Source organism: Bacillus sp. JJ1532, from assembly GCF_036965085.1.
GTDB lineage: Bacteria > Bacillota > Bacilli > Bacillales > Cytobacillaceae > Cytobacillus.
In genome coordinates, this window is record NZ_JBALOW010000084.1 from 1 (window position 1) to 44,848 (window position 44,848).

40 protein-coding genes are annotated in these 44,848 nt (G+C 37.3%); 36 read left to right on the forward strand and 4 right to left on the reverse strand.

Going from position 1 to position 44,848, the window contains the following annotated elements; genetic code table 11:
* From V7122_RS21905 to V7122_RS22025, 26 genes are all read left to right on the forward strand, one after another.
* On the forward strand, nucleotides 1-269 hold a 269-nt coding region (locus V7122_RS21905; protein ID WP_335529120.1), incomplete at its 5' end, for a DUF3870 domain-containing protein.
* Between the two features lie 232 nt (nucleotides 270-501).
* Entirely contained in the window at nucleotides 502-1,608 is a 1,107-nt protein-coding gene (locus V7122_RS21910; RefSeq protein ID WP_335529123.1) for a M24 family metallopeptidase, read from the forward strand.
* Nucleotides 1,609-1,639: 31 nt separating this feature from the next.
* Nucleotides 1,640-3,265 carry an ABC transporter substrate-binding protein gene (locus V7122_RS21915; protein WP_335343726.1) on the forward strand — a complete coding sequence of 542 codons (1,626 nt, stop codon included), beginning with the start codon at nucleotides 1,640-1,642 and terminating at the stop codon, nucleotides 3,263-3,265.
* 56 nt (nucleotides 3,266-3,321) lie between these two features.
* The gene (locus V7122_RS21920) at nucleotides 3,322-4,305 is read left to right on the forward strand and encodes an ABC transporter permease (RefSeq protein WP_335343727.1); all 984 of its coding nucleotides are present in this window, start codon (nucleotides 3,322-3,324) and stop codon (nucleotides 4,303-4,305) included.
* 11 nt (nucleotides 4,306-4,316) lie between these two features.
* Nucleotides 4,317-5,219 carry a nickel transporter permease gene (gene nikC, locus V7122_RS21925; protein ID WP_335529126.1) on the forward strand — a complete coding sequence of 301 codons (903 nt, stop codon included), beginning with the start codon at nucleotides 4,317-4,319 and terminating at the stop codon, nucleotides 5,217-5,219.
* A gap of 16 nt (nucleotides 5,220-5,235) precedes the next feature.
* Nucleotides 5,236-6,174 (forward strand): succinylglutamate desuccinylase/aspartoacylase family protein, encoded by a 939-nt coding sequence (locus V7122_RS21930; RefSeq protein WP_335343729.1) that lies wholly within the window; start codon nucleotides 5,236-5,238, stop codon nucleotides 6,172-6,174.
* The gene (locus V7122_RS21935; RefSeq protein WP_335343730.1) at nucleotides 6,174-7,373 is read left to right on the forward strand and encodes a hypothetical protein; all 1,200 of its coding nucleotides are present in this window, start codon (nucleotides 6,174-6,176) and stop codon (nucleotides 7,371-7,373) included. Before V7122_RS21930 ends, V7122_RS21935 begins: the two co-directional genes overlap by 1 nt.
* A gap of 12 nt (nucleotides 7,374-7,385) precedes the next feature.
* On the forward strand, nucleotides 7,386-8,705 hold the full coding sequence (locus V7122_RS21940) for an aspartate aminotransferase family protein (protein WP_335529131.1): 1,320 nt from the start codon (nucleotides 7,386-7,388) through the stop codon (nucleotides 8,703-8,705).
* Nucleotides 8,706-8,719: 14 nt separating this feature from the next.
* Nucleotides 8,720-9,730, forward strand: a complete 1,011-nt coding sequence (locus V7122_RS21945) for an ABC transporter ATP-binding protein (protein ID WP_335488651.1) — start codon at nucleotides 8,720-8,722, stop codon at nucleotides 9,728-9,730.
* Nucleotides 9,705-10,694: an ABC transporter ATP-binding protein gene (locus V7122_RS21950; RefSeq protein ID WP_335529132.1), complete on the forward strand. Its 990-nt coding sequence runs from the start codon at nucleotides 9,705-9,707 to the stop codon at nucleotides 10,692-10,694. The genes V7122_RS21945 and V7122_RS21950 overlap by 26 nt, the downstream gene beginning before the upstream one ends.
* 16 nt (nucleotides 10,695-10,710) lie before the next feature.
* Nucleotides 10,711-11,895: a M24 family metallopeptidase gene (locus tag V7122_RS21955; RefSeq protein ID WP_335529134.1), complete on the forward strand. Its 1,185-nt coding sequence runs from the start codon at nucleotides 10,711-10,713 to the stop codon at nucleotides 11,893-11,895.
* 124 nt (nucleotides 11,896-12,019) lie between these two features.
* Nucleotides 12,020-12,292 (forward strand): phage major capsid protein, encoded by a 273-nt coding sequence (locus V7122_RS25840; protein ID WP_438824803.1) that lies wholly within the window; start codon nucleotides 12,020-12,022, stop codon nucleotides 12,290-12,292.
* Nucleotides 12,293-12,443: 151 nt separating this feature from the next.
* The gene (locus tag V7122_RS21960; protein WP_335529136.1) at nucleotides 12,444-12,644 is read left to right on the forward strand and encodes a hypothetical protein; all 201 of its coding nucleotides are present in this window, start codon (nucleotides 12,444-12,446) and stop codon (nucleotides 12,642-12,644) included.
* Nucleotides 12,645-13,047: 403 nt separating this feature from the next.
* Nucleotides 13,048-16,152, forward strand: coding sequence for a metallophosphoesterase family protein (locus V7122_RS21965; RefSeq protein WP_335529139.1), 3,105 nt, complete (start codon nucleotides 13,048-13,050; stop codon nucleotides 16,150-16,152).
* Nucleotides 16,153-16,443: 291 nt separating this feature from the next.
* A complete protein-coding gene (locus V7122_RS21970) occupies nucleotides 16,444-16,719 on the forward strand; it encodes a DUF485 domain-containing protein (RefSeq protein WP_335488636.1) in 276 nt (91 codons plus the stop codon).
* A complete protein-coding gene (locus V7122_RS21975; protein ID WP_335343740.1) occupies nucleotides 16,716-18,269 on the forward strand; it encodes a solute symporter family protein in 1,554 nt (517 codons plus the stop codon). The genes V7122_RS21970 and V7122_RS21975 overlap by 4 nt, the downstream gene beginning before the upstream one ends.
* Nucleotides 18,257-20,026 (forward strand): LytS/YhcK type 5TM receptor domain-containing protein, encoded by a 1,770-nt coding sequence (locus V7122_RS21980; RefSeq protein WP_335343741.1) that lies wholly within the window; start codon nucleotides 18,257-18,259, stop codon nucleotides 20,024-20,026. Before V7122_RS21975 ends, V7122_RS21980 begins: the two co-directional genes overlap by 13 nt.
* Complete coding sequence (locus tag V7122_RS21985) at nucleotides 20,023-20,775, forward strand: LytR/AlgR family response regulator transcription factor (protein WP_335343742.1); 753 nt, start codon at nucleotides 20,023-20,025, stop codon at nucleotides 20,773-20,775. The genes V7122_RS21980 and V7122_RS21985 overlap by 4 nt, the downstream gene beginning before the upstream one ends.
* Nucleotides 20,776-20,921: 146 nt before the next feature.
* The gene (locus tag V7122_RS21990; RefSeq protein ID WP_335343744.1) at nucleotides 20,922-21,245 is read left to right on the forward strand and encodes a DUF485 domain-containing protein; all 324 of its coding nucleotides are present in this window, start codon (nucleotides 20,922-20,924) and stop codon (nucleotides 21,243-21,245) included.
* Between the two features lie 13 nt (nucleotides 21,246-21,258).
* Nucleotides 21,259-22,794, forward strand: coding sequence for a solute symporter family protein (locus V7122_RS21995; RefSeq protein WP_335343743.1), 1,536 nt, complete (start codon nucleotides 21,259-21,261; stop codon nucleotides 22,792-22,794).
* 86 nt (nucleotides 22,795-22,880) lie between these two features.
* Nucleotides 22,881-24,599 carry a sulfate adenylyltransferase gene (locus V7122_RS22000; RefSeq protein WP_335529158.1) on the forward strand — a complete coding sequence of 573 codons (1,719 nt, stop codon included), beginning with the start codon at nucleotides 22,881-22,883 and terminating at the stop codon, nucleotides 24,597-24,599.
* Nucleotides 24,600-24,779: 180 nt separating this feature from the next.
* Nucleotides 24,780-25,163: a GntR family transcriptional regulator gene (locus V7122_RS22005; RefSeq protein WP_335348256.1), complete on the forward strand. Its 384-nt coding sequence runs from the start codon at nucleotides 24,780-24,782 to the stop codon at nucleotides 25,161-25,163.
* The gene (locus V7122_RS22010) at nucleotides 25,147-26,043 is read left to right on the forward strand and encodes an ABC transporter ATP-binding protein (RefSeq protein WP_335354515.1); all 897 of its coding nucleotides are present in this window, start codon (nucleotides 25,147-25,149) and stop codon (nucleotides 26,041-26,043) included. The genes V7122_RS22005 and V7122_RS22010 overlap by 17 nt, the downstream gene beginning before the upstream one ends.
* The gene (locus V7122_RS22015) at nucleotides 26,040-26,723 is read left to right on the forward strand and encodes a hypothetical protein (RefSeq protein ID WP_335348254.1); all 684 of its coding nucleotides are present in this window, start codon (nucleotides 26,040-26,042) and stop codon (nucleotides 26,721-26,723) included. Before V7122_RS22010 ends, V7122_RS22015 begins: the two co-directional genes overlap by 4 nt.
* Nucleotides 26,724-27,124: 401 nt before the next feature.
* Entirely contained in the window at nucleotides 27,125-27,736 is a 612-nt protein-coding gene (locus V7122_RS22020) for a TetR family transcriptional regulator (protein ID WP_335348253.1), read from the forward strand.
* A 97-nt stretch (nucleotides 27,737-27,833) separates the two neighbouring features.
* Entirely contained in the window at nucleotides 27,834-28,454 is a 621-nt protein-coding gene (locus tag V7122_RS22025) for a CPBP family intramembrane glutamic endopeptidase (protein WP_335529143.1), read from the forward strand.
* 250 nt (nucleotides 28,455-28,704) lie between these two features.
* On the opposite strand, the gene V7122_RS22030 is transcribed toward V7122_RS22025, so the two are convergent.
* Nucleotides 28,705-30,429 carry an alpha/beta hydrolase family protein gene (locus V7122_RS22030; RefSeq protein ID WP_335529147.1) on the reverse strand — a complete coding sequence of 575 codons (1,725 nt, stop codon included), beginning with the start codon at nucleotides 30,427-30,429 and terminating at the stop codon, nucleotides 28,705-28,707.
* A 369-nt stretch (nucleotides 30,430-30,798) separates the two neighbouring features.
* Here V7122_RS22030 and V7122_RS22035 point away from each other — a divergent pair, with 369 nt between their 5' ends.
* From V7122_RS22035 to V7122_RS22070, 8 genes are all read left to right on the forward strand, one after another.
* A complete protein-coding gene (locus V7122_RS22035; protein WP_335354378.1) occupies nucleotides 30,799-31,977 on the forward strand; it encodes a NupC/NupG family nucleoside CNT transporter in 1,179 nt (392 codons plus the stop codon).
* 265 nt (nucleotides 31,978-32,242) lie between these two features.
* Nucleotides 32,243-32,866, forward strand: coding sequence for a M15 family metallopeptidase (locus V7122_RS22040; RefSeq protein ID WP_335345307.1), 624 nt, complete (start codon nucleotides 32,243-32,245; stop codon nucleotides 32,864-32,866).
* A 9-nt stretch (nucleotides 32,867-32,875) separates the two neighbouring features.
* Nucleotides 32,876-34,471 (forward strand): ABC transporter substrate-binding protein, encoded by a 1,596-nt coding sequence (locus tag V7122_RS22045; RefSeq protein WP_335529149.1) that lies wholly within the window; start codon nucleotides 32,876-32,878, stop codon nucleotides 34,469-34,471.
* Between the two features lie 284 nt (nucleotides 34,472-34,755).
* Nucleotides 34,756-35,760: an ABC transporter permease gene (locus V7122_RS22050; protein WP_335354377.1), complete on the forward strand. Its 1,005-nt coding sequence runs from the start codon at nucleotides 34,756-34,758 to the stop codon at nucleotides 35,758-35,760.
* Between the two features lie 19 nt (nucleotides 35,761-35,779).
* Complete coding sequence (locus tag V7122_RS22055) at nucleotides 35,780-36,658, forward strand: ABC transporter permease (protein WP_335345310.1); 879 nt, start codon at nucleotides 35,780-35,782, stop codon at nucleotides 36,656-36,658.
* Nucleotides 36,659-36,670: 12 nt separating this feature from the next.
* Nucleotides 36,671-37,627, forward strand: coding sequence for an ABC transporter ATP-binding protein (locus tag V7122_RS22060; protein ID WP_335345311.1), 957 nt, complete (start codon nucleotides 36,671-36,673; stop codon nucleotides 37,625-37,627).
* Nucleotides 37,628-37,631: 4 nt separating this feature from the next.
* Nucleotides 37,632-38,564 (forward strand): ABC transporter ATP-binding protein, encoded by a 933-nt coding sequence (locus V7122_RS22065; protein WP_335345312.1) that lies wholly within the window; start codon nucleotides 37,632-37,634, stop codon nucleotides 38,562-38,564.
* A gap of 16 nt (nucleotides 38,565-38,580) precedes the next feature.
* Entirely contained in the window at nucleotides 38,581-39,114 is a 534-nt protein-coding gene (locus tag V7122_RS22070; protein ID WP_335345313.1) for a helix-turn-helix domain-containing protein, read from the forward strand.
* Between the two features lie 209 nt (nucleotides 39,115-39,323).
* On the opposite strand, the gene kynU is transcribed toward V7122_RS22070, so the two are convergent.
* The gene (kynU, locus tag V7122_RS22075; protein ID WP_335529152.1) at nucleotides 39,324-40,604 is read right to left on the reverse strand and encodes a kynureninase; all 1,281 of its coding nucleotides are present in this window, start codon (nucleotides 40,602-40,604) and stop codon (nucleotides 39,324-39,326) included.
* A gap of 189 nt (nucleotides 40,605-40,793) precedes the next feature.
* Here kynU and kynA point away from each other — a divergent pair, with 189 nt between their 5' ends.
* Both kynA and kynB read left to right on the forward strand, forming a co-directional pair.
* Entirely contained in the window at nucleotides 40,794-41,651 is an 858-nt protein-coding gene (gene kynA, locus V7122_RS22080) for a tryptophan 2,3-dioxygenase (protein ID WP_335490601.1), read from the forward strand.
* Between the two features lie 12 nt (nucleotides 41,652-41,663).
* On the forward strand, nucleotides 41,664-42,290 hold the full coding sequence (kynB, locus tag V7122_RS22085; protein ID WP_335490571.1) for an arylformamidase: 627 nt from the start codon (nucleotides 41,664-41,666) through the stop codon (nucleotides 42,288-42,290).
* 101 nt (nucleotides 42,291-42,391) lie between these two features.
* On the opposite strand, the gene V7122_RS22090 is transcribed toward kynB, so the two are convergent.
* Together V7122_RS22090 and V7122_RS22095 are read right to left on the reverse strand one after the other, a co-directional pair.
* Nucleotides 42,392-43,567 (reverse strand): sulfite reductase subunit alpha, encoded by a 1,176-nt coding sequence (locus V7122_RS22090; protein WP_335490574.1) that lies wholly within the window; start codon nucleotides 43,565-43,567, stop codon nucleotides 42,392-42,394.
* A 255-nt stretch (nucleotides 43,568-43,822) separates the two neighbouring features.
* Complete coding sequence (locus V7122_RS22095; RefSeq protein WP_335529155.1) at nucleotides 43,823-44,440, reverse strand: PH domain-containing protein; 618 nt, start codon at nucleotides 44,438-44,440, stop codon at nucleotides 43,823-43,825.
* Nucleotides 44,441-44,848 lie beyond the last annotated feature (408 nt).

The following is a 44,848-nucleotide window of genomic DNA, read 5'->3' on the forward strand; positions in this document are numbered from 1 at the left end:
TATTTGGTGTCATGGGAATAGGGTTTGAGATAGATCCTAATACAGACTGTATTATAAACGCTTCAAGTACCTTAGTTACTAATATGTGTACTGACTTTATTAAAAGTATTTTTATAGGACATTATATAAATGAAGGTATAGAAGAACCGATTAAAAGATTTGAAAGAAGGTACTATGGTTTAGGCAAAAAGGCAATTATTTCTGCCATGCAAGATGCATATAACCAATATTCCATTTACAAATCAATGAGTGTTTCACATTTTAATTGAGAGAAAATAAATTTATTTATTTATTGACTTTATTATTGGTAATATATATAATCAAAATATACGGAATATTCAAATGATTATAAAAACCAGCGAGCCTAAAGATCAGTGGGTAGGTATCCCCTATTCATAACAAAGATTTTTAAGACCGAGCTGTTCGAAATCTTCCTTTTATAAGGGTTATTTCGACATGGCTCGGTCTTTTATTTTTAACTAGAAAGGGATGATTTGGAAATTGGAACCATATTCTACTAGATTGAAGAACTGTTTACATGAATTAGAATCAAATCGATTTGACCATTTGGTCGTCACTTCCATTTATAATTTGAAGTATTTATTAGGGGCAAACATTGATACAGGTGAACGGATGACCGCACTACTATTATCATTTAAAAAAAAGCCAAAACTATTTATTCATCAAATGTTTTTCGACCAAGTTCCTACGTCAACTGAGATTGAAATCGTTTACTACAGTGATGAAATGAATCCGCTACAAATGTTGGCTACTAACTTTTTGAACCAAGAAAAATTAGGAATCGACCAGAATTGGCTTTGTTCCTATTTAATTGATTTGTTGAAAGAGTTCCCAGAAATAACTTTTGAAAAAAGTACAATTATAGAAAAGTTGAGAGAAATTAAAGATGAGCAGGAAATTGATACTCTTCGGCAATCGGCAAAGATTGCAGATGCAGTCATGTATCAAATTCTCCAACTCCAACATTTTCCTGCTTCAGAAAAAGAAGTTGCAAGAACAATTAAGAGTTTCTTCGCAGAGCATGGAGTTGAAGAACTATCCTTCAATCCAATTATCGGATTCGGAGAAAACTCGGCAAATCCTCACCATGTCATAACCGACCAAATGTGTCGTATGGATCAACCAATTTTAATAGATATGGGTGGGGTGTTTAAGGAGTATTGCTCTGATATTACAAGAACTTTTTTCTTAGGTAGAAGAAATCAAAAATTTGAAGATTTATATAAAGTCGTTCACGAAGCACAATTACAAGCGATTGAAATGGTCAAACCAGGGGTGCTATTTTCCGAAATAGATTTATTTATTAGAAGTTTGTTTGCAAAAAAAAGTTACCATCAATATTTTATTCATCGAACTGGACACGGCATTGGACTAGAACTTCATGAGGGAGTGTCTATTCATAAAAACAACCATGATGTAATCCAACCTGGAATGGCTTTCAGTATAGAGCCCGGACTATATTTTCCGAATAAATATGGGATTCGAATAGAAGATATCGTTGTTGTTACTAAAAATGGTTGTGAAGTTCTCACAAATTGCTCCAAGGAGGTGCAATATATAGAATTCACTAGCGTAGAACAAAATTAAAAGGAGAAGCCAAAGGAGGAATATGAAAATTATGGGGCAAAAAAAATGGGTGTCTATAGTATTTGTTATTGCATTAACCCTTACAGCTTTTCTAGCGGGTTGTTCCTATGAAAAGCCTTCAAGCACGAACTCAGGTTCCAATGACTCTAGTAGTTCTAGTGATTCTGTTGGCAGCAGCGCCACTTCCGAAAAGAGAGATGACATAAAGGTCGGATTAGATGTTGATGCAGGAACTATGGACCCACGTCTTTCTAAAGATGTCTCGGCAACAAGAGTTTCAGAACTTGTTTATGATGGACTTATTGTCCTTTCAGCTAATTTGGAGCCAGAACCAGCACTTGCAAAAGAATGGGAGAATCCTGATCCAACCACGTGGATTTTCACTCTCCGTGATGATGTAACATTCCATGACGGTGAGCCATTCACTGCAGAAGACGTTAAGTATACCTATGACAGTATCATTGATCCAAACTTTCAAGCACCTTCCGCTTCTTTTTATGCACCAATAGAATCTGTAGAAGTAATTAATAGTCATCAGGTGAAATTCACTTTAAAACAACCGTCAGCCCCTTTGTTAACCTATTTAAATATTGGAATTGTCCCAAAACATATTGGTGAAAAAAATGATAATTCCTTATCAAGTAATCCAATAGGAACTGGTGCCTATAAAATGGTGAAGTGGGATAAAAATAGTAAAATTTCATTTGAAGCAAATGAAAACTATTGGAATGGAGAACCAAAAACGAAAAAGATCACGTATTTTATTATTCCTGACAACTCTACACGCGTAGCTTCTCTTGAATCAGGAGATATTGACTTAGTCCATTCACCACTCTCACCACAGGATATTAAACGATTAAAAGAAAATAACAAATTTGAAGTCAAGGAAACTGAGGGACTAGGATTTACTTATTTAAACTTTAACCAAAAACACCCTATCCTATCTGATATGAATGTCCGTCAAGCCATTTCACACTTAGTAAACAAAGACGTTATTTCCACTGATATTTATCAAGGGATGGATAAACCAGGTAAATCACCACTAATTCCTGCATCTTGGGCTTATGATGATTCCATTTCTGGATTCCCTTATGATCCTAGTAAAGCTGCAGAGCTATTCAAAGAAGCTGGATGGGAAGATACCGATGGAGATGGAATACTAGATAAAAACGGAGAAAAGTTAACTATTACTCTATCGACTCATAGCGAGGATCCAAACCGTATACAGACTGTTGAATACTTACAAAATGAATTCACCAAATATGGAATTCAAACAGAAGTAAAAACAAGCGAGTGGCCAACTTTTAGCGCAGCATTAACTGAAGGTAATTTTGATATTGCACTAGTTGGCTGGTTAAATCAAATTGATCCAGATCGTTCTTTTTATAATCCATTTCATACTAATGGCGGAAGTAACTACGGAAAATACAGTAATCCAACCGTTGACAAATTAATTGAAGAAGGAAGAGCAGCACTTGATCGAACGGAACGCACTTCAATCTACCAGGAAGCCGCAAAGATTGTTACCGAGGAAGTAGCGTATAATGTCGTTCTGTACCAAGGATATATTGCCATGTATAGCAAAAACTTAACTGGTTTTAACATTCATCCAAGTGGAAGTTTTAATGGACTAAAAATGGCTGAAATATCAAATTAAGTCTGAAATAAGGGAGGGGAGATCCCTCCTTTCCTTTAAAGTCAGGAGTGGTCTAAGTGGCAACATTTATAATCAAACGATTTCTACAATTTATACCCGTACTATTAGGGATATCCATCCTTGTATTCTTTCTTTTGCACTTAATACCAGGTGATCCTGCCTTGACCTTGCTTGGCCAAGATGCAACACCTGAGGATCTCGAACGATTAAGAAATGTGATGGGATTAAATGAACCACTTTATATTCAGTTAATGGTTTTCCTTAAAAACCTGTTTCAAGGAAATCTAGGAATTTCGATTTTTCAAGATACACCCGTGATTACACTGATTTTCAAGCATTTACCAGCAACCATCGAACTAGCTCTCATCGCTATGGTCATTGCGCTAATTATTGCTATTCCATTAGGGATTCTATCAGCTGCAAAACAATTCTCATGGCTCGATTACGTTAGCATGTTTTTTGCTCAACTTGGGGTTTCTATGCCTGTTTTCTGGCTCGGTCTACTATTAATTATTGGCTTCTCAGTAAACTTAAATATCCTACCTTCTTTCGGAAGGGGAGAGCCTTTATATGAAGCCATCGGGCATACAATTCAGTCCGGAAACCTTTACTATGTGGTAGATAGCCTTAAGCATTTAATTTTACCGGCGTTCACTCTAGGTGTCATGAGTGCAGCATTAATCACTCGAATGGTCCGCTCAGCCATGCTTGAAGTATTGAAAGAGGACTATATTCGAACAGCTGAAGCAAAGGGAGTTAGAGGATTTATTGTGATCATGAAGCACGCTTTTAGAAATGCTTTAATCCCAGTTGTAACAATCGTAGGGCTCCAATTTGGAAATTTACTTGGTGGTGCGATTGTAACTGAGACAGTATTTGCGTGGCCAGGTATCGGTCGATTAGTAATAACAGCGATTAGTCAGAGAGATTTTCCAGTTGTTCAAGGCTGTGTATTAATGATTGCGCTTATTTTCGCTTTGATTAACTTGATTGTAGATATCCTATATGCCGTTATCAATCCAAAAATCCAACAAGCTTAAGGAGGGAGGTGATGGAGCTTTCAAATCAATTCCAAACGGAAAACAAAACAAATAATTTACCCAAAAAGAGGTTTAAATTAGGAGAATTCCTTCATCTTTTGACTAAAAGTAAATCAGTATTAATAGGAGGAATATTCGTTTTAATTGTTATATTTTGTGCGATTTTTGCACCTCTCATATCGACTCATGACCCATATGAAATGGAGATGGGAAATCGTCTTCTTACTCCAATGAAAGATGGACATATTTTAGGAACCGATCAATTTGGACGTGATTTGTTTACTAGATTGATCTATGGAGCAAGGGTTTCCCTTCAAGTCGGTTTAATATCAGTGGCTATAGCTATGGTCATTGGGGTAACCCTTGGATTAATTTCCGGATATTACGGTGGATGGGTTGACACAATTATTATGCGCATAGTTGATATTGTTTTATCGTTTCCTGTATTGCTTTTAGCCATCGCACTTGTTGCAGCACTAGGACCAGGTATAGAAAATGTCATATTAGCTTTGGGATTTGTATACTGGACAAATTACGCTAGAATTGTCCGATCCAATGTTCTTGCTATAAAAGAGGAGGAATATATTCAGGCAGCAAAAACGATTGGATCAAGTGACTTTCGGATTATCTTCTTTAATGTATTGCCCAATTGTTTAGCCCCGATTGTCGTTGTCGCTACATTAGGACTTGGTACAGCCATTGTCTCCGAAGCAACACTTAGCTTTTTGGGATTAGGGATTCAACCACCGGAATCTAGTTGGGGATGGACATTGGCCTTCGGAATGAAATTTATTCGGGAAGCCCCTTATTTGTCAATCTATCCTGGAATGGCAATTATGATTACTGTTTTAGGATTTAATTTATTAGGTGATGGGATTAGAGATTTAACGGATTCAAAACTAAAACGAAATTAATTAAGGAGGAATTATCATGACAGTTACATCTACACGCGAATATAAAGAGGTTATTGTTACACATTTATCGAATGGAAATCCACTTTCATTACCGATTCATACTATTCACGGTGTAAAAGAAGGGCCTGTACTTGGCATTTCAGCATTAGTGCATGGCGATGAGATTATAGGGGCGGAAATTATTCGACGCGTTTATAACAGATTAGATGAAAGCAATCTATCTGGGGTCGTAAAGCTGCTCCCAGTTGCCAATCCTCTTGCTTTTGAAAGCATGACCCGAAATACACCCCTTGATATGAACAATATGAATCGCTTGTTTCCAGGAAATAAAAATGGCTGGGTAACAGAACAACTCGCCCATTCTATGGTAGAGAACTTTTTAGATCATATTGATGTTTTTATTGACTTGCACGCCGGTGGAGCTATTCCAATTGTTGATTATGTATACATTCAGAATGATGAAGATTTATCAAGGGCGTTTAACTTTCCAATCCTGTATCGTCCTTCCAATCCATACGAAGGAACAACAGCTACTTATGCAATAGGAAAAGGAATCCCAAGTATTACTGTCGAGGTTGGAGGGGGTCCGAACTATGACAGGGATATTGAAAGAGGCGTTGCAGGAATATTTAATGTAATGAAGAAATTGAAAATGATTCCTGGGGAGATGACTCCTGCACCTGAACAGAAGGTTATGACTGAGATTGCCACTATTCGTCCAATACAAGGAGGAATTATGGTGCCAGAGTTTGATTTTAGTTCAGTTGGAACAGTAATTGAGGGTAATCAAGTTCTCGCACGGACATTTAATCCAAGAACTTTCGAAGAACTTGAGGTCATTCGCACACCTTTTCAAAAAAACTTGGTGATTTTAACGAGAGGCCTCTTTCATAAAGTAGACCCTGGTGATTTTGGATTTATGTTAGGAAATCTTGATAGTGCGGAGAAAAATTAATGAGTACTCAAACGGTCCTTTTTGAGGATTTAGATCACAAATTATCCCAATACTATACAAAAGTTGTTCTTGGAATGGATAGGTTTTATCGAAAAAATATTTCATTAACCACGGAAGAGTCCTTAGATAATGAAGGATTAGTTCCAGTTAATTTGACTAATGAAACTCCAAATAATTATCGCACTTGGAATGATATATTTTCAGATTTAGAGGATTTAAGAAACAAATATGTAAATATTCAATCCGAGGTTCGTAGAAATTACATGCAACAACAAATTGGTTCATTAATGATACTCGCAAAATGGTGTAGTGGTGAATCTATTCCTTTCAGAGAAAAAGTAAGGGGATTATTATATGTAAACGAGAATCCCCTTACACTTGCTGAAAGAAAAAGTCTTCACCAAAAATTGAATAGCCTATTATCCAAAAAAGGATTGACGGGATCCTTACTAGAAAAAGTAAGGAAGTGGGAACAAACACAACATGTTCCTTCACAGCAAATTGAATCTGTTTTAAAAGACCTGCTATTACAAGGTAAAGAACGAGTCGTTCAAAAGATGTTTAAGGAAATGGAAGATACAGAAGTTATCCCTGTAGTCGTTTACGGTGTTCCATATAGCGCCTACTGTGATTATCCTGGCGGAAAAATGTATATTAATGGTGATTTATCCTACACGTATGAATCATTGAAGCATTTAGTATGTCATGAGTCTTTTCCAGGACACACCACCCATATGAAGATTAGGGAGTTAGGAGTAAAATCTGGTGATATTCCTTTAGATGCGGCATTAGTCATAACAAACACGGCAAGTAGCTCTATTTTTGAGGGAATTGGTGACAATGGAATTCATTTTATTGATTGGGTTCATACGATTGATGATGAAATCTATCAATTATACCAAGAAATTAAATCCACCTCTGGAATAAATGCAGCCCATATGATTCATACGGAGAAAAAATCAGATGAAGAGGTAGCTGCATTTTTAAGAGAATTTGCATTTGCTGAGGAAAATTGGATTGAATCGAGACTTCGTTTCTTTAAACACAATCTAAGAGCTCCATTTATTTATTCCTATTGGAGAGGTAATGAAGCAGTTCAGCAGGTATATACTAATTTACCTGAAAATAAAAAAGTAGAATTCTATGACTTTTTATATAAAAACATGTTATCCGCTGATACAGTTAAACAATTTAGATAGGAAGTGTCTATAATGCAACTTACAAAATCAGAAGAGCTATATAAAAGAGCAGTAACGTCAATACCTGGTGGTGTTAATTCGAATTCACGTTTTCGAAATCCTCACCCCATTTATTACCAAAAGGGTGAAGGAGCATATCTGACAGATGTCGATGGCAATCGCTATATTGATTGCATCATGGGGAATGGTTCTATCATTCTTGGTCATAATGATCAAGAATTTAATGAACGAATTCAATATTACAGTACGTCAGGAATTGTTACCGGAGTGGAAACAGAATTAAGTATAAAAACAGCCGAGAAATTCCTTTCTCTCGTTCCTACAGCTGAGAAAATTCGTTACACCAATACTGGTACGGAAGCTATTATGCATGCAATGGCAATGGCAAGAACATATACAGGTAAATCCGATATCGCAGTCATTGAAGGAGCGTATAACGGTTGGCACGATGCTGTCCACGTGAGTACTTGGCCAGATCTGCAAAAGGCGGGAGATAAATCCGAACCGAATTCACTTCCAGGTGCATCTGGACTAATTGAGGATGTGGTAAAGAGTACTCTTGTTCTTCCTTATAATGACCTGGAAACAGCTGAACGGTTACTTACTAAAAATAAAAACCGAATTGCCGCTTTAATTATTGAACCAACTATGATTGATATCGGTTATATTCCAGCCAAAAAAGAATACTTACAAGGATTGAGAAAATTATGTGACCAATTAAATATTGTTCTTGTATTTGATGAGTTATTAACCGGATTTAGAGATTCACCTGGTGGTGCTCAAGAGTATTACGGAGTGACACCTGATTTGTCCTCATTTGGTAAGGCTATTAGTAACGGTTATATGCTAGCTGCTTTAGCAGGGAAATCAGCCATTTTTGAAACGGTAACACCTGGTAAAGGAACATGCTCTTTTGTTGGAACGTATAATGGCCATCAGCTTTCTTTAGCAGCATCACTGGCCTTTATGGAGATTTATGAGGAAAGAAAAGTATTCCAGACGCTCCAAACTAAAACGGAAAAACTAATTACAGAGTTTGCTAATATCGCAGATAAATATCAAATAAAAGCAAGAATGCAAGGAAGAGGCGGACATTTCCATTGGTATTTTACCGATCAAGAAATCGTTGATTACAGAAGTGCAACCCAAAGCAATAAGGAACATTATGCGAAGTTTATTGAAACACTTGCAGGAAAAGGTGTGTATTGTTCTCCTAACTACCTGCTTCATCATGCTATTTCAATGGCTCATACAGATGAAATTATTCAACAGTTAGTGGACTATATGGATGTCAGTCTGCAGCAAATTACTGGTATAAAAACGGGTTCATAAAGGGGGAGGGATTCGTGAGCACGAACATCCTAGAAGTTAACAATTTAAAAACAACATTTTTTTCTAAAAAAACTCCCTTCAACGCAGTAGATGGAATTTCGTTTCATGTAAAGAAAGGGGAGACACTAGGGATTGTCGGTGAATCTGGTTGCGGGAAAAGCGTTACCTCACTCTCTATTATGGGACTCGTTAAACCACCTGGTACAGTATCTGGCGAGAAGATTGATTTTAATGGAATCAATCTTCTTGATTTACCAAAAAAAGAAATGAGAAAACTACGCGGCAATCAAATCAGTATGATCTTTCAAGAACCTATGACATCACTCAATCCAGTCTATAGTATTGGTGACCAAATAGGAGAATCCTTAAAAATTCATAAAAAACTTAAGAAAAAAGAACGAAAAGAAAAAGTAGTAGACTTATTAAAACTAGTTGGAATTCCCCGTCCTGATGAAATATACCATAGCTATCCTCATCAACTATCAGGTGGAATGAGGCAAAGAGTTATGATTGCAATAGCTATGGCGTGTGATCCTACATTAATTATTGCCGATGAACCTACAACAGCGTTGGACGTTACGATTCAAGCACAAATACTTGATCTTATGAAAGACCTCCAAAAGAAGAAAGGCATGTCCATGATTCTTATCACACATGATCTAGGAGTAGTATCAGAGGTTTGCGACCGATTGGTTGTCATGTATGCTGGAAAAATTGTTGAAACGGGATCTGTAATGGATGTATTAACCAACCCTTCCCATCCTTATACAAAAGGATTATTAGCATCACTTCCTAATAAGGGGCAGAAAGAAAATCGTTTAAACTTTATCCCAGGGCAAGTACCTGCCCCAGTGAATTGGGGCAAGGGATGTCGATTTTCTGATCGTTGTTCTTATGTTATGAATGAATGTCATACACAAATGCCCCCATTAATGACAGTAAAAAGTGGTCAAGAATCAGCTTGCTGGCTAGCATCAGAAGCGTGGCGGAGGGATACAAATGACATTATCGAAACTGCAAAATAACGAATGTTTATTAGAAGTATCAAATGTAAAAAAGTATTTTCCAATTAAAAAGGGAGTTTTTTCTAAACAGGTTGGAGCAGTCAAAGCAGTAGATGATGTTTCTTTTCAAGTTATGAAAGGAGAAACACTTGGAATTGTGGGTGAAAGTGGTTGTGGTAAATCCACTATGGCTAGATTAATTGTCCGGTTGCTTGAGGTGACGGAGGGTAAAATTAATTTAGAAGGAAAAGATTTAACAACCATTTCGAAAAATGAAATGCGAGCAACTAGAAAAGATATTCAAATGATATTTCAGGACCCATACGCTTCTCTTAATCCAAGATGGACTGTTGAAAGAACCTTGTTAGAGCCGATGAAGGTTTATAATATCGGATCTAGTATTGAAAGGAAAGAAAAAGTATTTGACTTAATGAATAAAGTTGGATTAGACCCTAGCTACACTAAACGCCATCCTCACGAATTCAGTGGCGGACAGCGCCAAAGAATTGGAATCGCAAGGGCATTAGTGTTGAATCCAAAACTAATTATTGCGGATGAACCCGTTTCTGCACTTGATATATCCGTTCAAGCGCAGGTTATTAATTTAATGCAAGATCTCCAAGAACAATATCAATTAACCTACATGTTCATTACTCACGATTTGTCCGTTTGTGAACATATTTCAGATCGTGTGGCCGTGATGTATCTTGGGAAAATTGTCGAACTTGCAAAAAAAGAACACTTATTTTCTAATCCACTTCATCCCTACACGAATGCCCTTATTTCTGCTGCACCAGAAGTAAATGCTATCCAAAAGAAGGAAAGAATTATCTTAAAAGGAGATGTTCCAAGCCCTGCCAATCCACCAAAAGGATGTGCGTTTCATACAAGATGTGCAAATTGCATGGAGATTTGTAAATTAGAAACGCCAGCACTGACTAAAATTGAGCCAGGACGGTTTGTTGCTTGTCATCTATATCAATAATAAATGGAGTGTAACTATGAGATTATCCATTTCGAATAAAGAAATTATTTCAAGGCAAGAAAGGTTTTGGACTAAACTGAAACAACAAGAACTTGACTGTGCTGTTCTTTTTAGTCCTACTGACATCTTTTACTTAACGGGATTTTATTTTCATCCAACGGAACGGCCAATTGCCTTTTTTATTGATTATCATCAAAAAACCCATTTATTTGTGCCTTATTTAGAGGAAGCTCATGCTGAAGATTTTTCAGTCCAAATCGATTTTGTTCATTCCTATCCTGAATACCCTGGATTAAAACATCCGATGGAGTATTTTAAAGAGGAATTAATTGCAGCAGGATTTCAAGGGAAAAGAGTTGGAGTCGATAGTATAGGCTATGGCTCACCCGCGGGCTATCGTGGTCCGACTATTGATCAGTTCATACAAGCGAAGGTTTTTAAATCCATTATCGACTTTGTTCCTGAGTTAAGGTCCATCAAATCCGAAGAAGAGATAGAATTAATCAATGAGTCCTGTAGATGGGGAAACTTAGCACATCGTTTACTCCAAAAGTACTCTAAGCCAGGGGTGAGCGAACTCGAAATAACGAGTAGAGCAAGTACTGAGTCAACAATATCTATGATTGAAACTTTAGGACCAGACTATAAACCGCATGGCGAAACTGCTTTTGCTCTATTTCGGGGACAAGTTGGAGAAATGTCCGCCTATCCTCATGCTGTTACACAGAATGCTATATTAAAATCAGGAGACACGTTAGTGACTGCTTCTTCAGCAAGTATCTGGGGATATAAAAGTGAATTAGAAAGGACTATGTTTGTCCAGAGTGTAAGTAAAGATCAAGAAAAGTATTTTCAATTTATGTACGAAGCACAAGAAGTGGCTTTCAAACACATTAAGCCAGGAAAGCCAGTCTCATATGTTGAGGAAGCAGTTCAATCCTATTTTCAAGAGAATAATTTAACGGAATTAACACGCCATCACACTGGCCATGCAATCGGTTTATTATTTCATGAATCACCATTCTTCGATCTGGGTGACCACACAATGATGAAACCTGGTATGGTATTTACAGTTGAACCTGGGATATATGTTAAAGGGATTGGAGGATTCCGACATTCTGATACTGTTCTTGTAACTGAAGATGGGATGGAAATGTTGACATACTACCCGAGGGATTTAGAGTCTTTAATTTGTTACTAATTTTAGCTACCACAAAAGACAACTCAATATTTTTTTAAGAAGGAGGTAGTTTCCACAAATAGGGGAAATTACCTCATTTTTTATCTAAACTTATTCATTGTTAAAATTATTTATCATTCAACTAATGGACATTTACAATTCAATTCATCCGAATTATCTGTCGGGTTCTGCATTCTATATGCAACGAGAAGCATTTAATGTAATTTCGAAATTGAAAGATGCAGCCGGTCATTTTTATATGCAGAATGGATTTGTCAACGGTAAACTCACATATACGCTTTTTGGAGCCAAAGTTATCGTAACTAATTCTCTTACTGCTACAAATCCAATTGTATTTGGAAACGTAGGACTAGGATACGGAATATGGTCAAAGGTGAGTCGGGTCACCAAATGGTAAAATGGTAACAGACACTAAAAATGTTTTGGATGTTACTAAAATGGTCGTCTATGACATGTATTGTGACGGAGCAGTATTTAACTCAGAGGCACTGGCTAAATTAACAGTAACTGATTAGCTATAAATATTTATGCTTAATGTTTCACAAATTTTGAGAGTAGATTATTATTGCCGTGAGCACGATTTGCAATATGATGAGCAAACCTATTACATTACCTTTTACTATGACCAGGATGATTCGCTTGGTTTGTCAGAGATTAATAGATCGTCTAGTTTAAGTGAACGGGCCGTACTGCTGTATCAGATTTTCAAGGATAGTGACGCACTGGATCGATTCCGTCTAGGCCAATGATGCTTTGGATGTAAATTTTCTGTGGACCGAAGAAGCACATTGACTTGTTGACTTTGCAAAAGAACTCTTGCGTAAAAGTAGTGAAACTAATGCATAAAAACATTTATTTATCGTGAGCAAGTCCGACGGTATTTTTATAGGATACTTTATAGTAGTAAGTAGTTTCATAGATGACCAGTATTATTGAAAAACGCTGTGGATTTAATCTACAGCGTTTTTTAGGTCTTTAGTATTTGAAGGATATGTAAAAGAGAGACGAAGGACCGGGGTGTATTATCCTAATTTATCCAATTTACAGAAAGTTAATATTGTATCAACAGTTTAATAACAATATGCTTGTATGCTAGCTTTGATTTCGATCGATTTGTGTCGAAGGAAAAAAATAGAATGGAGAGTTGATAGAGTGATATTCGTACTGAAAGAAAACAAATCATTGCGTTGTTTCTTTGTATTTTCCCTCATGTTACTAATGGTACTTTCAAACTTAAGTCCATATGTAGGAACAGCGGTGGCGGAAGTAGCTGAGGCACAGTCAGACGAGCTTTTACTGGACAGAGGAAGTGTATGGAAATATCTTGATGATGGAACCGACCCAGGTACAGCATGGAAGGAAAATGATTTTAATGATAGCGAATGGAAAAATGGAGCTGCGCCATTAGGCTATCCAGCAAGCGAGAAGCATGGAACTTTTGGTAACATCGCAACGATCATTGATTATGGTGGCGATTCGCAAAACAAGCATGCAACATCTTATTTCAGAACGATATTCGAAGTAGAGGATTTATCAAAAATCAGTACTTCAGGTGTAATCACAGCTGGTATTGATGACAGTGCTATCTTTTACCTGAATGGAAAAGAGATAGCTAGATTTAATCTTCCAGAAGGTGAAGATATTAAATTCGATGACTATGTTCAGGATTTTGGATTAAATGATGCAAGTGAAAGTAATGATAAAATATTTAATTTAACTGATGAACAAATGTCCTATATTGAAAAAGGTACGAACGTACTTGCTGTTGAAGTCCATCAGGACAGACCTTCTAGTTCAGATGTATTTTTTGATATGGAATTTAAATCAATCTATGTAGATCCAACTATTTATGATGCATCTTATATTTCTTTTGCACCAGGGGCTGATCAATCAAAGTACAATTTCTCATGGTATTCTCCACAAACAGATGTACCGGGTGTTATTGAGTTTGCAGAGGTCAAAGACGGCAAACCTGAAACTGCAAAAACCGTTACAGCAACACTAGCACCAGCATCTTCAGGATACCAAGCAAATGAAGTGACCATAACAGATATTGAAGGTTCTTCAGAATATGTCTATCGTTTAGGCGATGGCAATGGAAAATGGTCAGAATCGTATAGCTTTAAAACACAAAAAACAGATTCATATAATTTCCTATTTACGGGAGATCCACAAATCGGTTCTTCAGGTAATATTGCCAGAGACACTGAGGGATGGGTAAACACGTTAAATAAAGCAATTGAAAAATTCCCGAATACAAGCTTTATTCAATCAGCAGGGGATCAAGTAAATGATGCAAACTCAGAAGAAGAGTATGCAGGATTTTTTGCACCAGAACAATTGAAACAATATCCAACTGCAACAACAATTGGTAACCATGATAACTCAAGAGCCTATGAATATCATTTTAATACACCAAATCAAAATCCAGCTCTAGGTAATTCAAATAATGCAGGTGGAGATTATTATTTTACATATGGCGATACGCTTATCATGAACTTGAACTCAAATAATAAGAATGCAGCTGAGCATACTCAGTTTATGGAAGAAACAATTGAAGCGACAAAAGATCAGGATTTCAAATGGAAATTTGTTGTTTTCCACCATTCCATTTACAGCGCAGCAAGCCATTCTTTAGAAGCAGGCATTATTAAATTAAGAGAAGACCTTGTTCCAACGTTTGATAAATTAAATATTGATGCTGTACTAATGGGACATGATCATTCTTACGTAAGAACATATCAAATGAAGAATCTTCAACCATTGAAGAACCAAATGATTGCCGAAGATGGCAGTGTGATTAATCCAGAAGGTACATTGTACTTAACCGCCAACTCATCAAGTGGTAGCAAATATTATAATTTAAAAGACCCTGAATTTTATTCAGCAGACAGATCACAATTAAGAGTACCAACATTTACGAATATCGAAGTAACGCCAACGAGTCTAGCTTTTACGACTTATCGTGTAGATACAATGGAAGTAACAGATTCTTATAAAATCGTTAAAGATCCTTCGATTGAAGTTGTACTTCCAGCACTTGAGTCAGTTTCTCTTGTAGCATCTAGTAATGTGGTCCCAACAGAACCGTCAACATTCTATCCAGAAGTTTCACTTAATGTAACGGGTAAAAATGTTGATGGTGGCGTGTATGATATTGCTTTCGAAGCCATTACGTATAAAACAAGCCCAGAAGGTGAACTTTCTATTTCCCAAGATGGCAAGGTAACAGTTGGAGAAGGTGCCGAGCCTGTAAAAGTACAAGTATGGGCTGAAGTAACAAATGAAGGAAAAACCTTTGAAACAGAAAAAGTAACCATTCAAATCGTTGAGCATGCAGAACAAACTATTTTCGAAAAATGGAGTAATTGGAAGTATCTTGATGATGGATCTGATCAAGGTACAGCATGGAGAGCACCTGACTTTGATGACAGTAGCTGGAAGAGCGGTGTAGCACCACTTGGATATTCTGCATCAGAAAATCGCCCAATGTTTGGTAGAGTGAATACAGTGATAAACTATGGCCCAGATGCAAGTAATAAAATTCCAACTTACTATTTTAGAACAACATTTGAAGTAGAAGATTTATCTAAGATTGGTGATGTTGGTCATATTAACTTCGGGATTGACGATAGTGTCATTCTGTACTTGAACGGACATGAGATTGGCAGACACAATCTACCAGAAGGCGAAATTGGATATGACAAGTATTTATCAGATTTATCGGGATCAAATGTTGCTGATGAAAGTAGATATGAAACATTTACATTAGACGCAGCAGATTTAGCTCATTTAGTTGAAGGAACAAACGTATTAGCGGCTGAAGTTCATCAGGACCGTCCAACAAGTTCTGATATTTACTGGGATATGGAATTTATTACATCAGTAAATAAAGAAACGAAGGAAGAGTCTATTGTTCCTGAAAAAATATATGATTATAAAAATTACAAAACTGGAAAACTAATGATTCATGATCCAAGTGTTTCAATCACACTTGATGAAAAATCAGAAATCAAAAATGGTGTTGTATTCACAGGTGAATATGCAGAATTCCATGGGGAAGGATTTGCATACACAATAGTTACGATTAAACCTAAAAATAAGTATAATGGTACAATTGTTGATTTTAAAGGAACAAAAATTTCAAAAGTTATCATTGAGGGAGATAAGGTTACAGAAATTAGAGGATTTGAAAATGTTGCTGAATTTGAGTATGTCAAGGGAGCTAATCCAGAGAATATCAAGTTTATAGACTAAAGAATAATGGAGAGCGGGAACGCTCTCCATTATTTGTATTATGCGGTTTTTTTCAATTGTAAGAGAGCAAAACAAATTGTATCGATTACCGAAGCCTCAATGGTCTCCGTATCAGGTAAAGGATAAATAGATAAAGGTTTTCGCTAATTTTGAGTTAAAAACTGTTTTCTGGAATCAAAGCCGAAACGGATAGAGTTTCAGTATCAGTATCAACTTTACAAGCCTAAGTCCTTCATGTATCATTTGAATTGAACTATTTTGCTGATTTTTCAGAAAACAGGAGGAAGATAAATGGAGGAGCGAATTTTGCATTTAATTCGTAAGAGAAAGCAGTTGATGGCGCCTGCTTTGGCTGTTGCATTACTGTTTTATTTTTTGCTTCCTTTATCTCTTACTTTTATTCCTAATGTGATGACTCGGCCAAGCTTTATTTTTAATATTTCTTGGGCATGGTTGTATGCATTTTTACAAATTCCGATGACATGGTTCTTCTGTTGGTTTTATCATAAAACAGCTAAAAACATTGAACGACAGATGGAAGGTATCGATAGGGAGGAATCGCTTTGAATCCTACTTATTTTTTATTTCTTATTTATATCATTGTTTGTACATTGATTATTACATATTGGGCAGCCAAGCGAAGTAAAACAACTAATCGGTTTTATATTGCTGCAGGGACGTTAACAGGTTTTCAAAATGGAATGGCTATAGCTGGCGATTTCATTAGTGCAGCCTCCTTTCTCGGTATAGTTGGGATGGTTGCAATTCGTGGCTATGATGGTTTTTTATATTCCATTGGCTTTTTAGTTTCTTATCTTGTTGTATTATTTTTAGTTGCTGAACCTATACATCGTTTAGGTAAATATTCCCTTGGAGACGTAATTTGTTCCCGATTTCCAAGTGAGAAGATGCGTTTAATTATGGCATTTTGTACATTTATCATTTCCATACTATACATGATTCCTCAACTTGTTGCTTCAGGATTTTTACTTCGATTACTGCTAGATATCGATTATTCTATTTCAGTCATTGTGATTGGGGGATTAATGACGATCTATGTGGTTATGGGTGGGATGATTGCGACTTCTTGGGTACAGATTGTGAAAACCGTTCTTCTTATGTCAGGAACATTTCTTCTCACACTTATCGTTTTTTCTCATTTCAATTGGGATGTTGCGAAGTTAATTGAAGAAGTAAAAACAGGTACGCCTTTAAGAGAGAGTTTCTTCCTCCCTGGAAATTTATTTGATAACCCATTGGAATTCCTTTCGCTGCAACTTGCTTTAGTGCTTGGGACTGCAGGATTGCCTCATATTTTAATACGCCTATTTACGGTAAGTAATACATTTGAGGTTCGCAGGTCACTAATAAGCGCAACATGGATTATTGGGATTTTTTACTTAATGACACTCGTCTTAGGCCTTGGGACTGTCGCATTCTTAGGATATGATTCGCTAATGGTACTTGACCCTACTGGAAATTTAGCTGCACCATTACTTGCTAAGGCGGTTGGTGGTGACTTCTTGTTGGCATTTGTTTCTGCGATTGCCTTTACAACTATTGTGGCAGTCGTTGCAGGGCTTGTTATTTCCGCCACAACTGCTTTTTCCCATGATATTTTCCATCATATTTTGAAAAAAGGGAAATCAACAGAAAAGGAGCAATTGAGGGCAGCACGGTGGTCGGCATTGGGAATCGGATTGATTTCCACCTTATTTGCGTTAAATTTGGAGACCATTAATGTAACTTTTCTCGTTTCGATGACATTTATTGTTGCCGCATCAAGTATTTTCCCGGTTCTTTTATTAACTATTTATTGGAAGCGCTTTACTCAAGTGGGGGCCATTACGGGTATGTTTACTGGTCTAGCTGCTTCTTTATTATTCGTTGTTTTAGGTCCTTACATTATGAATCCAGATGATGGATGGATTAGAGGAGAGGCTGTGTTTTCTCTATATAATCCAGGTATAATAACAATTCCAATGGGCTTTCTAGGTGCATATTTGGGAACCATTCTTTCAAGTAAGCAATCCGATTCAATAACAGAATTTAACAAGTTTTATATACAATCGCAGACCGGCATTTCTTTAAGGGGAGAAAAGAAATGGAAAGCTTAACGATTATTTTATTCGAACGTTTGGGACTACTTCTAATTATTGCATTTGTGATGACACGGACCCCTGGATTCAGGTCATTGGTTTACCGGAATTATAGTGTGAAGATGTCGCTCGTTCATGCATTAGTGTTTGGCTTATTTGGAATAGCTAGTACGGTTACAGGGATTGTCATACATGAGGATGGAGTCATCAGTCATCAGTTAGTTATTTTTCCAGTAGAGGATCATCACTTAATTGTTAGCATGAGCCTTGTTGCGATTGTGATTGCCGGTTTATTAGGTGGTCCGACACTTGGTTTTGGAGCTGGGGTCATTACTGGGATTCATCTATTGTTTCTTGGCGGTGTTGGGGGAATGGCGAATGCCCTCGTCAACCCTATTTCAGGTTTACTGGCAGGGTTAACAGCAAGATTTTTTTCCAACGAACGTGTTATCTCTCCGCTGAAGGCTCTATTTATTGGGGTTTTTCCCCCGATTTTACACATGCAATTATTTCTTATTATGTACACAGATCGACTAGATATGATTACACTTGTCAATACGATTGGCTTACCACTCGTGTTATCGAATAGTACAGCGATTGCCATTTTTACAGCGATGATCGGAATTGTTTTACGCGAACAAGAAAATGAGGCAGCGCTAGCATCGAAACAAGCATTAACCATCGCTAAAGAGGCACTTCCATTTTTAAAAAAAGACTCACCTATTGACGTTGCGAATGGCTTGGCAAAATTATTATATAGTCGCCTTAGACTTGCTGCTGTTTCCATTACAGATCAAAAGGAGGTATTAGCCCATAAAGGATTGGGTAAAGAGCATCATCATTTTGGGGATGCAATTACGGCTCATCCAGCACAAATGTCGATTAAATTGAAAAAGATCCAAGTTACACACGTGAAATCAGATTTAATGTGTACTCATAAAAATTGCAGCCTTGAGGCAGCTATTTTCATTCCTATAATAGAAGATGATAATGTAACGTATCTTATTGCTTTCTATTTCCGTAAAGCAGAGCATATTTCTCCTGTTGAAATGATGATGGCACAAGGGCTAGGACAACTTATTTCAGATCAATTGAACATGCTTGGGGCGGAAAAACTAAAGGCACATATTCGAGATGCAGAGTTAAGGAATTTACAAGCACAAATCAATCCACACTTTTTGTTTAATACCCTTCAATTAATTGCCGGTTTGTTTCGGGAAAATCCATTGAAAGCTCGTCTCCTAACACTGCAATTAGCAAGCTATATGAGGTTTAATTTACGCTTAGTATCGAAATCATTAGTTGAACTAGAAAAAGAGTGTGAACATGCTGAAGCCTATACTTCTATTATTCAAGAACGATTTAAAGGAAGATTACAAATTGATTTTATAAAGCCAGCTGATCTTTCAAATATTTATATTCCGCCATCGAGCATTCAACCATTGATTGAAAATTCGGTTCAACATGGTTTAAAGAATGTAACAGATGGTGCAAAGATTGAAATTTTGATAGAAAAAGAGAATGGGAGGCTTGCTGTTCTAGTTCGGGATAATGGCAGCGGTTTTCCTCAACATATTTTACCGATTGTAAGTCTACAGCCATTAGTAAGTCATAATAATGGTGGGACAGGTATTTATAATGTGAACCAACGATTAGTCCATTTATTAGGAGATTCGGCGAGATTGCATATTCGAAATTTATCCCATGGGGGAAGTGAAGTGAAGTTTTCGATTCCAATTTCAAATCAATTTGAAGAAAAGCAGGTGTTGGGATGAATATTCGAGCGATGATAGCTGAAGATGAAATGATGGCGAGAAAGGAATTGCTATATTTATTGAAGGAAGAGAAGGGAGTTATCCTCACTCCACACGCGGAAACGGGGGAACAATTAATTGAGTTATATTCTGAACATCGGCCTGATGTTATTTTTCTTGATGTAGAGATGCCGGGTTTAACAGGAATCGAGGCAGCCCAATATATTTTGAAACAGGAGCCAGCCACTATTCCCTTATTTGTGTTCACCACTGCGTATGATGAATATGCAATGGATGCTTTTGAAGTAGAAGCGGTTGACTACTTATTAAAACCATATGACGAGACGAGATTTCGAAGGACGATGAACCGAATACGCAAAAGTATAATGAACCGAAAGAATAGTAGTGAAGAAACGGAAAAAAAGGTACAAACTATTGTATCAAAGATGTTAATTGATGACGGAGAACGGATGGTTGTAGTCTCACCTGATTCTATTTACTACGCCGTACCAAATAAACGACTTTTAGAGATTCATACCGAGGATAAGGTTATTATGAGTCGGATGACTTTACAAGATTTAGAGGACCAGTTGGCAGGTCATTTATTTTTTCGAGCACATCGTAGTTACTTAGTAAATCTAAATCACGTTTTAGAAATAACCCCATGGTTTAACGGAACAAGCAATTTAACTCTAAAAGATAAAAATCGAACAAAAATCCCTGTAAGTCGTTCTGCAAGTAAATCCATTTTTGATATCTTTAAAGGATAAGTTGCTCAATACGACAGGTTTACAACCATTCACCAGTCATACATAACCATTCACCCTGTGTTTTCAACCGTTCATCCAATTTCAATTTATAGAATATTTCAAAAATATATAATTGTCTATAAATAGAAGGAAGGAGATGGTTGATTTTGGCTCAAAGGGAATTAATTACTGAGAAAAGTGTAGATTATGTAAAGGTTACAAGCAGTTCACAGTTTAAACAATTTTTGAGCAAAAAGAATAAATTTTTAGTACCGATGACTATATTTTTTATGATTTTTTACTTTTTATTGCCAATTTTCACCTCTTACACAACATTTTTAAACACCCCAGCAATTGGAGATATTTCTTGGACTTGGATTTTTGCGGTTTCACAGTTTGTGATGGTTTGGGTGATAAGTTCAATTTATGTAAAAAAAGCAGCTTCCTTTGATAAAGAAGCCGAACAAATCATTAATGAGCAGATAAGATAAGGGGGAATGGTAGATGGATCCGATTGTAGTTGTTCTTTTTCTCGCAATCGTTATTCTTACATTAGTTATTACTTATATTGCAGCAAAACAAACAAAATCTACCGGAGATTTTTATACGGCGGGTGGGGGATTAACGGGATGGCAGAATGGATTAGCGATAGCTGGAGATTATTTATCGGCGGCATCCTTCCTTGGTATTGCAGGGATGATTGCTTTAAAAGGGTTTGACGGATTTTTCTATAGTATCGGATTTTTGATTGCTTATTTAGTTGTATTATTGTTAGTTGCAGAGCCATTGCGTAACCTCGGTAAATATACATTAGCCGATATGATTAATTCTCGCTTTGATGCGAAAAAAGTAAGAGGGGCTGCTGCTCTTAGTACGATTACCATTGTTCTTTTCTACATGATTGCACAACTTGTTGGTGCAGGTGCACTTATACAGCTTTTATTCGATATCCCTTATTGGATAGCAGTGTTAATTGTTGGGGTTATGATGACGATTTACGTTCTATTTGGTGGAATGATCGCAACGAGTTGGGTACAGATTACAAAGGCTGTCCTTCTGATGGCAGGGATGATCATCATCTCCTTCTTAGTACTAATGAAATTTAACTTTAATATAGGGGCCATGTTTACTGAAGTAAAATCGGCAACTAGTCATGGCGAAGCCTATTTAAATCCGGGACTCAAATATAATAATCCTCTAGGAACGCTTTCATTAATGCTTGCCTTAGTTCTCGGAACAGCTGGTCTTCCACACATTTTGATGCGCTTTTTCACGGTAAAAGATGCGAAAACTGCCAGAAGCTCGGTTATTACAGCAACTTGGACGATTGGGATTTTTTATATTTTAACATTATTCCTTGGCTTTGGGGCTGCAATTTATGTCGGGGAAAGTGAGATTCTCGCAGCAAATCCTGGCGGAAACATGGCTGCACCGCTACTAGCTCAGGCAATTGGCGGGAATATCTTATTTGCATTCATTTCAGCGGTTGCATTTGCGACAATCTTAGCGGTAGTTGCTGGCCTCGTATTATCAGGAGCATCTGCATTTGCACATGATATTTACGGCCAAATTATTAAAAAAGGAAAGATAACAGAGAAAGAGCAAATGCTAGCTGCACGCTATGCAGCATTAGGTGTGTCTGTTATATCCATATTATTATCATTAGGTGCACAATACCTAAACGTAGCCTTCTTAGTTTCTTTAGCATTTTGTATCGCTGCAAGTGCAAATTTGCCAGTAATTTTATACACAGTATATTGGAAGCGCTTTAATACTTCGGGTGCAGTTTGGGGAGTTTTTTCCGGGTTGATCTCAGCATTAATTCTCGTATCGATTAGTCCTAGCGTATTCTCACCAGTTGAAGGGGCCGCTCTATTTGTAGGAAACCCAATCTTCCCATTCGATAATCCTGCACTTGTTAGTGTGCCATTAGGCTTTCTCGGTGGTTATCTCGGAACTATTTTTTCGAAAGAAAATGATTATAAAAGGTATGCTGAAGTCTCTGTCCGGGCGCATACAGGTTATAAAAGTGCGGAATAAATGTGCATTTGAAAATCGCTTTATTGACATGGGGAGTCAGTAAAGCAGGAAAAGCAGATAATTTAGGGGGATGAGATAGATTGGTAATGAACAAAGAAACAAGTGTCGTAGAAAAAGTAACAAAATATCCACAACTGCCACATGGGGGGAAATTAGTTGACCGTGTTTTAACTGGAGAAGAACGAGATCGAGCAATGGAGCGGGCAAATCTGCTTCCATTTATTATGGTAGATTTAGAGGCTGTCATAACACTTGAAATGATTGCTACAGGTGTACTATCTCCAAATGAAGGGTTTATGAATGAAGCGGACTATAAATCAGTATTAATAGAAGGGCGCCTATCAAATGGACTTGTTTGGCCTGTGCCGCTAAGCTTCGCCCCTGTTGGCGACAGAAATAAGCATGTGATTCAATCTCTATCGGTTGGAGATGAGGTCGCATTAGTTGATGAATCGAAGGAACCTGTAGCTATATTAAAGTTAGAAGATATTTTCGATTATGACAGAAAATTCCGAGCTCAGCAGCTATTCGGTACAACTGACCGCAGTCATCCTGGTGTTGATTCAATTTATCGAAGGATGGGGGATACTGCATTAGCTGGGCCGATTCAATTACTTCGCCGTGTCCACTGGGGGCCTTTTGAAAAAATACGGATCGAACCGAAAGATACATGGAAACTATTTTATGAGGAGAAAAAATTTAAAACGGTAGCTGGTTTTATTACAGGTGCAAATCCATTACATCGCGGTCACGAATATATTCATCGCAATGCACTTGAGGAACTAGATGGATTATTTGTTCAGCCGTTAGTCGAGATGGCAAAGCGTGAATATACAAGACATGAATTCCGTATGTTATCCTATCAGGCTGTGCTTGATACGTATTATCCAAAGGAGAGAACAATTCTTTCACCATTGCGTGTGACCTACATTTTTGCAGGTCCTCGTGAAGCTGTTCTCCATGCACTCATAATGAAAAATTACGGCTGTACCCATGCATTAATTGGTCGAGACCATGCGGGTGTTGGTGATTATTATGATAAATATGCAAGTCACACGATTTTTGATAAGTTTACGAAAGAGGAGCTAGGAATTGATATTCGGTTATTTCATGAGGTGTTTTATTGCACGCGCTGTGATAACCCAGCAACAGAACAAACATGTCCACACGATGATCGCTATCGAATCAATATTTCTGGAACAGGGATCCGTGAGTTGCTACGGTATGGCGTTTTACCACCGAAGGAAATTGTAAGACCAGAATCTGCCCGTATTGCCATGCAAGGTGTGCAGCCTAAAGGTATCGATGAGGAGGGGCTTGCAATTGCACCTGTTGGAAAAACGATAAAGTCTATTTTTCCTTATTATCTACATTCAAAAGGAATAGGTGGCTCCAAACGCAAGCGCCCTTTAGTGGTGGATGAACTAACGATAGAAGATTTGGAAGCAGCCATTAAGGATATACGTGAAAATGCTGACCGTGTGTATAAGGAGATCTTTGAAGAATTCAGTTATGTAACAGATCACCTTCGTTCCGTGCAGCCGGAGTGGGTTTCGGAAGCTCGAGAATCGATTTATCGTCAGCAAGAAATGGTTGTAGAAAACTTGAAAGAAAAAGTGGATAGAGCAATGGAAAAAGCGTCAGATGAATTTTTGTATCAGGATAAATCAGAAGCTGAGCGCGAACTAGAGGTAGCGAACAGGATATTAAAAGATATTCCTGCTGCTTTGCGCAAGGCGGATCTCGAATATCGAACATGGAATCCGCTGCCATATAGGCGGTATAGGGGTAGTGATGAGGAATAGATTGTTAAAATAATATGGTTCGGATTTATGAATGACCTGTCCAATAATGGAGGGGTCATTTTTTATGGTTTTGATATCTTTTTATAAAATTCACACTTTTATAAAAGCACCTATTGACTCTACACTTTATTTGTTATATGGTTAATTACATAAGTAACTAACCGATGTGGTGGTGAGGATATGAAACAGTTAATTGACGATGGTCGGCCTATATTTCTGCAAATTTTGGAACGGATTGAGGATGACATCATTGAAGGAGGAATGGCGGAAGAAACACAGATTCCATCGACAAATCAATTTGCCGCATTTTACAAAATTAATCCTGCAACTGCAGCGAAAGGTGTTAATTTATTGGTGGATGAAGGTATTTTATATAAAAAGCGGGGGATTGGGATGTTTGTTGCAGAGGGAGCACGTGAAAAGATCATAAATAAACGGAAGGAACAGTTTTTTGAGCAGTATATCATCACGATGATCCATGAAGCAAAGAAGTTAGGGATTACGTCTGATCAATTGACGGATATGGTTGGAAAGGGGATGAATAGTGATGAAAAGAATCGTTGAGGTTAAACAACTTGATAAATCATACGGGGAATTTAAGGCGCTTGAAGATATAAATTTTATGATTGAGGAAAATAAAATTTACGGATTACTTGGAAGAAACGGTGCTGGGAAAACAACTCTAATGAAATTATTGACTGCTCAAGAGTTTCCTACGAGTGGTGAAATAAAAGTACATGGCGAAAATCCTGTGGAAAACAGGAGAGTATTAAGTCAAATTTGTTTTATCAAAGAAAGTCAAAAGTATCCGGATAATTTCACTGTAAATGATATATTAAAAGTTTCAAAGTCACTATTTCCAAATTGGGATGAGGATTTTGCCTACTCCTTAGTTAATGATTTTAATCTCCCTTTAAAAAGAAAGCCCAAAAAACTATCAAGGGGAATGCACTCAGCGGTTGGGGTTGTCATCGGCCTTGCTAGCAGAGCGCCGATAACGATTTTCGATGAACCATATTTAGGACTTGATGCAGTTTCAAGAGGTTTATTTTATGACAAGTTGATGGAAGATTACGCAGAATATCCACGTACTGTCATATTATCAACTCATTTAATTGATGAGGTAAGTAATTTACTTGAACATATTTTAGTCATTGACAAAGGTCGATTAATCATTAATAAAGAGGCAGAAAATTTACGTGGTCTTGCCTATACGGTAACTGGTCAAGCAGCAAAAGTGGAAGCATTTGTGAAAAATAAGGAGGTCATCCATCGGGAGCCTTTTGGCGGATTGCTCTCTGCAACAGTTATTCAAAATAAGAACAATATGGATCGACATCAAGCAGAAGCTAGTGGACTAGAAATTTCTCCAGTGTCCTTACAACAGTTAGTAGTCCATTTGACAAAAGGAAAATCTACTCGTGAAGGAGCGATTGTCCAATGAATATTAAAGGTGTTCTAATAATGTATTCAAGAGATAAATGGGGATGGTTTTTAATACCAAATATTATTCTCTTTTCAGTATTCCTGTTAAATTTTATCATCAGTCTGTTTATTTCAAGTGAGGATAAAATGTATACTGGCGGGGTTTCATACATTTTTTTCTATATGCTAGTCGCGGGAATCATGGTTGTTGCGCAAACATTTCCTTATGCAATCGGAATGTCAATAAGAAGAACAGATTATTTTCTTGGTACTGTAGTAATGGGTGTCGCTGTCAATACATTGTATGGAATCATGTTAGTATTTCTGTCAGCCATTGAAAATGCAACAAATGGGTGGGGAGGTCTGCTCCATTTCTTTCACTTTCCCTATTTGAATGATGGGACACTTTTGGAACAATTGATAATATATATTATCCTGTTAATAAATATATTTTTTAACGGATTGCTAATATCCAGTACAGCACGTCGCTTTGGTGGAAAAGGCCTCGTAATTGCGATAATTTCCGTATTATTGATTTCAAGTGTTGCTGCCCTGTTAGCAACTTATTATGGTGTTTGGATGGATATTTTTCATTGGTTCGTAAAGTTTACTGCTGTTCAAATTGCTTATTGGCTCATTCTTCCAACAATATTATATATGACGTTATCATATGTGTTATTGAAAAGAGCAACAGTCTAATTGTTTGGGAATCTACTGCATTCAAGTAATAAAGACTCGTCAATCATTAAAAAATATGATCATATCATTAAAATAGTGTGCAGAGATATTGTTCATGTTGTATAGTACAAAAATATTTATTTCCTGTTTACCGTCTTCAGACGAGAACTTAAATAATTTCAACGTCTTTCTACAAGTTGTAGAGAGGCGTTTCTTGTTTGTTTTTTTAGCTTAATTTTTAACATGACAGTATTACTATTACTCGTGCGGTGATCGATTTAGAGCCGATTCAGCAGATACAAGTAGGACTAATAGAAATAAACAAAAAATTCCAAAATAGGTATTGTAAAATGAACCTCGTGTCATTTATAATTAAAATTAATGACACGAGGTTCATTTATTTAATGGAGGTGCAGCAGGTTATGCCGAAAGTAAGCGAAGAACATAAGGAGCAAAGGATACATCAGATATTAATGGCCTCAATGGAGGTGTTTAAACGAAAAGGATATGAAAAAGCCACACTCAAGGATATTGTTGAAGAAGCAGGGATGAGCCGGGGATGGATTTATTTATATTTCAAAGATAAGATCGAAATATTCGAAGCCCTACTGAATTATCTGGATGAACAACTGGATGATTCTTTATCACTTAAGAACTTGAAAGTTCAGTCCGCATTCGAAAAGCTTAGAGATTTTTTAGAAAGTAATAAATTAATTTTTCCTACAATTGATGAAAGTATTTATCCAGCTATTTATGAATTTTGGATATCGAGCTGGAGAGAACCAAGGGCAAAAGAGTTTTTTTTGAATCGATATGATAAAACTGTTCAGTTATTTTTAAACTTGCTTCATGCAGGGATAGAACAGGGTGAATTTCAGCTTTCAATACCAGCAGAAGAGATTGTAAAAATCATTATGTCCAGTATGGACGGAATTTTAGTCCACAGTTTGGCATTTGGCGCAGAGAAAATTGATGCTAATAAACAAATTGATAGTCTGCTGCAAAGAGTTGAAAAGTTATTGAATATATCCTAATTCATTCTTTTAGGCAATTTACAAGAAGTAAAATATCTTTAATAGGGTGATTGCTATATTTACCTTAAATAGTAAAAGAAATAGAACAGTAGTTTTATTGTCACCCATTTTCATTATTTTCATCGTCCATTGGATTGCATCCATAAGTTATCAGTATATTCCTGATTATTGCTGGATGATAACGGCAGCTTCCTATTGGGGTTTAACCGGATTAATAAAATTATTGTTCGTACCGGCAGAAGTATATAAGGATTGGCTGAAAAAACCAGTCTTTATAAAAAAATGGCTATTGTTCGGGCTATTGATTGGAATTTTCCCTGCTGTTGGCATTTTACTTCCAAATGTAAATTTACTGTTAGAGTATCCGCATATAACACTGTTTTTGCTTTTATTTGCCCTTATCAATCCATGGTTTGAGGAAGGCTATTGGAGAGGATTATTGCTGGATGCAGGGGAGAGTTTCCCTAGACGGGTAACTATTATGTATTCAACTCTATTATTTGTATTAAGTCATCCATTTATGTGGGGAGTCTTTTCTATAGCGAATCGTTCTTATCAAATGTATATTAGCTTAGTTGTAATGGGAATCATCTGGTCACTCATCCGTTATAGAACGAGTAGTTTAAGGTGGAGTGTTTATTCCCATATGCTTGTTGATGTAGGAAATTTATCTGTATTTGTATTTTTAAATTTGTATATTCCTCCCGGGATGTCATAAATCTTATTTCTACTAAAGCAAGGAATTTTCCATGTATACCCTGCAAATGTATCTTTCATTTACAATTTTTGCAATAGCTGTAACATACTCCACAACCGTACGTGAGGTAAGCTGTGCAGAGGACTGACGTTTTGGTTTTTGTTATGGAAAGGTATATTTATTCAAAAAAAGCAGCTGACAAATACGAGCTATTTTTGCCAGCTGCTTAACTTATTTAGGTACTTTCTTGACTACCCCTTTTAATTTAACATTAACCCTCATTCAATTCTTTCAATTTCGCCTTTGAAGGTGTCCTATAATCTACATATCCCTTCATATTCGTCACATAGTAACCGCCGCCGAGCCCATATTGGCCGCCGAATTTATCGTCTTGACGGTAGACGCGGTATTGCTCGCCTGGCTTAAGGATCCTTTCAAAGACAAGCTTATCGCCTTCGCGCTTCCAGAGGTTAATTGGTTTTGTAATAGTGACTTTCCCAATTTGTCCTTTTTTCATTAATAAGCTGTCCCAATACACCATTTTCGCAGGACTGCTTGGCTCCTGTGGCTTACTTATCACTTCTTTAATTTCACCTGTTTTCACCCATTGGGCAATATCCGAAATGAATTCCTGTGGAACATTACCTTGTGTCATGTATTCTGTCATTCCGTCTATTTGGCCCTTAAAGTTAACAAGCATGTGGAACATATCAGGATAGAGTTTGTAATCTACGTTGTCACGGTCTTTTAGCGCTTTTTTCCAAGCATCTAATTCTGAAGAAGGTACTTGAATATCCTTTCCTCCTTGAAGAAGTAAGGTAGGAACTGATTGTTTTTTCGCAAGCTCGGCTGGAACGAAATCACGAAGATCAAACCACCAGTAAGATGGCGTAAACTGGAAATTAGTCGGTAAATTGTCAGCTGAATATTGGGGGTCATCCAATAAAGAAAATTGTTCCTTGAAGAAAGCCACGCTGGCTTCAGCAGCTTTTACCTGCTCAGCAGGTACGTTCATATCCTTTGCCCTCTGTAATTGCTGCTCAACCTGCCAGATCATGAGTTCATGGAATTTCCCAGAAGGGCCGGCTGCTCCAATAACCCCTTTAATATCTTTGTTCTTGTCATTATCGATAATCATTGGAAGGGCAAAAGCTCCCTGGCTGTGGCCAAATACAAAGATATTTTCAGCATCAATTTCTGGCATAGCCTTTAATTTTTCTACAGCTAAATTAGCATCAAGTACTGTTTCATCCTTGATAGTAAACTTCGGTGTTAAATAGCTTTTAATCGCATGGGAGTATGTTCTTTTGTCATAACGCAGGACAGCTACACCTTCATTCACGAGTCCTACAGCCATATCACGAAATGGCTTTAATGAAGCAAACGTTTCATCCATATCATGTGCCCCAGAACCATGAACAAGGACGACAACAGGAAATGGACCTTCTCCTTTTGGCACTGTCAAAACTCCCGGAATGGTGAATTCTCCATCTCCAAAAACTACCTGCTTTTCAGTATAATTTTCTGGATGATTGTAGGAAGGATTAAGATATTGCCCTGGTACAGCGTATGTATTGAAAAGCATGTCGTCAATCTGCCCAGCATCGTTTAATCGCAAAACAAGCTCGTACACACCTTGATCAGCTGTCACTGTGAAAGCGGCATTCGTGTACACTCCATTCTTTTTGATATCTTTTAACGTGATTTCTTTTGTTTTTCCAAATTGTGCTTCTGTTAGGCCTGCAATAAGGGTTGGCAGCTGTTCCTTTGCTACTTTTGCTTGAAGGCTGTTACTTAAGTGGCCGTATGCTTTTTCCCAATCCGTAGTTTTAAAAAGATCAGCATATTCCTTTGCCTTTTTTTCAAAATTGACTTCGTTAATGTTTTCCGCTGCTGAGACCTGATGTTCGGACAAAAGTCCGCCTGCAATTCCTGATAAACCAATTGAACCGGCGAGTGCTAGCTTTCCAAGCGAAATCATAATCTTATTACCCAATGAAATTCCTCCTCTATTTTTAATTCTATTAATAATACGAATGAAAGAGCAGAAAGTTCACATTTTTAAAAAAATATTAGATTGGTAACACTTGCGATGGCTTCTTTGAAATCCTTTACAGCCTTCAAAGGATTGTTTTCTTCGTCTTGGTCATAGGTGAATCTTTTTCAGCAAGAATAAGCCAGTTTAATAATGGGGAGGATGAAAATAGTATAGAAAAGTATGGGATCCGAAATTTGAAACTTTTCTCTCGAGAAAAATAATTAAGAATTATTTTTTATTTTTTAATCCTTAAAAAAAATGTTAAAATAAACCCTTGTGGTTTGTACAAATTAAACTTCTAGAAATAACGACACCATTGGAGGAATTATGAAATACGTTATAGCTTTGTTTGGACTGCTTGTTGTTTTGGGACTAGCTTATTTAGCAAGTAATAATCGGAAAGATATTAAGATCAAACCAATTATTATGATGATTGTTATCCAACTTTTATTAGCGGGATTATTGTTAAATACGAAATTTGGATTTGTATTAATTAAAGTGTTTTCAGACGTCTTTAATAAATTATTATTTTATGCGAACAGTGGAATATCATTTGTTTTTGGAGGCCTTGCAAACGAAGGTGAAATGCCATTTTTTCTAAATGTTCTGCTTCCAATCGTATTTATTTCGGTATTAATTGGTATTCTCCAATATTTAAAAATACTTCCTTTTATTATGAAAGGAATTGGGTTCTTGTTAAGTAAGGTAAATGGTATGGGAAGGTTAGAGTCGTATAATGCCGTTGCATCAGCAATGGTTGGTCAATCAGAAGTATTTATTACGGTTAAAAAGCAACTTGGCCAACTGCCGGCCAATCGCTTATATACATTGTGTGCATCAGCCATGTCAACGGTTTCAATGTCCATAGTTGGAGCTTATATGACGATGATTGAACCAAAATATGTGGTTACCGCATTGGCACTGAACTTATTTGGAGGATTTATTATTGCATCCGTAATTAATCCGTATACTGTGGAATCCAACGAAGATATACTTATTATTCAAGAGGAAAAACAAAGCTTTTTTGAAATGATAGGTGAATATATAATTGATGGGTTTAAAGTAGCGATTATAGTTGCTGCCATGTTAATTGGTTTTGTTGCATTAATTGCTGGAATTAATGGCGTTTTTGAATTAATTTTCGGTATTTCGTTCCAGGAGATCATGGGATATATCTTTGCACCTTTTGCATTAATTATGGGGGTTCCATTATATGAGGCTGTTCAAGCAGGCGGTATTATGGCGACAAAGCTTGTGACAAATGAATTTGTAGCTATGATGGATTTAGCTAAAATGCAGGAAAGCTTTACCCCTCGAACACTAGGAATTATCTCAGTATTCCTTGTCTCATTTGCAAACTTTTCCTCTATTGGAATCATTTCAGGAGCTGTAAAAAGTTTAAACGAACAGAAAGGAAACATAGTTGCCCGGTTTGGGTTGAAGCTATTGTTTGGAGCAACATTAGTTAGTGTTTTATCAGCAGTAATTGTAAGCATCATTATTTAAATTAATGAAAATAACATTCATTAAAGAAGGATATTAAGAAAGAAAAAGATTTAAAAAACGTTTCTTACATAAATGTAAGGAGCGTTTTTTTCTTGGATTTGAAAACTCCCAATAGTCCTTTTTTCCTCCATTTACAAAAATAATCTAGAAAAACTACCAAATTATGATATAATATTTAAAATATTAAAATTAGTTTTAATATTTAGAAGTAGGAGGTGAGCAAAAAAACCTAGAAAGCTAAAACGATTTTGAGGTGAAAAAAGTGTTGGTTCCAGTTTCAGAGGCATCTGAGAAAATACATATTTATCCTTATTATTTTTTGAATGGTTTACCTGGTGCGGAAAACGAATGTTATTTAAGGAAAGAGGTTATGGAAAAGCTGCTTGAAGCTTCTCATCTTTTACCTGAAGGAATCTCTTTTGTAATCCTTGATGGGTGGCGTTCCTACGAGACGCAAAGGGCGATTTATGAACAAACGAAGCGTGATTTAGAAAATGAAGGTTTTAAAGATATGGAATTAGAACAGGAGCTATATAAATTTGTGGCGACTCCAACTAAAGATATTACAAATCCATCCCCGCATTTATCGGGAGGGGCTGTTGATCTAACGATAGCTGATCAACATGGGTGGCTTCAGATGGGTAGTGAATTTGATGAATTCCATGAAAGGTCCCAGCTTGATTGGTTTGAGAAAAAGGCTGACTTGTCATCCGAAGAGACAGAATTTTTAATCAACAGGAGAATATTAAAAAATGTCATGATGGGGGTTGGCTTTATTTCAAATACGGATGAGTGGTGGCATTTTGAATACGGCACGAAAAGCTGGGCAAAGAAAAAGGGAAAGCAGGAATATTTCAAAGGTATCCTATATCAAGAGATCGAAAAGTGAGGGGTAAAAATGAAGAAAAAGTTAATGTTCCTTTTGTTTAGTGTACTTATCGTTTTGGCAGGTTGTGTACAAAACTCGAATGCTCCTGCGAAGACAGGGGAAAAGGAAGGCACAGAAACGGCTAATGGTGACAGCACAGAAAAGAAAATCTTGACTGTTGCCATGACAGCTGACCAAGGGACGCTGGATCCTGCGGTTACGATGGATAACTCAGCATGGAAAATTACATACCCTGCTTATGAGAGATTAGTAGAGTATGATGGTGAGTCAACTGAAGTAAAACCAGGAATAGCTAAGGAATGGAAGGTAAGTGAGGATGGAAAGACATGGACATTCACATTAAATGAGGGCCATAAATTTTCCGATGGAACAGAGGTTAATGCAGAAGCGGTTAAAACTACTTTTGAACGGACATTAAAGATTGGCAACGGTCCTGCAGAAGTTTATGGTGTTATTTCAGAGATTAAGGTGGAGTCTCCATATGTGGTGACATTTGCATTAAAAGAAAACTTCCCGCCTTTCTTATCCACTTTGGCAGCTAACTATGGGGGAATTGTGAATCCGAAGGTTATGGAGCATGAAAAGGATGGAGATTTAGGACAAAACTATTTAGCAAATAATACGATGGGAAGCGGCTCATATGAATTAACAGAATGGAAACAAGGTGAGTATATAAAACTTTCTGTTAATAAAGAGGCGAAGGTTCAACCTAGCATTGAAGAAGTATATTTTAGAATTGTTGCTGACGGGGCTACACAACGCATGCAATTAGAAAAGGGAGAAATTGATATTGCTGAGGGAATTCCGACAGAACAGATCGAATCCGTCCGCTCGATGGATCATGTAGAGTTATTACAAAAACCAAGCTTGCTAGTGGACTATGTATATGTTAATTCCAGTAAAGGAAATGAAGCATTAAAAGACCCTAAAGTAAGACAGGCGCTAAGCTATGGAATTGATTATAATTCAATGATTGATGTTGTTCACCAAGGATTTGCTACACCGATGAGAGGGCCTGTTCCAGATGGATTATGGGGTCATAATAAAGATGCCATCCAATATGAGCTAAATATTGAAAAAGCAAAAGAGCTATTAGCTGAAGCAGGAGCAACTGATGTAACCCTGACTTTATTGTATTCAGATAATAAAACATGGTGGGAAACAGAAGCATTAACGATTCAGGCGAATTTAAAAGAGATTGGTGTAAATGTTGAACTGAACAAGGTTGCTTATGCTACTTCACGCGAAATGATGGATAAAGGGGAATTTGATTTAGCTCTTGGCGTATGGAGCCCGGACTTTGGTGATCCATATATGTTTATGAACTATTGGTATGACTCAGCAAACTTCGGATTAGCCGGAAACCGTGCTTTCTATAAAAATGATCAGGTTGATACATTATTAAAGCAAGCGGCAACTTCTAATAACCAAGAAGAAAGGGAAGCTTTGTATTTTGACATCCAAGATATTGTTATTGAAGAAGCACCGTATATCTTACTCTTCCAAAAGGATTTTACCTTGCCAGTAAGTAAATCTGTCCAAGGTTTTGTTTACAATCCAATGCTTGAAGGAATTTATAATTTAGCAGAGATGAATAAGCAGTAAGGTGAAACTTCAATCAGTGGGAGGCAGACGAATAGGAGTGCTAGGACTAAGTTGCCATTGTATGTGGCGCTTTTAGTCAGCCATAATCTTACTGATTGTTAGTTGCGTCCCACAGGATGTGGGTCACACAGACGTTGCCACAGGAGGTGGCGTTCTTAGTCTGTGTTCCTATAATCGGGCCTTTATGGGCAGTTGATCCCCAAAATACTATTAAATGTTTATGCCCGAACCTTAATTTGGGGATCTTACTGCCCGTTAATCTGCGATAATAGCGGGGGATTGTTATGGCAAAAATGATTTTCAAAAGATTATTGCTACTAGTTTTTGTTGTTTTTGGCGTTACCTTTATAACGTTTATTCTTTCAAATATTATTCCCGGTGACCCGGCCAGTATGATGGCCGGTCAACGGGCCAATGAAGAAACATTAGAACAAGTTAGAAAGCAATTGGGTCTAGACCAGCCGGTTCTGACCCAATATGCCCATTACATGCAGGGGTTGCTGAGCGGGGATTTAGGTACGTCTATTCGTACGCAAAAACCTGTGTTGGATGACTTGCTTGTCTTTTTCCCAGCAACATTAGAATTAGCGATACTAGCTTTTTTCATAGCCATTGTTATTGGAATTCCGCTCGGTATTTTAGCGGCCGTTAAGAAAAATACGTTTTGGGATCATGCGAGCAGAATTTTTACGATTAGTGGAATTTCCACACCGGTTTTCTGGAGCGGGTTGGTTGTGATATTTATTTTTTACGGATTATTAGGTTGGTTTCCGGCAAACGGACGAATTGATATGCATATTAATCCACCTACACATGTCACTGGGTTTTATTTGCTCGATAGCTTGTTAAGCGGGGACTTTGTTGCTTTTCAGAGCAGTCTTCGTCATATCATACTTCCGGCGATTGTCCTGTCCTTTGCCCAATTAGCCATTATCACACGCCAAGTTAGGGCGAGCATGTTAGAGGTATTGGAAAAAGAATATTTTCGAACAGCAATTGCAAATGGAATCCATGGACCATATCTCTTAATCAAATATGGTTTACGAAACGCTTTAATCCCAACCATCACGATCATCGGGGTTTCGTTTGGCGCATTGCTTGGCGGTGCGGTCGTGACTGAAACGATATTCGGATGGCCTGGAATGGGAAGATATGTGGTTCAATCCATCTCCTATTTAGATTTCCCGGCTATGATGGGATTTACTGTATTTATTTCGATTGGGTATGTGCTCATTAACCTAATTGTCGACCTCTCTTATTATGTGCTAAATCCTCAAATAAAAGAATGATAGAAAGGAGGAAAATGAATTGGAAGCACAGCCACAAACGGATATACAACAGCTGCCTCTAGTGAAAAGAAGTGCACTATTATATAAGCTGAAAAAAAATAAGCTGACAATGGCAGGCGGAATCATTTTAGGTGTGATTATTTTGGCTGCGATTTTGGCTCCACTATTAACTCCGTATAACCCGACCGTTATTGATGCAGCAAATAAATTCCAGCCTCCATCATGGTCCCATTGGTTTGGCACAGATGAAGTCGGAAGAGATATTTTTACAAGAATTTTGTATGGGGCAAGATTGTCATTAGGGTTAGGAATATTAGCCATTTTGATTGCTGCTGCTATTGGATTAATGATTGGAACGATTTCGGGGTATTTCGGCGGGATGATTGATCAAGTCATAATGAGAATAATGGATATGGTCCTAGCCTTCCCAACATTGATTTTGGCAATGGCTTTGGCTGCAGCATTAGGGCCAAGTATTCAAAATGCGATGATTGCAATTGCGATTGTAAAGATTCCTGTCTATGTTCGTTTAGCTCGAAGTGAAACATTAAGTTTACGAGAGTCATTATTTGTTAAATCTGCGCAAACGTTCGGCATCCATCCGCTTCGAATTATTCGAAAACATATTATGCCGAATTCAGTTTCTCCTGTCATCATTCAAGGGACATTAGATGTAGGGGATGCGATTCTATTAATTGCCACATTAGGCTTTTTGGGCTTAGGGGCACAACCGCCAGCACCTGAATGGGGAGCTATGATTAGTATTGGCTGGAAGTACTTGCTGGATTTCTGGTGGTATCCGACATTTCCATGTTTATTACTTTTCTTATCGGCAGGAGCCTTAAATTTAATTGGAGATGGAATCCGTGATGTATTGGATCCGAAATCAAGCAGATAGGAGGGCGGTGGAATGTTAGCAATAAAAAATTTACATGTCAATTTCCAAACCTTCAGAGGAACGATTGAAGCTCTAAAAAATATTAATCTTTCCATTCAGGAAAAAGAAATTGTCGGGATCGTAGGAGAATCAGGCTCAGGAAAATCAATCACAGCCCTTTCAATATTAGGTCTATTAGAAAATAATGCGCAAATAACGAATGGAGAAATCTCATATAGAGGAGAAAATTTATTAACTTTATCAAAAAAAGAAATACAAACCATTCGCGGGAAGAAAATTGCGATGGTTTTCCAAGAGCCTATGACGGCTCTTCATCCGACGATGAAGGTTGGCGAGCAATTATCAGAAGTTATTCGCAGACATCGGAAAGTGAGCAAAAAAGAAGCGAAACAATTAATGATTAATGCGTTAAAAGATGTACATATTCACAATCCAGAGCATGTAGCTAAACAATATCCGTTTGAATTAAGCGGAGGAATGCGCCAGAGGATTGTAATCGCGCTTGCGATGGCAGCCCCTCCTGATCTGCTTATTGCAGATGAACCAACAACAGCTTTAGATGTAACCATTCAGCATGAAATTTTGCAGCTTATGAAAGAATTAAATGAGAAGAAAGGAACATCGATTTTATTTATTACCCATGATTTAGGGGTCGTTTCACAGATTTGCGATCGAACGGTTGTCATGTATGCGGGAGAAGTGATTGAGTCCGGTGAGACGAAGGAGGTTTTACATGCTCCTCAGCATCCATACACCAGAGCACTAATTGAAGCCTTACCTGATGGCAAGGATGCGAATGAACCATTAAAGGCGATTCAAGGCGAGGTGCCAAACTTAATGGAACGTCCAGTAGGCTGTGCGTTTGCGTCAAGATGCCATTACGTAATGGATATTTGTCGGACAAAGCAGCCTGAATTAATTCAATGGCAAAATCAGCATGATATAGCATGTTGGCTGGAAAGGGATTGATTCTATGACCGTAATGATCGAAATGGATCACGTACATAAGCATTATCAAAAAGGGAAACTAACCGTGAAAGCCCTAGATAATATGTCCATTTCTATATCTGAAGGAGAGGTGCTGGGGCTTGTCGGTGAATCTGGATCCGGAAAAAGTACGTTTGGCAAACTACTTATTGGGCTAGAATCTCCAACAGGAGGCGATATCCTTTATCAAGGCAATCCTTTATGGAAAAGAAATAAGTATATTCGTAGAAAGCCAGGAGAATTACAAACCGTCTTCCAAGATCCGCAATCTTCATTAGATCCTAGAATGGCCATTAAAGAAATTATTTTGGAACCACTCTATGCACTTGATAAAACAGAAAGAAGGCAAAAAGGTTCGTACGAAAATTTATTAAAATTAATAAAACGGGTAGGGCTAAAAGAAGAGCATCTGGACCGGTATCCCCATGAATTCAGTGGTGGCCAGCGTCAAAGAATTGCAATTGCCAGAGCACTAATTACAGATCCTTCATTTATCGTCCTTGACGAACCAACCTCAGCATTGGACGTTTCCGTGCAGGCACAGGTTCTTAATCTATTAAAGGAATTAAAGAAAGAAAGAGGCTTAACCTATTTATTTATCTCACACAACATGTCCGTCATAAAATATATGTGTACGAAAGTAGCTGTACTCTATAAAGGCAATATTGTCGAAATGGGTGAAACAGACAAACTATTTAATGATCCACAGCACCCTTATACTGAAATCCTTTTATCATCATTGCCAAGCCTTTTTGAAACGAATGAACAAGGCATCAAAGGCTTTGCCGAAACTTTGCCGCCTAAGGGAGAAGTAAGCTGTGTTTTCTATGAAAAATGTCCAAAGCGAACTGAAAGATGTTTAATCAGCCCTAAGCTTGAAGGCAGGGGTCAAGACCATCTGGCTGCTTGCCATTATTAGAAGGGTGGTTATATAGATGATAAAGGAATACAAGGTCAGAGAAATTCGCAAAAAGCAAGGCTTTACACTTGCTGACTTAGCGGAGAAAACGGGCTTAAGCCAAGGCCTCCTTTCACAAATAGAACGAGGTCTTGTGGACCCAACTGTCAGCAACTTCTGGAAAATATGCACAGCCTTAAATACTCCAATCAATTATTTTTTTGATGGCTCAAAAGAAAATCAATTTGTCATTAGAAAAGGTGAACACAGATTACTGCAATTATCGAATGATATCGTAAGGTACCATGAACTGATGCCAAGCCATCTTAGTGATGAGCAAATTTTACTGGTAGAAATTCTGCCAGGGGAGCAAAGCGAGATGGAGCTGGTCAGTCACCCTGGGGTTGAATTTGGATATGTGATTCAAGGGGAAATGAATATTGCATTAGGTGAAGATGAAATTTCTCTTCAAGCTGGCGATAGTATTTACTTTCAGAGTACTACTCCTCACCGTTATGTAAATGTTGGTGAGGAGAAAGCAGTTTCGGTATGGGTGATGAAAGAAGCGTAGAATTATTATTTTGCTAGTAAAATTGGATTTATGTCTTATCAATGTTTTTTAACGTCTTTCTAAAAAGTAATAGGAAGACGTTATTTGTATATTAAAATATAGAGTATAAATTATGGAAGAGTGAAACCTAAAACGAAAAGGCTTTTCTCTTTTTGAGTTCCAAAAGAGAAAGCCTCTAAGTCTGGGAATTTTTGTATGCTAAAAAAGAACTAGGCTACTATATTTCTAGCATTTTCATATTTTTTATATTCTTCGTTTACCATAATTCTTTTTAAAATTTGAATGGTCTCCCATATATCTTCAAAAGTTGTATATAATGCGATTGGGGCTAGTCTGATGACATTTGGCGCTCGGAAATCAGGGATGACATGATGATCTTTTAAAGCTTTGCAAATTCGTGCCGCTTCGCGGTGCTCTAAACAAACATGCCCTCCACGGCGCTCATTTTCTGCTGGGTTTCCAATACTAAATTCAAAATCTGAAAGTTCAGTCCCGATTAAATACATCATATATCCAGTCATTTTTAGAGACTTCTCACGGATATTTTCGATTCCTGCTTCAGCAAAAATTTCGAGGGACCCTAAGAGCGGGGCAGTACTTAATATATGTGGAGTGCCGATTTGGAAGGCACCAGCCGAATGGGCATGTGTCAAATCCAGTTCAAGATCAAACTGTTTTTCTTTGTTTGAACTGAACCAACCTGCTAGACCAGGGGCTTTTCCATGATGTCTTTCATGTACAAATAATCCTCCCACGCCGCCTGGACCGCTATTTAAATACTTATAATTACACCAGACTGCAAAATCGACACCCCAATCATGCAAGGAATGCGGAAGAGCCCCTATCGAATGGGCTAGATCAAACCCGATTAATATATTTCTTTTATGAGCTTCTTTTGTTAAAAGCTCCATATCAAGGAGCTGACCGCTTCGATATAGAACAGATGGCAGCCAGACGATGGCGACCTCATCAGTCATAGAAGAAATGATATCGGCTTCGTTAATAATGCGCGAATCACGACTTTTTACTAGCACTAAATGTTCATTTGGATCAAGCCCAAACAGGTGCAATTGGGATTTTATCGCATAAATATCAGATGGGAAGTCTAATTCAACTGCCACTATTTTTGTCCGTGTTCCTTCAGGTTTGTAAAACGTTGCTAACATTTGATGAATATTTATTGTGATTGAGCCTGTAACAATTGTCTCTTCTGACTTTGCTCCTATTAACGGGGCAGTCAATGCTCCTAATTTCTCCGAAAAATCAAACCAAGGCTGATGCCCAGAAGTCCATCCATCAATACCCAGATTCCTCCAATCGTCTAAACTGAGAAGCAATGTTTTTTCTGCCCTTTTAGAAAGCAGTCCTAAAGAGTTTCCGTCCATATAATAAATACCGTCTTTAATGTAAAACTCTTCTCTAAAGGTCATACTATTTCGATCTAATTGTTGTGCATATCCTTTAGTTGGGATAAATGAATTCGTTGTCATTAATAATCTTCAATCCCTTCTAATATGTTACTAGAAGGATATCTTAGAGTTTGTATGAAGTAAATAAAAATTCACTTAAATAATCTATATTTTTTAAATATTAAGATTTTTAATTGACGGAAAGTATTATTCTTGATACGGTTTATTTATCAAATAGCAGAAAATATGGATAAGAAGAAGGTGAAAAGTATGGAGAAAAAACCCGTTAATGAACATAGTCAGGAGACCAGTCTCGAAAAAACGATACATACAGATTTCCAAAAATATATGTCATATGGGGATTATCTACATCTTGATAAAATCCTTTCTAGTCAACACTTATTATCCAATCATCACGATGAAATGCTGTTTATCATCATCCATCAAGCAAGTGAATTATGGATGAAGCTCATCATCCACGAGCTTGCAGCAGCGACAGAATGTATTCACCAAAATAACTTAGAGCCTTCTTTTAAAATGCTTGCTCGTGTTTCAAGAATCCAACAGCAATTGATTCAATCATGGAGTGTATTGTCTACGTTGACACCCGCTGAATATTTAGAATTTCGTGACAAGCTAGGGTCTTCATCAGGATTTCAATCATACCAAAACCGACTGATTGAATTTGCACTAGGGCATAAAAATGCTTCTTCACTAGTAGTTTATAAGCATCAAAACGAGCTTTTCGAAACATTGAACAAGGCTTTGAATAAGCCAAGCATTTACGATGCGGCGATCCATGCTCTTGCTATTCGAGGTTTGTCAATCGATCAGGGGGCGCTTGATAGAGACTGGTCACTAAATTACAAGTCAAATGCAACTGTGGAAGCAGCGTGGCTGACCGTTTATCGAGATGTGAATCAATATTGGGATTTATACGAATTAGCCGAGAAGCTTGTTGATATTGGAAGCGGGCAGCAGACTTGGCGGTTTCATCATATGAACACAGTGGAAAGAATTATCGGTCATAAACAGGGAACAGGCGGCTCTTCAGGTGTTCCCTATTTAAAAAAAGTTCTTGATCACCAATTCTTTCCAGAACTGTGGAGCTTAAGGACGAAACTATGAAAGGGAATGTGCATGAGTAAATGGGTTGATATTTCACAACGATTGGATGAAAAAGTAGCTGTTTGGCCAGGAGATACTCCTTTTTCTTATAAAGTTAACTGGAGCAAAGAAGAAAGTGGGTCCGTAAATGTCGGACAAATCACAATGAGTGCACATACAGGTACACATATTGATGCTCCTTTTCATTTTGATAATGATGGAAAAAGAGTAATCGAACTTGATTTAGATTTGTATATTGGGAAAGCACTTGTCATCCATTTGCCGAATAAAGATAGTATTGGTGTGGATGAAGTAAGTAAGGTCGACTTATCCAGGGTGACCCGTCTGTTAATCTATACAGGGGCATGGAAAAATCGAGCGGTTTTTCCAGAAAGTATTCCCTTTATTGAGCCAGGACTGGCAGCTTATCTTTCACAAAAAGGTGTTCGGCTAATCGGCCTTGATTTGCCTTCGGTTGATCCCTTAGACAGCAAAGAACTATCTGCTCATCATGAACTGACTCGGTATGGAGTTCATATTTTGGAAGGGCTTGTGCTTGATCATATCGATCCAGGGGAATATGAGTTGGCAGCTATCCCATTGCCGCTTGCAGAAGCAGATGGAAGCCCTGTCCGTGCTATTTTAAAAAAGAAAGTATGACCTTTACAGTTCATTAAAAAATCCAGCTTCCTCCATTTCACATGGAACGGAGGGAGCTGGATTTTTAAAACTTAGGATCTTTAAAATAAAATGCGTTTCATTTAATATACATCACGCTGATAACGACCTTGCTTCTGCAAATCTTTCAAATAGGCTTCGGCTTCATCTCGAGTCATCGAACCTTCTTTTTCAATAACAGTAACAAGCGCATCGTTAACATCTTTCGCCATACGTTCCTTATCCCCACAAACGTAGAAATAAGCTCCATTTTCAATCCATTCAAACAATTCTTTACTATGTTCAAGCATTTTATGCTGCACATACACTTTTTCAGCTTTATCACGAGAGAAGGCAGTATCAAGCTTTGTTAATACTCCGTCTTGTTGATATTTTTCCAATTCGTCTTGATAAAGGAAATCCGTTGCTTCATGCTGATCTCCAAAAAAGAGCCATGTGCGGCCAGCTGCTTGATTGACTGCCCATTCCTGGATGAAAGAACGGAATGGAGCAATGCCTGTACCAGGACCAACCATAATAATATCTTTCTCTAGGGACTCTGGTAAATAGAAGTGTTTATTGACTTGAACAAAGACTGGCAGCGTATCTCCTTCTTGAACTCGTTCAGCACATTGAACTGAACAAACCCCTTTTCGTTCACGCCCGTGAGCAGTGTAGCGTACAGCACCGATGGTTAGATGAACTTCATCTGGATTAGCACTTATGCTGCTTGCGATAGAATAAAGACGCGGCGTCATTTTTCTCAATATGGAGACGATTTCTTGGGCAGATGCCTTCCAAGGGCCAAAATCGCGCAACATATCTAATAAATCGCGTCCATAGCAATATTCCTTAAGCTGATCTGCATTTTCAACCAATATAAGCCTTTGCAGCTCTTCATTTTCTGTGAGGGCTGCTGCCTGCTGTAATATCTTCTTCGTCAGCAGAGTAATTTCAAGATACGTTGTTAACGCTTCCATCAATGGCAGCGTCTCCCCTTGCTTTCCAACAGTTACAATTTCTTCACGGTCCCATCCCATTTCTTCAAGAAGGGATGATACAAGTTCTGGATCATTTGCAGGAACAATACCAAGCGCATCACCTGGAACATATGAAAGGCCAGAACCTTTTAATGATAACTCAATATGTCTTGTTTCTTTACTTGAGTCTGTTCCATTTAAATTACTATTTTTAAGAACCGGTGCTAAAAATGGATTGGTCCTTGAAAATTGTGGTTTGTCACTTTTGGCATTTTTAGGGTTTTCTATAGTAATTGCCATATCTCGATACCTCCAAAAGTAGTATATACCTAGGATACCATAACAATGTAAAAACAGAATTGTTTTTTGTCACACAATAGTAAGCTTTTTCAAAATTGAAACCTGAAATTTATTTTGCAGGACTTTAAGCAGATTTTCTTCAAGGTTTATTCGGACAGGTTTTCGAGAAAAGTAAAAACCTGTCCAGAAATTGAAAAAAAAAGCCCTCCTCTATATGAAAGGCTGCTTTTATGTTAACAATTTTATTTAAGCTTCTTAATTATTGATATATTTTTCAAAGACCTTGCCAAAGTCCTTGGTTTGGTATTGTTCTCTGACGGAGGTGAGCCAAGCAAAGCCAAAATCTGTTAGCTTTTGATACTCTTTTTCTAATGCTGTATTTTCGCCAAGGCGAGCACCATGCAAAACAGAAACAGCCTTCTCAAGACTTACATCAGCTAAGCCTACATTTTTTTTATTTTCTTTATAAATCTCGGAAATGCGAATCAGTGCTTTATATAAATCTTTTAATTTTTCAATTTGATCTTTCTGAACATCAATATCAAAAATTTGTGAGCCTAACTTAAACTTAATTTCGATATCAAGATCGATTTTTCCAGCAGTTTCTAAGGTTACATCGGATATTTCATTTTCATAATACGAATACCTTCTTAATGTTCTCTTAGACGAAATAGCTTTTTCCCCATCTACATGGATCAGCGCTAAATTGGTAAAACAGTATTCATCTGCCTTCGTTTTAATAAGAAAATAAATCTTCTCATTATCCTCATGCATCACATAGTCATCAGCCTCGGTTTTGTCATAGTCTTGTGGGTCGATAATTTTCCCTATATCAGACAAGCCTAAAGCATCTGCTGCAATTCTTTTAAACATATGTATCTTCCTTTCTATTAAAAAATTGATCCATAACATTATATAGTTACATGTATATTTTTATGTGAAATTGGAAGGATGTCAATATTTTGAAAAAATTGGGTATTAATAAACGAATTCTGAAAAAATTTCACTATCCTATCACGACCAAAAAGTCCATCGATGCCCCTTGGACGGACATTTCAAGGTTCAATCATCACCAAAAAGTCCATCCACATCCTTTTGACGGACATTTCTAAAGAAAGAAAAACAAAGAAATTTGTCGAAAAAAACTTGACGATACTTCGAAAAGGTTGTAATATTAAGAAAATGTTAAATTATTGTTTATGAAATTTACAGGGAAACCTGTTTTTTTATTTTTAGTAATATGCGGGTGTAGTTTAGTGGTAAAACTACAGCCTTCCAAGC

Excerpts from the sequence above, each read along its gene's own strand:
- V7122_RS21915 (WP_335343726.1), top strand. The coding sequence starts at position 1,640 with ATGGGGCAAAAAAAATGGGTGTCTATAGTATTTGTTATTGCATTAACC.
- nikC (WP_335529126.1), top strand. The coding sequence starts at position 4,317 with ATGGAGCTTTCAAATCAATTCCAAACGGAAAACAAAACAAATAATTTA.
- V7122_RS21930 (WP_335343729.1), top strand. The coding sequence starts at position 5,236 with ATGACAGTTACATCTACACGCGAATATAAAGAGGTTATTGTTACACAT.
- V7122_RS21935 (WP_335343730.1), top strand. The coding sequence starts at position 6,174 with ATGAGTACTCAAACGGTCCTTTTTGAGGATTTAGATCACAAATTATCC.
- V7122_RS21940 (WP_335529131.1), top strand. The coding sequence starts at position 7,386 with ATGCAACTTACAAAATCAGAAGAGCTATATAAAAGAGCAGTAACGTCA.
- V7122_RS21950 (WP_335529132.1), top strand. The coding sequence starts at position 9,705 with ATGACATTATCGAAACTGCAAAATAACGAATGTTTATTAGAAGTATCA.
- V7122_RS21955 (WP_335529134.1), top strand. The coding sequence starts at position 10,711 with ATGAGATTATCCATTTCGAATAAAGAAATTATTTCAAGGCAAGAAAGG.
- V7122_RS25840 (WP_438824803.1), top strand. The coding sequence starts at position 12,020 with ATGGACATTTACAATTCAATTCATCCGAATTATCTGTCGGGTTCTGCA.
- V7122_RS21970 (WP_335488636.1), top strand. The coding sequence starts at position 16,444 with ATGGAGGAGCGAATTTTGCATTTAATTCGTAAGAGAAAGCAGTTGATG.
- V7122_RS21980 (WP_335343741.1), top strand. The coding sequence starts at position 18,257 with ATGGAAAGCTTAACGATTATTTTATTCGAACGTTTGGGACTACTTCTA.
- V7122_RS21985 (WP_335343742.1), top strand. The coding sequence starts at position 20,023 with ATGAATATTCGAGCGATGATAGCTGAAGATGAAATGATGGCGAGAAAG.
- V7122_RS21995 (WP_335343743.1), top strand. The coding sequence starts at position 21,259 with ATGGATCCGATTGTAGTTGTTCTTTTTCTCGCAATCGTTATTCTTACA.
- V7122_RS22000 (WP_335529158.1), top strand. The coding sequence starts at position 22,881 with ATGAACAAAGAAACAAGTGTCGTAGAAAAAGTAACAAAATATCCACAA.
- V7122_RS22005 (WP_335348256.1), top strand. The coding sequence starts at position 24,780 with ATGAAACAGTTAATTGACGATGGTCGGCCTATATTTCTGCAAATTTTG.
- V7122_RS22010 (WP_335354515.1), top strand. The coding sequence starts at position 25,147 with ATGAAAAGAATCGTTGAGGTTAAACAACTTGATAAATCATACGGGGAA.
- V7122_RS22015 (WP_335348254.1), top strand. The coding sequence starts at position 26,040 with ATGAATATTAAAGGTGTTCTAATAATGTATTCAAGAGATAAATGGGGA.
- V7122_RS22020 (WP_335348253.1), top strand. The coding sequence starts at position 27,125 with ATGCCGAAAGTAAGCGAAGAACATAAGGAGCAAAGGATACATCAGATA.
- V7122_RS22035 (WP_335354378.1), top strand. The coding sequence starts at position 30,799 with ATGAAATACGTTATAGCTTTGTTTGGACTGCTTGTTGTTTTGGGACTA.
- V7122_RS22045 (WP_335529149.1), top strand. The coding sequence starts at position 32,876 with ATGAAGAAAAAGTTAATGTTCCTTTTGTTTAGTGTACTTATCGTTTTG.
- V7122_RS22050 (WP_335354377.1), top strand. The coding sequence starts at position 34,756 with ATGGCAAAAATGATTTTCAAAAGATTATTGCTACTAGTTTTTGTTGTT.
- V7122_RS22060 (WP_335345311.1), top strand. The coding sequence starts at position 36,671 with ATGTTAGCAATAAAAAATTTACATGTCAATTTCCAAACCTTCAGAGGA.
- V7122_RS22065 (WP_335345312.1), top strand. The coding sequence starts at position 37,632 with ATGACCGTAATGATCGAAATGGATCACGTACATAAGCATTATCAAAAA.
- V7122_RS22070 (WP_335345313.1), top strand. The coding sequence starts at position 38,581 with ATGATAAAGGAATACAAGGTCAGAGAAATTCGCAAAAAGCAAGGCTTT.
- kynU (WP_335529152.1), bottom strand. The coding sequence starts at position 40,604 with ATGACAACGAATTCATTTATCCCAACTAAAGGATATGCACAACAATTA.
- kynA (WP_335490601.1), top strand. The coding sequence starts at position 40,794 with ATGGAGAAAAAACCCGTTAATGAACATAGTCAGGAGACCAGTCTCGAA.
- kynB (WP_335490571.1), top strand. The coding sequence starts at position 41,664 with ATGAGTAAATGGGTTGATATTTCACAACGATTGGATGAAAAAGTAGCT.
- V7122_RS22090 (WP_335490574.1), bottom strand. The coding sequence starts at position 43,567 with ATGGCAATTACTATAGAAAACCCTAAAAATGCCAAAAGTGACAAACCA.
- V7122_RS22095 (WP_335529155.1), bottom strand. The coding sequence starts at position 44,440 with ATGTTTAAAAGAATTGCAGCAGATGCTTTAGGCTTGTCTGATATAGGG.